The sequence below is a fragment of the Flavobacterium sp. Arc2 genome (assembly GCF_041431385.1).
GTDB lineage: Bacteria > Bacteroidota > Bacteroidia > Flavobacteriales > Flavobacteriaceae > Flavobacterium.
Genome location: NZ_JASMRH010000017.1, coordinates 57,672 through 109,812 on the forward strand (window position 1 = coordinate 57,672; position 52,141 = coordinate 109,812).

The 52,141-nt window shown below is 31.2% G+C and carries 43 protein-coding genes and 2 pseudogenes; 35 read left to right on the top strand and 10 right to left on the bottom strand.

What is annotated here, in order from left to right:
• Positions 1–22: 22 nt before the first annotated feature.
• Positions 23–232 (top strand): IS3 family transposase, encoded by a 210-nt coding sequence (locus tag QO182_RS12815; protein WP_371542357.1) that lies wholly within the window; start codon positions 23–25, stop codon positions 230–232.
• A gap of 33 nt (positions 233–265) precedes the next feature.
• Positions 266–534: pseudogene (locus QO182_RS12820) on the top strand (transposase); the annotation flags it as partial.
• Between the two features lie 85 nt (positions 535–619).
• On the opposite strand, the gene QO182_RS12825 reads toward QO182_RS12820, so the two are convergent.
• The 7 genes from QO182_RS12825 to QO182_RS12855 all read right to left on the bottom strand — a co-directional run bounded on the left by QO182_RS12825 (position 620) and on the right by QO182_RS12855 (position 12,191).
• Positions 620–1,888 carry an OmpA family protein gene (locus QO182_RS12825; protein ID WP_371542360.1) on the bottom strand — a complete coding sequence of 423 codons (1,269 nt, stop codon included), beginning with the start codon at positions 1,886–1,888 and terminating at the stop codon, positions 620–622.
• A 188-nt stretch (positions 1,889–2,076) separates the two neighbouring features.
• The gene (locus QO182_RS12830) at positions 2,077–3,306 is read right to left on the bottom strand and encodes an IS4 family transposase (protein WP_371562046.1); all 1,230 of its coding nucleotides are present in this window, start codon (positions 3,304–3,306) and stop codon (positions 2,077–2,079) included.
• Between the two features lie 193 nt (positions 3,307–3,499).
• Complete coding sequence (locus tag QO182_RS12835) at positions 3,500–3,727, bottom strand: hypothetical protein (RefSeq protein ID WP_371542366.1); 228 nt, start codon at positions 3,725–3,727, stop codon at positions 3,500–3,502.
• Positions 3,728–3,736: 9 nt separating this feature from the next.
• Positions 3,737–6,562 carry a T9SS type A sorting domain-containing protein gene (locus QO182_RS12840; RefSeq protein WP_371562048.1) on the bottom strand — a complete coding sequence of 942 codons (2,826 nt, stop codon included), beginning with the start codon at positions 6,560–6,562 and terminating at the stop codon, positions 3,737–3,739.
• 414 nt (positions 6,563–6,976) lie between these two features.
• The gene (locus QO182_RS12845) at positions 6,977–9,358 is read right to left on the bottom strand and encodes a GumC family protein (RefSeq protein WP_371542371.1); all 2,382 of its coding nucleotides are present in this window, start codon (positions 9,356–9,358) and stop codon (positions 6,977–6,979) included.
• Positions 9,359–9,363: 5 nt separating this feature from the next.
• The gene (locus QO182_RS12850; RefSeq protein ID WP_371542374.1) at positions 9,364–11,241 is read right to left on the bottom strand and encodes a polysaccharide biosynthesis/export family protein; all 1,878 of its coding nucleotides are present in this window, start codon (positions 11,239–11,241) and stop codon (positions 9,364–9,366) included.
• A gap of 206 nt (positions 11,242–11,447) precedes the next feature.
• On the bottom strand, positions 11,448–12,191 hold the full coding sequence (locus QO182_RS12855; protein WP_371542377.1) for a LytR/AlgR family response regulator transcription factor: 744 nt from the start codon (positions 12,189–12,191) through the stop codon (positions 11,448–11,450).
• Between the two features lie 871 nt (positions 12,192–13,062).
• Here QO182_RS12855 and QO182_RS12860 point away from each other — a divergent pair.
• The 30 genes and pseudogenes from QO182_RS12860 (at position 13,063) to glmS (ending at position 43,501) form a co-directional block, all read left to right on the top strand.
• Positions 13,063–13,314 (top strand): hypothetical protein, encoded by a 252-nt coding sequence (locus QO182_RS12860; RefSeq protein WP_371542380.1) that lies wholly within the window; start codon positions 13,063–13,065, stop codon positions 13,312–13,314.
• A 58-nt stretch (positions 13,315–13,372) separates the two neighbouring features.
• Positions 13,373–13,846, top strand: a complete 474-nt coding sequence (locus QO182_RS12865; protein ID WP_371542382.1) for a UpxY family transcription antiterminator — start codon at positions 13,373–13,375, stop codon at positions 13,844–13,846.
• A gap of 70 nt (positions 13,847–13,916) precedes the next feature.
• Positions 13,917–14,327, top strand: a pseudogene (locus QO182_RS12870) (adenylyltransferase/cytidyltransferase family protein).
• A gap of 143 nt (positions 14,328–14,470) precedes the next feature.
• A complete protein-coding gene (locus QO182_RS12875) occupies positions 14,471–15,859 on the top strand; it encodes a UDP-glucose 6-dehydrogenase (protein WP_371542383.1) in 1,389 nt (462 codons plus the stop codon).
• A gap of 182 nt (positions 15,860–16,041) precedes the next feature.
• Entirely contained in the window at positions 16,042–17,052 is a 1,011-nt protein-coding gene (pseB, locus tag QO182_RS12880; RefSeq protein ID WP_371542387.1) for a UDP-N-acetylglucosamine 4,6-dehydratase (inverting), read from the top strand.
• A complete protein-coding gene (pseC, locus tag QO182_RS12885) occupies positions 17,052–18,236 on the top strand; it encodes a UDP-4-amino-4,6-dideoxy-N-acetyl-beta-L-altrosamine transaminase (protein ID WP_371542389.1) in 1,185 nt (394 codons plus the stop codon). Before pseB ends, pseC begins: the two co-directional genes overlap by 1 nt.
• Complete coding sequence (pseF, locus tag QO182_RS12890; protein WP_371542391.1) at positions 18,229–18,918, top strand: pseudaminic acid cytidylyltransferase; 690 nt, start codon at positions 18,229–18,231, stop codon at positions 18,916–18,918. The genes pseC and pseF overlap by 8 nt, the downstream gene beginning before the upstream one ends.
• Positions 18,905–19,918, top strand: a complete 1,014-nt coding sequence (locus tag QO182_RS12895) for a GNAT family N-acetyltransferase (protein WP_371542394.1) — start codon at positions 18,905–18,907, stop codon at positions 19,916–19,918. Before pseF ends, QO182_RS12895 begins: the two co-directional genes overlap by 14 nt.
• On the top strand, positions 19,918–20,958 hold the full coding sequence (gene pseI, locus QO182_RS12900; protein ID WP_371542397.1) for a pseudaminic acid synthase: 1,041 nt from the start codon (positions 19,918–19,920) through the stop codon (positions 20,956–20,958). The genes QO182_RS12895 and pseI overlap by 1 nt, the downstream gene beginning before the upstream one ends.
• Positions 20,959–21,007: 49 nt before the next feature.
• On the top strand, positions 21,008–22,804 hold the full coding sequence (locus tag QO182_RS12905) for an ABC transporter ATP-binding protein (protein ID WP_371542398.1): 1,797 nt from the start codon (positions 21,008–21,010) through the stop codon (positions 22,802–22,804).
• A 259-nt stretch (positions 22,805–23,063) separates the two neighbouring features.
• Positions 23,064–23,837: a hypothetical protein gene (locus tag QO182_RS12910; protein ID WP_371542400.1), complete on the top strand. Its 774-nt coding sequence runs from the start codon at positions 23,064–23,066 to the stop codon at positions 23,835–23,837.
• A gap of 108 nt (positions 23,838–23,945) precedes the next feature.
• Entirely contained in the window at positions 23,946–24,725 is a 780-nt protein-coding gene (locus tag QO182_RS12915) for a glycosyltransferase (protein WP_371542401.1), read from the top strand.
• A gap of 32 nt (positions 24,726–24,757) precedes the next feature.
• Positions 24,758–26,056 (top strand): hypothetical protein, encoded by a 1,299-nt coding sequence (locus tag QO182_RS12920; RefSeq protein ID WP_371562051.1) that lies wholly within the window; start codon positions 24,758–24,760, stop codon positions 26,054–26,056.
• An 11-nt stretch (positions 26,057–26,067) separates the two neighbouring features.
• Positions 26,068–27,216 (top strand): glycosyltransferase, encoded by a 1,149-nt coding sequence (locus QO182_RS12925; RefSeq protein WP_371562053.1) that lies wholly within the window; start codon positions 26,068–26,070, stop codon positions 27,214–27,216.
• Between the two features lie 12 nt (positions 27,217–27,228).
• Positions 27,229–28,344: a polysaccharide (de)acetylase gene (locus QO182_RS12930; protein WP_371562055.1), complete on the top strand. Its 1,116-nt coding sequence runs from the start codon at positions 27,229–27,231 to the stop codon at positions 28,342–28,344.
• Position 28,345: 1 nt separating this feature from the next.
• The gene (locus QO182_RS12935; protein ID WP_371542411.1) at positions 28,346–29,476 is read left to right on the top strand and encodes a polysaccharide (de)acetylase; all 1,131 of its coding nucleotides are present in this window, start codon (positions 28,346–28,348) and stop codon (positions 29,474–29,476) included.
• Positions 29,469–30,611 carry a glycosyltransferase gene (locus QO182_RS12940; RefSeq protein ID WP_371562057.1) on the top strand — a complete coding sequence of 381 codons (1,143 nt, stop codon included), beginning with the start codon at positions 29,469–29,471 and terminating at the stop codon, positions 30,609–30,611. The genes QO182_RS12935 and QO182_RS12940 overlap by 8 nt, the downstream gene beginning before the upstream one ends.
• 278 nt (positions 30,612–30,889) lie before the next feature.
• Positions 30,890–32,056, top strand: coding sequence for a glycosyltransferase family 4 protein (locus QO182_RS12945; protein WP_371542415.1), 1,167 nt, complete (start codon positions 30,890–30,892; stop codon positions 32,054–32,056).
• 4 nt (positions 32,057–32,060) lie between these two features.
• Positions 32,061–33,179, top strand: a complete 1,119-nt coding sequence (locus QO182_RS12950; RefSeq protein ID WP_371542417.1) for a glycosyltransferase family 4 protein — start codon at positions 32,061–32,063, stop codon at positions 33,177–33,179.
• 134 nt (positions 33,180–33,313) lie between these two features.
• Positions 33,314–33,544 carry an acyl carrier protein gene (locus QO182_RS12955; RefSeq protein ID WP_371542420.1) on the top strand — a complete coding sequence of 77 codons (231 nt, stop codon included), beginning with the start codon at positions 33,314–33,316 and terminating at the stop codon, positions 33,542–33,544.
• 11 nt (positions 33,545–33,555) lie between these two features.
• Entirely contained in the window at positions 33,556–34,614 is a 1,059-nt protein-coding gene (locus tag QO182_RS12960; RefSeq protein ID WP_371562059.1) for a 3-oxoacyl-ACP synthase III family protein, read from the top strand.
• Complete coding sequence (locus tag QO182_RS12965) at positions 34,614–35,375, top strand: SDR family NAD(P)-dependent oxidoreductase (RefSeq protein WP_371542426.1); 762 nt, start codon at positions 34,614–34,616, stop codon at positions 35,373–35,375. The genes QO182_RS12960 and QO182_RS12965 overlap by 1 nt, the downstream gene beginning before the upstream one ends.
• A gap of 55 nt (positions 35,376–35,430) precedes the next feature.
• Positions 35,431–36,057: an MBL fold metallo-hydrolase gene (locus tag QO182_RS12970; protein ID WP_371542429.1), complete on the top strand. Its 627-nt coding sequence runs from the start codon at positions 35,431–35,433 to the stop codon at positions 36,055–36,057.
• Between the two features lie 156 nt (positions 36,058–36,213).
• Positions 36,214–36,861: an acetyltransferase gene (locus tag QO182_RS12975; RefSeq protein ID WP_371542431.1), complete on the top strand. Its 648-nt coding sequence runs from the start codon at positions 36,214–36,216 to the stop codon at positions 36,859–36,861.
• Between the two features lie 150 nt (positions 36,862–37,011).
• The gene (locus QO182_RS12980) at positions 37,012–37,737 is read left to right on the top strand and encodes a sugar transferase (protein WP_371542434.1); all 726 of its coding nucleotides are present in this window, start codon (positions 37,012–37,014) and stop codon (positions 37,735–37,737) included.
• Positions 37,738–37,770: 33 nt separating this feature from the next.
• Positions 37,771–38,526 carry an ElyC/SanA/YdcF family protein gene (locus tag QO182_RS12985; protein ID WP_371542437.1) on the top strand — a complete coding sequence of 252 codons (756 nt, stop codon included), beginning with the start codon at positions 37,771–37,773 and terminating at the stop codon, positions 38,524–38,526.
• A gap of 55 nt (positions 38,527–38,581) precedes the next feature.
• Positions 38,582–39,733 (top strand): LegC family aminotransferase, encoded by a 1,152-nt coding sequence (locus QO182_RS12990; RefSeq protein ID WP_371562061.1) that lies wholly within the window; start codon positions 38,582–38,584, stop codon positions 39,731–39,733.
• Positions 39,734–39,750: 17 nt separating this feature from the next.
• Positions 39,751–40,956 (top strand): polysaccharide biosynthesis protein, encoded by a 1,206-nt coding sequence (locus tag QO182_RS12995; protein ID WP_371562073.1) that lies wholly within the window; start codon positions 39,751–39,753, stop codon positions 40,954–40,956.
• Positions 40,957–40,960: 4 nt separating this feature from the next.
• Positions 40,961–41,632: a sugar transferase gene (locus tag QO182_RS13000; protein ID WP_371542441.1), complete on the top strand. Its 672-nt coding sequence runs from the start codon at positions 40,961–40,963 to the stop codon at positions 41,630–41,632.
• A gap of 18 nt (positions 41,633–41,650) precedes the next feature.
• Positions 41,651–43,501, top strand: a complete 1,851-nt coding sequence (gene glmS / locus QO182_RS13005) for a glutamine--fructose-6-phosphate transaminase (isomerizing) (protein WP_371542443.1) — start codon at positions 41,651–41,653, stop codon at positions 43,499–43,501.
• 333 nt (positions 43,502–43,834) lie between these two features.
• Here glmS and QO182_RS13010 read toward each other — a convergent pair whose 3' ends face one another.
• Entirely contained in the window at positions 43,835–44,959 is a 1,125-nt protein-coding gene (locus tag QO182_RS13010) for a response regulator (protein ID WP_371562063.1), read from the bottom strand.
• 571 nt (positions 44,960–45,530) lie between these two features.
• On the opposite strand from QO182_RS13010, the gene QO182_RS13015 reads away from it, so the two are divergent.
• A complete protein-coding gene (locus QO182_RS13015; RefSeq protein ID WP_371542449.1) occupies positions 45,531–46,289 on the top strand; it encodes a response regulator in 759 nt (252 codons plus the stop codon).
• A 195-nt stretch (positions 46,290–46,484) separates the two neighbouring features.
• Here the strand turns inward: QO182_RS13015 and QO182_RS13020 are convergent, their stop codons facing one another.
• On the bottom strand, positions 46,485–46,850 hold the full coding sequence (locus tag QO182_RS13020) for a response regulator (protein WP_371542452.1): 366 nt from the start codon (positions 46,848–46,850) through the stop codon (positions 46,485–46,487).
• A gap of 209 nt (positions 46,851–47,059) precedes the next feature.
• Positions 47,060–50,623: a PAS domain S-box protein gene (locus QO182_RS13025; RefSeq protein ID WP_371562065.1), complete on the bottom strand. Its 3,564-nt coding sequence runs from the start codon at positions 50,621–50,623 to the stop codon at positions 47,060–47,062.
• Between the two features lie 288 nt (positions 50,624–50,911).
• Here QO182_RS13025 and QO182_RS13030 point away from each other — a divergent pair, with 288 nt between their 5' ends.
• A complete protein-coding gene (locus tag QO182_RS13030) occupies positions 50,912–51,289 on the top strand; it encodes a hypothetical protein (RefSeq protein WP_371562067.1) in 378 nt (125 codons plus the stop codon).
• A 252-nt stretch (positions 51,290–51,541) separates the two neighbouring features.
• The gene (locus QO182_RS13035) at positions 51,542–51,820 is read left to right on the top strand and encodes a hypothetical protein (RefSeq protein WP_371562069.1); all 279 of its coding nucleotides are present in this window, start codon (positions 51,542–51,544) and stop codon (positions 51,818–51,820) included.
• Positions 51,821–52,141: the final 321 nt, after the last annotated feature.

The window sequence follows — 52,141 nt, forward strand, 5'->3', positions numbered from 1 at the left end:
GAAATAATCTTAATTTTAGCATGTGAAACTCCGCAAAATTTATGACAAAGCTTTTAAAGAAAAAGCCGTTGAATTGAGTTGTGAGAACAAACTGATTTCTAAAGAACAAATGAAACTGGAAATCTTTGAATACATTGTAATTTGGTACAACAGAAAAAGGAGACTTTCTGCTTTGACCTATGCAATTATTGAAGAATTTAACAATCAAATTAATTACAAAAATGTAGCTTAGCTTATATTGTAGATTTTATTTGCATATCCACATATTTATAACGCTCCAAACAAACAAATTGCATAACTAGATTTAAATGATTTTGCTGATAAATTGGATGCTAAATACTCTTATGCGATGAATTGACGGTGTTTTTTGACTTCCCAAATGAAAACCGAAAAATAATTTACACCACAAATTTAATTAAAAATCATAATGGTATAATCCGAAAATCAACCATAAAATCGACGATGCCTATTCGAAATTGGTAAATTGTTTTAAACCAATTTACCCTTATATTTGAAAAAAGGCTCCGATTATAAAATAGAAGCCTTAACTTTTTAAGTTACACACTTTATGGGAAAGTGTCAAATAATAATTTTATTTTCAGTCAATTTACAATCTTACTTAATTTACTTTAAAGACAACCCTTCTAACTAATTGTCGTGCTATACTAGATTCTTTTGGAACTGAGTTGTCTTCACCCTTAGTTATTACTGTCAATCTACTAGCATCAATACCTGATCTGATAATCATTTCAGCTACATTTTTTGCTCTTGTTTCAGATAAACGAAAATTATAATCAGTATTTCCTAGTTCATCAGCATAACCTATCACATCAACTTTCGCTGTTGGATTATCATTAAGATATTTAATTAAAAAATTTATCGCTGATATAGTTCCAGTTGAAATTCTACTCTCATCAAAATCAAAAAACACATTTACATATTGCGAATTAATCATATTTCGAGCCTCTACTTTGGTGAAATTTACGTCTCCAGAAATTGCATTATTAACATTTTGTAGATTATCAAATTTAGCTTTTATTACAGTCTCCATTCCGTCAGGGATACCATCATTATTAGAATCTTTTAGCTTACTTTCTAACGTATTAATTCTTGTAAGTAATTCTTCATAACAATCTACCTTCCTTTCCCAATACCAGTCAGCATGCTTGTCTTTATTTCCTAGGTAAAATGTGATACCTGCCGTAGTATTATGAATAACACCTGTTCTATTAGAACCGAGATCCACTTCTGTTCTTCCGTCAAGATTTAAATTATGTGAAAAATTCTTCATCATACTATAATCAACATTAAAAGCTAGACGATCTGACACTTTTATAATTACAGTAGCACCACTAATCACTCCATAAATATTGTCAAATGCCAAAGCTTTATCCTTATATGTACTCGTTTCGGCACGGATTAAGTGACTATCTAAAAAACTAAAGCTAGATCCAAAATGCAGTTGTAATCCGAAAGTATTCGTAAACTTCTCCCAGTTTAGCGCACGATGAACATTTACTACTCCTTGTAAACTTGTGCTATACATATTATTATTAAATGGTATACTGCGACCAACATTAGAAAATGAATCATAACCTAAACCCCACATCAAACCAAATTTTGTATTGAACATTTTTCGAACATTTATGTCTAAATGATTGAAATTAGCATGGTTAATATAGTTTGTCGCAGCAGAATAGTATCCTTTAGTAAAAGGCCCCACAGGAACATTAAAACCACCATTTATACTTAACGACCAACGATTAAAATTTATCTCTTTTATTTTTGAATTTATACCATCCTCTACTACACCAGTTTGATTCTTCGATACAGGAGATTTTTCTTGTTGAGCTTGGACCACTCCATTAATACATGTAAATCCAATCAAACAAAAAATAATTATTTTCTTCATGTCTTCCTATTTATATTTATTTTCATTGTTGTCCGATAAAAATAATCGGAACGTTATTTTTTCTTTATTTTTCAAGGCTTAACAAGGTTTTAACCTAGTTCAGCTTGTTTTCTACTACTTTCTTGAGAATTCGATGTACTTAAAAATATAATTTTTGGTTTGTTTTATCGAATTAATCCGGTTGCTAAATAATCATCAAACAAACCTAATTGACCATAGCTTTGAATATTTAATTCCCAGTCTTTTTCCGGACTTTCTAAAAATTTAGTTAAGTGAATGTAATTGAATAAATGAATTCTACAAAAACTAACTAAATTCGAGAAAGACCATTGTCGTTTCGAGCTTTTCTTTACCACGCCTAGCAATAGATTTACTATTAGAACACAGTAAATTTGGATTTTAATAGCGTTTTCATTGTCTCCTAAAAAATATTTTAGTGGAAAATTTTGCTTAATTTGTTTGAACAAAAGCTCTATCTGCCAACGTATTTTATAAAGTGCAGCTATTGTGTCTGCTCTAAAGTCAAACAAATTACTAATAAACTCAAAGCTTCTTTTGTGTTCTCTGTCATAGTACTTTATTTTTCTTAATTTCAAAGTGGTTTTTAAGCCTTCTTTATTGACTTCAACTTCAATGATTTCGTCCGATAAAACACCGCTGTGAATTTTCCCTGGAATGTCATTTTTTTGTGTTACTTCAAATTTTGCATTCTCTTTTATTCTCGTTACAAAACCAGTTTTTTGATTTGTAAAATGCTCAAAAGCTTTGTAATCATTGTATCCTTTGTCAAATATATAAACGGTATGTTCATCGCATTTTAGTTTTTTCAAAAACTGATGATCATGCGTTGTGGCTGATGTGAACCAAACTAAACTGGGTACTTTTTCATCGGCATTTATCACACTATGCGATTTGATTCCTCCTTTACTTTTTCCGTCAACAGACTTTCTGCCAACACATTTTAATATATCTTTAAACAAGCTTATTGTGGTGCTATCTACAATCTTAACATTCTTCTTCAAAGCTTCTTTAATTCGACTGTCCGATAAAACGAAGCTATATTTCTGAAGTAAATTATTATAAATTTCTTCAAAAAACTCAACCTTACGCCCCTTGTTGGCATCCGCCAAAGTACTCTTTTTGGGAAGAGAGTTGATTCTAACAGTTTCTTCTTTACCTGACAAACCAAGCATTCCCCCAGATACTTCTCGTAAAGAGTTGCACTTTTCTATGCAACAAAATATCACACTAAATAAATGATCTTGACTCTTGAAGCGTTTTACGTATCGGTCTGAATTATATTTCTCAACAGCTTTCTGAATCATTGAATCATCTATTAAAGAAATTAGCTGTCCGAAAACAGACTTAGTCGAAAAATACTTATTTTTACCCATCGTTATTTGAATTTTGCAACTCTAAATTACGATTATTTTAAGAAGCCATTAATTTGGCTTCTTTTTTTATCGGACAACAATGATTTATTTTAATATTCCGTACCTTTTTGTAAAATAGCTCAAGTAAAATCAGCACTTACAATATAACTATCTCTACTTATACTGACTGAATTAGTTATTTAAAGCCCTCTAATTATAATGATATTGTTTTTTTCTTTTTCCTAATCACTATTATACCCACTATAAATCCAGTAATTAATAATGGAATCTCAATACTATCAATTGGCAATTCCAATGGTTCTGTAGCTGGATCACCATCCCCACCACCAAAACCTGGATCTGGATCTGGATCCCAACCTTGCGAAAAACAGACACTAGAGAGTAAAACGGAATACATTAAAATCAACTTTTTATAATTCATAACTGATTTTTATTTAATAATTAATTTTTTAGTAAATCGTTCATTATTATTCATATTGCGTATTTCAACAAAATACAGTCCAGCAGCTAATTTACCATCAAGCTTTAATAATTCGCTAGCCCTAGCAGTTGAAAAATTCCCTTCATAAGCCATTTGTCCTACAGTATTATAAATTTTATAAGAATAATTATTTGATGACGCTCCTTCATGAAATAGTACCATAATAGAATCATGACTATTAGCAGGATTTGGATATATACTAAAATTTGTTGTGGCTAAGTCTGCTATGTTTAATGATGATCCCTGCTGAAATACAATTTCAAAACGATTTCCTGTACTTTGTGCATCGCTAGTTACTTGAAACGCATATTCAAACACCGATTCATCTAATGGTAACTTCGTTTTCGTACCTGTAAATAAGTCCTTTAAATAGGCATTTCCCAAGTATCGAAAATCAGTAGCATATAATTTTAGCTTGTAATTAATTCCTACAACCGCATCTGTCAAGCGCAACGTTAAATAATCATTATCCACTATTGACGCTCTATGTTCAATTGACAATGAAAAATTATTAGTAAATAAAGCTAAATTTTCGCTTGGGTTACTTATTTTTCTACCATCATTAGTATCTAAACCATTAGTACCACCATCATAAAAAGCAGCGACACAGCCGTCCCTATTGGAATAAACATCATCAACTTGTTTTTCTAAAAGCACTCTAAATAAAGCAGATGCTCCGTTAATTTTAGTCGAAGTCATCTTATTTATAGTCGTATTAGATTCGGCACTACTTTTATGAGATTCTTTAATAGTTAATGAGGTTGTTGCTGATGATGACCTAACAAAGAACGCTTGTCCTGATTGCAAAATAGTACTACCACTAAAAACGGTACCCGCATTGCTATAACCTGCTATAGCATCCCAAGTGACATAACTTCCATACCCAATTGTTGGGTCGATTACCCAAAGTTTATTAATTCCTGTGTTTCCTGGCTCTGCTAAAACTGTTTTAAAATCGATCGGACTAGCATAAGGATTACCAATTAAATAAAATTTATTGGATGCAATACTATTATAAGTTATATCACCAATATTCAGCGTTCCAGAAGCACTAAGCACCGCTTGCGAACTTCCCGTATTTGCAATACCTCCTAAATTACTAGATAATAAAAATGAATTTGAAGCAAACAACAAAAACCCTTGATTCATTGTAGCTGTAAACAGAGGTTGAGACAAAGTGTTTGTTACATTTGACCAAGTACCTAAGGAATTATCGAATTTTCGTAAATTGTAACTTGAATTGCTAATATAGGTTAAACCGTTTCCAATAGAGCTTACTTGTAATGTAGAGCCTGTATCTTCAGCAGTTAAAGTTCCTTCAGGGCTCCACAGATCTACACCACGATCAAGTCCAGTATATGCACCATTATTTTGCCAATTTTCCCAAACTGAATTCACCGTACTACCTTTCACCGGAGCGGTCAAAAGCCTCCAACTTCTATTGTTATTTGGCAAGTATCGTTCGACCCAAATTTTTCCATTAATCACGGTACCTGCGGGTAACGCAGCCACTCGTGCAGTTTTCGTTTCAGAAGATTTTAAATGAACAAAATTATCCGGAAACGTTACAGCCGAACCATTTGGAATATCGAAAACATCTGTTATATATACGTTTCCCGTACCACTTATAGTACAACTTGCATTTATAACCAAATTTTCTACTGCGATCGTGTTCGTGTTTAGAACAACTCCATTAGTTGAATTAACATAAACTGTCTTTATAGAATTTAACACATTACTCCCTGGGTAATACGCTGGGTAATCATTTATAACTGTCGGAATAGAATTCTGCTCATATACAACGTTATATTGTACTGATATAGTAGCCAATCTCAATCGGGAATTAGTACCAGAAGCAAAACTACCAACCGACCTATATATTGTAGAACCATTGTTCAGTCTCAACTGATTTGCTGCTGACGAAGAAAGGACCCCCAATTTCAAATTCATACTTCCACCTGTAACTATTGAAGTGCTTGAACCACCAGAAGTAAAGGTTCTATTAGAATTTAGAATCAGGTCTTTATACGCTAAACTCGGAAGTGTATAATTAGTAGTTGCTGTAGATCTATATTCTACACTACCTCCAGTAAAACTAGGTGCTTTTTGAACATCTGTAGGAATTGTTGGGTCCGTATTCCTGAAAATTATAAAACTTGCTCCTTGATTATCATTATCCGTCCTATACCCTAAGGCAGCAGGCCCTGGACTTACAGTAGGCACAGTTAAAGTACCATCAAGATCTATCACCCCTGAACGATGTCTTAGCCTTGACTCATTATAAGCAACAGGAGTTGTATTTACTGGTGTAGTTGAAATAATATTACCTTTAATTTTAAACAATGTAAGACCATCAACGTAAAGCGTCGTTGATCTTGTAATAGTGGGATACGTATTATTTATCGCATCAAGACCAATTACTACATTTAAAACTTCAAGACTACCTCCTCCAGATATATAGGTATCGTTGTTGGCTGTATTGCTAGGTCTTACTGAAAAACTACCACTTAAAGTTAATTTAACACCGCTATTTATTACTAAATTAGCTAGTAAAGTCCCTGACAATGTAGTAATGGAGGCACAACCTGCATTTGATGTAACGGTAATAGTATGATTACCAATATTGACACTATCTCCTGTAGTCGGAACACCACTTGGTGACCATGTTGACGAGCTATTCCAATTTCCACTGGACGCACTTGTATAAGTAGCTGCTAGCAAAATATTAGAACTACATAACAATAAAGTAAAAAATAAAGTGTACAATTTTTTCATTCGCTCTTTTTATTTAAATATTAGACTATTTTATAAAATTTGATAATTAAAATAATGCTGAAATCGTTAAATTTTAAAAATTTTCTATTTATTAGAAAAAATAAAGAATATTGAAATCAATTCAATAACTGAGTAAGTTGTAACGAAATTAAGACAAAAAGATAATCAACTTTACCTCATGTAATAACTGGCGTTTTGGGGTTATAACTGTGCTTTTAATTGTGTCTGCATTTAATATTTTCAGAAATTTAAATCTACAACAATAGGCCACAACCATTAATATATATATATATATATATACATATTGAAGTGGTTATCTACCTATTTCATTATCTTTTAATGCTTTAACTTATTTTGTTTACTTATATTTTAATAAATTAATTAATTCAACAAAAGAAACTACCCTCCTACTTTTCAACTGCTTTTATTCTGCAAACTGGATTTTATAAATCGAACTATATTTTTGAAGAAATTTTCTCTATTATTTGATTCATTATTTTCACCATATCCATATCCATAATTATATGAATATTTATAACCGTAACCGACTTTTTGTTGAATTCCATTTAATATAAAAGCCATATTTTTAAGCTTTGTACTCTCCCTTAAAGTATCAGCGTACGCTATTAACTCTTTTTCTGTATAGCTTTGTAAAGCTATATATAAAGTCAAGTCAGCATTATCTGCAATCAAAAAAGTATCATTAACATATATGGTAGGTGCAGAATCTATTATAATATAATCGTACTCTTTTTTGGCCTCATTTATCAATTCTTCAAACCTACCGTTTGAAATAATATTCGAAGGATTTAGAGGAATACTTCCTGAAAACATTATATCCAAGTTTTCATTATAAGGATTGTTAGCTACGACCACGTCTTTCCATGCACTATTTTTATTATACAGATAGGTAGACAGTCCCTCCTTAATTGTATCCATATTCAAAGAAAGATGGAGCTTAGGTTTACGCATATCTGCACCTACTAGCAAAACTTTTTTGTTGTAGCTAGCAAAAGCAAGACTTAAGTTCGTTGCAATAAATGTTTTGCCTTCGCTCATAATAGAGGAAGTTACCAAAATTACCTGACCTACATTATTTTCTTTTAATGGCAACGAAAAGTTTACATTAGAAGATAAAATTCTAAAAATTTCAGAGTGAACAGAACGGTCATTTTTGTCTCTAAACAATTTAAAATCTTTAAAAAATGGAATCTCAGCTATGACTGGAATCACGGAATTTCTAAAAACCTGATCGTTAACACCCTTAACTTTAGTATCTAGCAAATTATAAATAAAAATAATACCAAACGGAATAGCTAAACCTAGAAATAGTGCCACCAATAACGTTATATTTCTTTTAGGTGCTATAGGTCCTAAACTTGCATTGGCATATTCAATAATTTTAATCGAAGGAGCTGTTACAGCATAAGCTATTGCTGATTCTTCTCTTTTTTGAAGTAATAACAAATATAAATTTTCTTTAATCTGTTGTTGTCTGTCTATACTTCTAAGTATTTTCTCATTTGATGGAATTTCTAAAACCATGTCCGAAGATTTCGAAAAATCAAATTGCTGCTGTGATAAACTAACTTTTAACTGCTTACTATAGGTAAACATCGATTCATTGATATTATTTTTTAAAGCACTAATTTGTGAATCCAATCCATTCAGAACAGGATTTTCATTTCCAGCAGTTTTTATCAATCTTTCTCTTTGTAAAACTAGTGTGTTGTATTCATTTATTAAATTATTAATTATAGCATTATCAAGACCTATATTTGCAGGTAAAATAGAATATTTAGCACTATTTAGTGCCTCTTTTAATATTTTAGATAATTGTATTTGCGTTTCAATCTTAAATAAAGTTTCGTCAGACTTTGCCTTTCTTGAAATATCAATCGTCGCATCGGCTTCTAAATAACTGATGTCATTAGCTTTTTTAAAATCTCTTTTATGATTTTCAATACTATCTAATTCAAATTTTAAATTTTTGAAACGTTCGTCAATAAAATCAACTGTTTTTTTATTAACTAGCCTTCGGTCATTTATTCCGTCTTGATTAAAGACTTCGACTATTTTATCTATTATAGCAATACCTCGATCGGTATTTACATCCTGAACTTTTATAGAAAGTATTTCACTTTCTTTCCCAACATTGCCAATAATTATTTTACCTATTAACGATTCTAATGCCTGTCTAAATGGTACTATATTTACTTTTAACTCTGTAGTACCTAATGTCTTCTTGGAATTTAAATTTGGTTCAATAGTAATTTCGACATTATTAATTTTAGTTTTAGCATAGGCACCACTTAAAAAAATATCTTTCTTATTTGTCTGCTTGATAAGGTAACCGTCTTTGTTTAATATAATAGATAAATTAATAGGACTAAATAATTTATCATCTGCGACTACAGCAACTACTTTTAATGGTGCATTCCAAAGTTGAGAATCTCTAATTTTTCCGATGCTACTATAAGAAGTCATAAGGTTTAACTGTGAAACTACAGGACCAAATAACCGTCGCGATTTCATCGTCTCTATTTCATTTTCGAGATTTATACCACTTCTACTTGCCATCATACCCAATAGCTCTGACGGGAGTTTCAATCCTTTGTTGTTTTCTTCAAGAATCTTGATTTTAGATTCTACAGAATATATAGGACTAGTATAACGTAAATAAGAATAGGCTACAAATAAAGCAATTGCTGCACTAAGCAAAAAATATTTCCAGTAAGATAGATAACTAAATATTTCTTTCTTAAGGTCGAATTGATCTTCAAATTTATTGTTCAAGGGTATTATTTTTTTATTAGTAAAAATGAAGTGAGTAAAAGGGAGATAACTGAGACAAATGTTCCTGCATTACCAATAATTCCAGAAGATTTAATTTTAGCCTCATTTGGACTTACTATAATTACATCATTTTGTTTTATGTAATACAGCTCCGTATCCATCCAGCTTTTAGTGGTTAAATCTATATGATAAATGGTTTTAGTATTGTTATCATTTCGTATTAGCATAACGTCTTTTCGTTTACCATTTATTGTAAGATCCCCAGCTAGACCAATAGCTTGAAAAAGTGTTAGGTTTTTCTCAGAAAAAGTATACATTCCTGGCGATCTAACTTCACCTAAAACGGTTACTTTGGAGTTTAAAATTCTAACAGCAACAATAGGTTCTTTTAAATGGCCTTCATCTACCAATTTTTTTTTGAGAAATACTTCTAACTCTATAGTCGTTTTGTTGTTTACCTTTATGGACCCTAACACAGGCATTATTACATCCCCTTGATCAGTTACTAAATAACTTTTAAGTTTAATAATTTCAACACTATTTACGCTTGCACTGTTTTCGAGTAAATCAATATTATAAATTTTGGAAGACTCAGGGTCTAATGAATAAATCTTAATCGATAAAATATCATTGGATTCAATTTTTTGATCAATAATTTTATTATCGCTAATAGCGGCAGTGGTATTATCAAGTAAATACAAAACGTCTTTTTTTGATGCACAAGATTGCATAAGAACCATAGACAGTACTATAACAAATGGTAAAATAGCATCCCCTAAAAAATTAAAAGTCATCGATTTCATTTTGTCAAAAATAAGAGGGAGCGACAATAGTAATGTCCCTACAAATATGATACTAAACAATTGAAAATATATGGTTTCATTTATCATCAGTATACTAACAAAAGCTAATACAACCGTAACCAATCCTACAAAAACAGAAATTTGACTATGCTTAAAACCCAAAGCTACTAACCTATGATGAATATGATTTTTATCAGCACTAAAAGGACTTTTTTTCAAAATAAAAAGCCTAACAAAAAATATACGTGCCGTATCTACAAGCGGATAGAATAGTAATGCTATTAATAAAACGGGATTTGTAGTATATGAAAAAAGTCCAAAATTTATTTCCTTTAAATTAAGAATATTGATTACTAAAAAAGAGATTAAAAAACCAACAATCATAGAGCCTGTATCGCCCATAAAAATTTTCTTTCTCTTAGAAAAGTTGAATTGCAAAAAAGCGATTGTCGAACCCATTAATGTTAAAGAAATGATGAGCAGCGTGATTGCATGAGAATTGTAAAACAAAATGCTACTAACACTAAGAAAACAAATAGCTATTGTTCCTGCTAATCCGTCAATTCCATCAATAAGATTGTATGAATTAATGATTAAAACATAAACAAAGGTTGTTAGTGCGATAGCAGGAACCAAACCAATTTGATAGATGTCAAAAAAACCATATAGGTTATTTATTGCAACGTTCGAGTTTAAGGTTATTATCAAGCCTACTCCAAACTGAACTATAAATTTTATTCTTGCAGATAAAATTAAAATATCATCTTTTAAACCTAAGAAGAATAGAACTACAAGAGAACCAATCAAATTGTAGTTTGCACCAATATCAAACAAGGACCCAAAACTTGTAAATGCTAATATAAACCCCATAAAAATACCAACTCCGCCTAGATTAGGAGTTTTTGTAGTATGAGAACTTCTATCGCATGGCGCAGCAATTAACCCTTTAACGTTAGAAATATTTATAATCACCGGAAAACTAACATAACTGATTGCCCACGCAATAATAAAGAAAAACAAGTACATGTTATCTGATGAAAAAATTGAGGTTAGAAAAAAATGTTTTATCGTATCTTCCACTGTAGTTTAATTTAAGTTGTAAAAGTACTATCGTACAACATTGTTTAATTTTGATTTGTAATAAGTGAACTCTAATTATCAATAAGTGGCATTTATACCAATTTAATAATGATGTACGCTAACTATCATTATATTAATCTTATGGAATTGTTGATTTCATATTGATATATTCTAATGGATAAGAAAATTATAAAATCAACCTATCTTTAGATTAGCGTTTTTCCTAAGTTCAAAATAGAGTTCAAATTTTCGAGTTTTCTTTTAGAAACTGGAATGTTTTTGTTATTTGTCATTTCACAATAATACCCATCCGATTTCAAAATATTGTGTAGACTATTCATATTAATGATGAATTTGTGATGGATTCGGCAAAAAGCATCTGGATTTAATATTTTTTGATATTCACCAATATTTTTACTAGCCATTTTACTCACGCCATTAGTTAGATGTACAATTGTATATCTACCATCTGCTTCAAAATGACTAATGTCATCTGTTCTAATTAATTCAATTTTTTGTACTGAATTTATTGATATAAATTTCTGGAATTTCTTTTCAGCCATTTTGACTTGATGAGCCTCATTTTCTCCAGCAATCTTATTTAAACATCTATTTATAATAGTGAGTACTTGCACCACATCTAAAGGATAAGGTAAAAAACCAAAAACATTAAAGTTGATAAATTCAAAAGCATCAATTTTGGCAGATGAAAAAATAATTAACTTAGAATTTATTAACGCTGTTTTTTTTAATAAATCAATAATTTCATCCTTATTCTGACTGGGATCAATAATAATAACATCAAAAAAGTTCTTAGCATACAAAATCTTAAATTCTTCAACATCATCAGTTGTCTGAAAATTTATTTTTTGACTAGAGGAAGTTGCTGCAAAGTTTTCTATTTGCTCTCTAAGATGTAGGTCGATTCTAAAATAAAGTAGGTTTATCATAATTTTAGTTTTTAATTACACCTAGTCCTTATTTCCTCTTATTATAAAAATAAATTATCAAAAATAAAGAACAAGTGAAGAAGAACAAGTAATAAGTGTTTTTTATTCTATTACTAATTTATATTTCTCTAAGTGGATACAAATCTATTTTTAAAAAACTTTAATCAATCATTTATCACTTATTGGTTAAAATAATTGAGTAATAATTTAAAAAAAACTAGGAATTAGTTACTTACATATTCGATCGAACGGGGAAAATGATTTGATTATACCAACTATCAAAATTAAGTTATCATTATAAATGCTCTTTTAAAATAGTATACTAAGAAATAATATTTAATTACAACAAACAATACCACACTCTTTTACTAGATCGATCCTTAGTTTACAATATTTTAACTTTCTTGCTTTTTTAGTCTTAGAATCAAGTAAAAAACTAAAAGACTCGAAATTAGAAGCTTAGTTGATGCTTGAAGACCTAGACTAAATAGTGAATAGTACAATTTGTTTTTTATAGTTTTTTTTAAAAAATAAAGATTGAATAGTCACTGGATTCAATGCTGCATTTAAGACAACTAAAACTATCAATATTTTTACTTGCATTTCTACTAGTTTATAAATTCACAAGCGCTTTCATTATACTTACCTTACTTCTAATTATTTATATCCGTAGAGACTCCTCAAAAAATAAAATTTATTTACTAAAGTTAATTCTATCGAATCTCAAAATATTTGTTTTTAAAAATACTTACATACATTCAATTACCTCACCTATTCCAATTTCCCAATCACTTATTACATTCAGCCCTATTCCTTTCCAAACATTACTCACTTTTGTCCACTCAAGATCTTAAACAAAAAAATAATAGAAATGAATGATGTCAACATATTATCGAAAGATCACTTCGCTGCACATCAACAAGTAGTTTCGGATTATAAATTACTGTTAATCTGCGAAAATGAATTAGCAACCCATTCAAGTAAAGGGGGAAACCCAATTATTATGAGGCTTAAGAAAGATATAATTTTCTTACTGCAGCGAATAATTATCAATAAAAATATACTAACAGAGAATACAAAAGCAGATCAAGATTACTTGCAGACCTTAACAAGTACTACATAGCTATTTAAAGTTAATGCTGTAGTCTAAAAAAACAATCGGTTTTAATAGCAGTTACCAAATGGAAATTGACAATAAAACGTGGTACGTTCTATATACAAAACCACAACAAGAATTAATGGTTGCTAAAAGATTAGAAAAAATCGATTTGGAATCTTACTGTCCATATAAGGAGGAAATGCGGCAATGGTCAGATCGTGAAAAGAAAGTTAAAGTACCATTGTTAAAGTCTTATGTATTTGTAAGATTAAAAAATGAGGAACGATCAAAAGTTTTTGATGTACCAGGCATGGTCAGGTACTTATTTTGGTTAGGTAAGCCAGCAGTAGCAACAGATAAAGAAATTTCTATTTTAAGAGAATCGCTGTCACTTCCCTATTTAGCAATCAGCATTGACAATTTAGCGACAGGACAAAAATTAGTACTTCCATCTGGACCATTCAAAGAGAAAGAAGGAATAATTGTAAAAGTCAATACAAAATACGTGACCGTTGCTCTAGTGCAACTAGGATTTTTAGTGACTTTAGAATATTAAAAAAATAATTATTAGAAAATAAGCCAGATGACACATTATGTGACTCATGGGGCGAAGCCGTGTGAAAATTATGAAAATAGGAATAACTTTTAGTGCATTTGACCTATTGCATGCAGGTCATATCAAAATGCTTGAAGAAGCAAAATGAAAATGTGATTTTTTAATCTGTGGTTTACAAACAGATCCTACCATAGATAGGCCAGAAAAAAACAAACCAACACAAACAGTTGTATAACGTTATATACGACTCAAAAGTTGCAAGTTTGTGGACAAAATTGTTCCATATACTACAGAATAAGATCTTGAAGACATATTAAAATATTTTCATTTAGATGTTCGAATAGTTGGCGCAGAATATCAAGATAAAATCTTTACAGGAAGATCATATTGTGAAGAAAAAGAAATAGAACTGTATTTCAATAAGAGAGATCATCCCTTTTCGAGTACTGCATTACGAAAAGAACTATTGAATATTACTTAGTTCTACACACTAATAAAAAGGTAAAGACCAGCAACTTTTGACAACTTTATGAAGTAACAGAAAAGTTAGTAAATAATATTCTTGTTTGCACATAATTAGCAAAATAATGAAGCTTCAAAAAGAGAAAAAAAATTAAAAACAATATGATAAAAAATATTTGCTGTATAGGCGCAGGTTATGTAGGTGGTCCAACTATGGCTATTATTGCTCAAAAGTGTCCTCACATAAAAGTTACTGTTGTTGATTTAAATGAAAAAAGAATTGCAGATTGGAATGATCCTAATGTATATAATATTCCAATATATGAACCTGGTTTAAGTGCAATTGTTGCCGAATCAAGAGGAAGAAATTTATTTTTTTCTCTTGATGTTGATAGCGCGATTGATGAAGCGGATATGATTTTTATTTCTGTAAACACACCTACTAAAACCTACGGCGTTGGAAAAGGAATGGCCGCTGATTTAAAATACATTGAATTGTGCGCAAGGCAAATTGCTAAAATTGCTAAATCCGATAAGATAATTGTTGAAAAATCAACATTACCAGTTAGAACTGCCAGTGCAATCAAAAATATCCTAGAACATACAGGAAATGGCGTAAAGTTTCAAATTCTTTCCAATCCTGAATTTTTGGCGGAAGGAACAGCTGTAGCTGATTTGTTAAATCCTGACCGAGTTTTAATTGGGGGGGATACCGATGCGGAAGGTCAAAAAGCAGTTCAGAAATTAGTTGCTATTTATTCAAATTGGGTTCCAAAAAATCAAATCTTAACAACTAATATTTGGTCGTCTGAATTATCGAAGCTTACTGCAAATGCTTTTTTAGCGCAAAGAGTTTCTTCTGTAAATGCCATGTCTGAACTATGCGAAAAAACAGGAGCTGATGTAAGCGAAGTAGCTAAAGCAATTGGTATGGACAGCAGAATAGGGTCTCAATTTTTAAAATCTTCTGTAGGTTTTGGAGGATCTTGTTTTAAAAAAGACATATTAAATTTGGTTTACATAGCAAAATCATATGGATTAAATGAAGTGGCTGACTATTGGGAACAAGTAATTATTATGAATGACCATCAAACAGCTCGCTTTGCAAAAAATATAGTCAAAAAATTATATAATACGGTATCAGGCAAAAAAATAGCTTTTTTAGGTTGGGCTTTCAAAAAAGATACTAATGATACTAGAGAATCAGCAGCAATATATGTTGCAGACGGTTTACTAGCAGAACAAGCTAATATAGTTGTTTTTGACCCAAAAGTTAAAGAACATCAAATATACGCTGATCTAGATTATTTAGCAACTCGTTCGAAGGCAGAAAATGACAACGGATTAACAATTGTACATGATCCTTATGAAGCTTGCAAGAATGCTCATGCTATTGCTATTTTAACCGAATGGGATGAGTTCAAAACATACGATTGGCAACGTATATACGATCAAATGCAGAAGCCAGCTTTTGTTTTCGATGGTCGTAATTTATTAGATAAAAAAGAAATGCAACAAATTGGCTTTGTGTATCAGGCTATAGGTCATTGAATTTAAACTTGTTAATCAATTGTTTAGCTTAGATAACAGCTTTAAATTAGTCAAACCCTCATAATAATATAAGAAACTTGGGGGTACTATTTTATAAATCAAATCAATTATAATTTAGCACAAAAGCATCAAAATGGTGCTCATTCATAGTATAAATAATCAAAAAAAATAATCAAAAAAATATGTTAAACAATAAAACAATTTTAATTACCGGAGGGACAGGCTCTTTGGGAAAAGCTTTGACAAAGCATATTTTTAATAACTACCCAGATATTAAAAAATTGATTATCTTATCAAGAGATGAGCAGAAGCAATTTGTAATGGCTCAGGAATTTCCAACAGAAAAACATCCACAAATTCGTTTTTTATTAGGAGATGTTCGTGATAAAGAGCGATTAGTTAGGGCATTTAAAGGAGTTGATTTTGTTATTCATGCAGCAGCTATGAAACATGTACATCTTGCTGAGTATAATCCAGACGAATGTATTAAAACTAATATTGGCGGTGCTCAAAATGTAATCCATGCCTCTTTAGAAACAAATGTTCAAAATGTAGTTGCGTTGTCTACTGATAAAGCTTGTGCGCCAATAAATTTATATGGAGCTACTAAATTAACGTCTGATAAATTATTTGTTGCTGCAAATAATGTAAAAGGAACAAATCCGATTAAGTTTTCAGTAGTAAGATATGGCAATGTGATGGGCTCTAATGGGTCTGTTATACCCTTTTTCTTAAACAAGAAAAAAGAAGGGAAATTACCTATCACAGACATATCGATGACCCGCTTTAATATTTCTTTACAAGGAGGTGTTGACATGGTCATGCATGCTATGGAACATGCTTGGGGAGGTGAAATCTTTATCCCCAAAATTCCATCCTATAAAATTACAGATGTTGCCGCCGCGGTTGCACCAGAATGTGGATTGGAAATTGTAGGGATTCGACCTGGTGAAAAAATTCATGAAGAAATGATTACCGCTTCCGATTCTTTTTATACGTACGATTTAGGAAAATATTATACTATTTTACCTTCGGTTCCTCATTTTAATATCCAGAAATTTAAAAACCATTTTGCAGCCCATTTAGTACCTAATGGATTCAACTATAATTCTGGTGAAAATACAGAATGGGAGACAATAGAAGGACTTAGAAGTTTAATTAAAGAACACGTAGATTCAACATTTGAAGCATAATGGAACAAAAAGTCATCCCTTACGGACGTCAAAATATAACTCAAACTGATATTGACGCTGTTATAGAAACATTACAGTCTGATTTTTTAACGCAAGGCCCAAAAATTTTAGAATTTGAAAAGGCTTTTGCAACATACATTGGAAGTAAATATGCTGTTGCTGTTGCCAATGGAACTGCGGCGTTACATTTATGTACTTTGGCATTAGATGTGAAAAAAGGACAAAAGGTAATTACTACACCTATCACTTTTGCAGCATCAGCTAATTGTGTCCGTTATTGTGATGGTGAAGTCGTTTTTGCAGATATTGACCCTCAGACCTATTTAATTGATTACAATTCTGTAGAAAAATTGCTTAAGGCTGCTCCTAAAGGTACCTACCACGGAATAGTCCCAGTGGATTTTGCTGGACGAGCGGTTGATTTAGAAAGATTTAGAACTTTAGCCGATGAATATAACCTTTGGATAATTGAAGATTCGTGTCATTCTCCGGGCGGCTTTTTTAAAGACAAAAATAATGCTAAACAAAATTGTGGTAACGGTAATTTTGCTGATTTAGCCATTTTTTCTTTTCATCCTGTAAAACATATTGCATCGGGTGAAGGCGGAATGATAACTACTAACGATGAAGCGTTATATAATAAGTTATTACAACTTAGATCACATGGAATAGTTAAGTCAGACGATTTATATACTAATTCAATAGAATTCGCAGGTGGCGATTCGCAGTACCCTTTGTGGTATATGGAAATGCAAAACTTAGGATTCAACTATCGATTGACAGATTTTCAAGCGGCTTTAGGTTTAAGTCAATTGAATAGAGCCGATGAAGGCATCATCAGAAGAAAGGAAATTGCTGCAACTTATTTTTATGCTTTTAAAAATCAGTCATTTATAAAAGGACAATCAGGAGTGGTTGAAGGACACGCATATCATTTGTATGTTATCGAGGTAGAAAACAGGTTAGCATTGTACAATTACCTTCGCACAAAGAATATCTTCGCACAAATACATTATATACCTTGTCATTTAATGCCCTATTATAAACAGTTCGGGTGGAAAGAAGGTGATATGCCACATGCCGAAAATTATTATAAGCAGTGTATCAGTTTGCCAATGTATCCAACATTGACTGAAGAGGAACAACAATTTGTGATTACATCTATACATGAATTTTATGACTAATATTTGTATCATTCCAGCACGAGGTGGCAGCAAACGTATTCCCCGAAAAAACATTAAAGATTTTTTAGGTAAACCTATTATCGCTTATTCAATTGAAGTGGCTATTAAAAGTGGTTTGTTTGATGAAATAATGGTTTCTACAGATGACGAGGAAATAGCAGATATTGCTATAAAATACGGTGCTAAAATCCCATTTATGAGAAGTAATGAAAAGTCTAATGATTTTGCTACCACCTATGAAGTGATTGAGGAAGTACTACTGAATTATAAAAAAAAAGGACAATCTTTTGATCAAGCCTGTTGCATTTATCCATGTGCTCCTTTCATTTCAACAAAAAAATTAGTAGAAGCAGCTGGAAAATTAAATAAATTCGAAACCGTCTTGCCAATAGTACAATATAGCTTCCCTATACAAAGAGCATTAAAAAAAAGCGAAACAGATACTATATCTTTTATTCAACCCGAATTTGAACTTTCCCGTTCCCAAGATTTAAATGAAAGTTTTCACGATGCAGGTCAATTCTATTGGTTCAACCTCAAAAGCTTGTTTAAAAATAAAAGTATTTTATCAAAAAACACAGGATGTGTAGTGTTATCTGAAATTGAAGTGCAAGATATTGATAATGAAATTGACTGGAAATTAGCAGAATTAAAATATAAAATACTGTATGGAGTTTCCTGAAAAATATCAAGTATTAGAAAAAAAATTGTATTCAAAAGGCGTTTTTTCACTTGTTCCCATTCGCTTTGAGGATAGGATAAAAATCATGCTTTGGCGCAATGAACAAATTTATCATCTTCGACAAGACAAACCTCTTACCTTAGAAAATCAAGAAAATTATTTTAACAATATAGTTTCAAAATTATTTGAGCAAGAGCAACCAAATCAAATCTTGTTTTCTTTTTTAGAAAATGGAAAATGTATTGGTTATGGAGGATTAGTGCACATTAATTGGATAGATAAAAATGCGGAGATTTCGTTTATCATGCAAACAAATTTAGAGCAAAATCGATTTGATGAAATTTGGAGTGAATACTTAAACTTAATTGAAAAAGTAGCATTTAGCGATTTGAAATTAAATAAAGTATTTACCTATGCTTTTGATTTAAGACCCCAATTATATAGCATACTATCAAAAACGGGATATACAGAAGAAGCGCGATTAAAGGAACATTGTTTGTTTGATGAAAACTATATTGACGTATTAATTCATTCAAAAATAAATCATTCTCTTACTCTAAGGTCAGCTTCTCAAGAAGATGTAAGCATTACATTTGATTGGGCATCAAATAAGATCGTACGACAATATGCGATTCAAAAGGAAGAAATTTCTTTTGACAATCACAAAAACTGGTTTTCAAATAAAATAACAGCATCAGGTTGTATCTATTTTATTGCTGAAGTAAATAGTACTCCAATCGGTTCTATCCGATTTGATATAAACAATAATGAAGAAGCTTTGCTAAGTTTCTTGTTAGATCCGCAATTTCATGGAAAAGGATATGGCAAGGGGATTCTAGAAAAAGGAATTGAGGAAGTGCTTAAATTAAAAGAATTATCTAAAATAATTGGTGTTGTCAATATTGAAAACATTCCGTCGTTGAAAACCTTTAAATCGTTAGAGTTTCAACAAGTGAGTGAGATAGACACATACATTACTTACGAAAAAAAATATAAATAATGAAAATAGGTACATTCGAAATAAATAATAGCTCTAAAGTTTTTATAATTGCAGAACTTTCTGCAAATCATAATGGAAGTATCGAAGTAGCTCTGGAAACTATTAAAGCAGCGAAACGCGCTGGAGCAGATTGTATAAAATTTCAAACCTATACCGCGGATACTATTACTTTAGATTGTGATAAAGAAGATTTTAAGATAAAAGGGACCATTTGGGAAGGACAAAATTTACACAAATTGTATGAGGAAGCTTACACCCCTTGGGAATGGCATCAACAATTGTTTGATGCTGCTAAAGCGGAAGGACTAATTTGTTTTTCTTCTCCTTTTGATAAAACAGCCGTAGATTTATTAGAATCTTTAGATACTCCAGCATATAAAATTGCATCTTTTGAAATTACCGATATACCTTTAATCAAATATGTTGCTTCCAAAGGCAAACCTATAATCCTATCAACAGGAATAGCAACGACCGAAGATATCGAATTAGCCTTAGACGCTTGTAGAATAATGGGAAATAATGATATTGCGTTATTAAAGTGTACCTCAAGTTATCCAGCACCTTTAGAAGAAGCAAATATGTGTATGGTAAAAGATATAGCGGAACGATTTGGAGTCATTTCAGGTTTATCAGATCATACGATTGGAAGTACAGCGCCAGTTGTAGCGACCTGCTTTGGAGCAAAAATTATAGAAAAGCATTTTATCTTAGATCGTGCTATTGGAGGTCCTGACGCGTCATTTTCAATGAACGAAGAAGAATTTACTGCCATGGTAAAAGCCGTTAGAGAATCTGAATTAGCAATTGGTAAAGTGGATTATACTTTAACAGAAAAACAAGTTAAAGGAAAAGATTTTTCAAGATCCTTGTATGCTGCAAAAGACATAAAAAAAGGCGAGCTATTTACTGAAGAAAATGTACGTTCCATTCGTCCTGGATTTGGATTACATCCTAGATATTTACCTGAAATATTAGGAAAGGAAGCAAGTGCAGATATAGAAATGGGAGCCCGTTTTGAACTGCAGATGATTACCAATTAAATTTTTATATACTCAATTATTTTAAAAAGTTTTAAACGATAACCTAATAATGAACTTGATAAAACAACTTCTCACGAAGTATTTTGAAAACTTAGCTTATTTTTATAAACATCTGCATTATCGCTTGTTTGTGATGATAGCATTAGGTGTATTAGTTGGTATCCTAGATGGTTTTGGACTAGCGATGTTCATGCCATTATTGGAGATGGTGAATGATACCAAACAAGCAAATGGATCCTCTTTAGGCAATCTTAGCTTTTTAATTGATGGGATGGAAGGTATTGGACTTTCTTTAAACCTAACTACAGTATTAATTATAATGGTCTTTTTCTTTATATTTAAGGGTATTATTAAATTTTTTGCTGGCGTCTATAATGCGATTTTACGTAGGTTTTTCATCGACAAATTACGAAATAATTTACTTTCCTCCTTCAATAAAATTAAATTCAAATATTTTGTTACCTCAGATGTTGGTCGAATACAAAACACTATGTCTGTAGAAATTGAAAGAGCTTCTGCCGCTTTTTACAACTATGCTAATACCTTGCAACAGTCAATTATGGTATTGGTTTATGTTAGTTTTGCTTTTTTTGTAGACATCCGGTTTGCACTTCTTGTCACCATTGGCGGTGGTTTGTCTAATTTTTTATACAAGTCTATTTACAAGAAAACGAAAGGTGCCTCTAAAAATTTTTCTACAGATTCTCATATATACCAAGGGCAAATAATCCAATATGTAAGCAATTTTAAGTATTTAAAAGCTACTGCTATTTTAGATTTTTATGCAAATCGACTTCGTAAAAGCATTGATGCTATCGAGCAGAGTCGTTTTAGAATTGGAAAATTAGGTGCAATTTTAGAGTCTGCTCGTGAACCTATTTTAATTATGGTTGTTGCAATTGTAATTTTAATTCAGACTCGGCTACTAAATGCTAGTTTAGGACCAATATTAATCAGTTTATTGTTTTTTTACAGGGCTTTATCTTCCTTAATGAATTTGCAAAACTCCTATAATCGTTTTTTAGAACTTTCGGGTTCATTGGATAATTTAATGGAGTTCCAAAAAGAAATAAATTTAGAAAAAGAACAAAATGGCAAAGAAATCATCGAGACCGTAAAGAGTTCGATAGAATTAAAAAATGTTTTCTTGGCTTATGGCAAAGTTGATATTCTCAAAAAAATTAATTTAAAAATCGATAAAAACGAAACGGTAGCTTTTGTCGGAGAAAGTGGTAGTGGTAAAACAACAGTAGTAAATATTTTAGCTGGTCTTATTCCTGCAGACAAAGGAAATGTGTATATAGATGGTATAGATCGCAATGCTATAGATATAAAAACTTATCAAACAAAAATTGGATATATTACACAAGACCCCGTTATCTTTAGTGACACCATTTTTAATAATGTTACTCTTTGGTCAGAACCAAATACTATAAATAATAATCGTTTTAAAGAAGCGCTACAAAAGGCAGCAATTGCCAATTTTGTCGAAGAACAAGCATTGGGTTCAGAAACCATTTTAGGGAATGATGGTGTAAATCTAAGTGGAGGGCAAAAACAACGAATTTCTATAGCAAGAGAATTATATAAAAACATTGATATTCTGATTATGGATGAGGCTACTTCTGCACTAGATAGTGAAACAGAAAAGGAGATTCAGCAAAGTGTGGACTCTCTTAAAGGACAATATACTATTTTTATGGTAGCCCATCGTTTATCAACAATCCGGAACGCCGATAGAATTGTAGTGATGAATAAAGGTACAATTCAACAAGTGGGATCTTATGAAGACTTGATAGCCACTTCTCCCCCATTTAAGAAAATGATCGCACTACAAGAGTTGTAGAAATTAAGACTAAATTATTAAAAAAAATTCTCAATTGATCAATTCTATAATTAAATTTATTACAGGTAAAGAAATTATTCTTTATGATAATCACCGACAAATTGAACCTTTAGTCTCTAATCACAATAACAAAAAAAAATATTGTTTTTTTAATATTGGCAACATTTGGAAGATAATCCCATTCAAAACAGCCGATAAAAAAAAGCATAAAATAATGTATTTTATTTTATCCTTTATACAGCCAAAGTATATTATAAGCATGAACTGGTTAACAAAAAGAGAAAGTTTATATAAAATTTGGACCGCTAACAACAGTAAAAGTAAATTCATGGTAATACAACATGGTGTCTATTGTGGTGGAGCTGTTACAGATGTACCTCATAAATATACCAAATGTGATGTTTTTTGTACTTGGGGACCCTATTTTACAACTCTATTTAGTGAGTTCAATTCCTTAAAAAAGGTGAAAATTTTTAATTTTGGTAATACAATTTACAACACTTATAATAGACATAACTATAGTTATAAATGTACAAGTACTAACAAAATATTGATACTTCCTACAGCACTTGACGCTAAAAACATAATATATATCAATGTTTTAATAAAAAAACTTCAAGAGTTAAAGTATGAAGTATTTGTAAAAGAACATGGAAAACAAGGAGTAGAGAAAGATAGAAATGGCACTTTAAAATATCCAAACATAGAAGGTGTTAGTAAAATAACGGGGGAATTATATCCCATTTTACAAAGTAATGATTACGATTTTATTATTGCTGACCATTCTAGCTCGCTTTTAGATGCAATATTTTTCAAAAACAAAGTACTTTATTGTGACCCTAATAATAAAAGTAATGGCTATACAACTCAGTATTCAAACTATCTATCTAATGTCTTCCTAGATAATTACAGTTTTAAATGTAAAAATTATTTCGAAGACTTACTAGACATAACCAATCAAGAAGCATTATTAGCCGAAATGATAACTACAGGAAATAATGAGTTAGAAAATAAATTTTATTCTAAATATTAAAAAAAAACAGTGATAGTACCTATCAAACAAAATCTCGTCACAGTAAGAAATTATCTCATCTACAAAAGGTTTGATTTTTTATCCAAAATAAAGCAGCGTAAATTCCGTATGAATCCACAAGCTACTTTTGTGGTCTCTATCGCTAGTTATCCAAAGCGAAGCCACTTATTGCCTGCTGTTTATGAAGCATTAAACAAACAGAAGACCGTTCCCAAAAAATGGATTTTGGTCTTATCTGAAGAAGAATGGCCTGATTTGACACTACCTAACTATTTAAATAAGTTAGTTAAAAGAGGTCTAGAAATTATTTGGGTTAGAAACAATACTTATGCAGTAAAAAAACTAGTTCCGGTATTGATAAAATATCCAGATTTAGGAGCTATAACTCTTGATGATGACATTATTTATGGATCAAATTTGATAGAAAACTTAGTAACTAATACTTATGCAAAAAAAGGAAATATAGTTGGCCATGTCGGCAAGACATTAATAAAAAAGAATAATGAGTTGAATATGATGTTTAGAGATACTGTTTCTACAAATATAAACACTAATACCAATCAAGTATTTTTGATAGGTTGGGGAGGTATTTATTATCCTAATAATTCACTATCACCCAAAGTAAAAGACGCTGATGCAATAAAAAAAATCGTACCAGGAAGAGGTTCTGATATTTGGTTTTGGGCTGCAGCTCTTGCCCAAAACACGAAACAATATTGTATTGCACCACACAGTGCTGGAATTTTAGGAATACCTATCCCTACAACCAAAAGTACTAAACCAAAAGATACACCCGCTGCAGATCTCCTTGAAAGACGTTTTCAAATGTCAATTGATTTTTTTGAAATTCGTGAAAAACTATTAGCGAACTTACCTAACAAACTGTAGCGAGATGAAAATTGCACATAATAACAAAATTAATGGATAAAATACAAAAAGGATATCTATTACTACTTTTTCTTTTTTCTCCCATTTTGGGTTTATTTAAGTTATTAAAATTGAAAAACGAAAAAGACATAACCTTTTTTGGAACCTTATTTTTTGGGTTGGTAGGGAGTGCATTTGTTTATATCAAAGGAACTGATGGGCATTCGCACTTAATGAACGCAAAAGAGTACTACTTAGACATGTCTTTAGTAGAGTTTTTTAATAAATCATATGAAATACTAACGTTTAATTCTACGGAAGGTTCTACAGATATATATTTACATTGTATTTCCTTTATTTCAACCTCGCTATTACAAACACCAGAGTTAATTCATGTATTTGCAGGTCTAGTATTGGGTTATTTTTTCACAAAATCGGTATTACTTATTTTAAAAAATAATTTAGATTTCAAGAAGAGCTACATTCTAGTTGGTTTTGTCATATTGTTACTTCTAATTAGAAGTATTGGTGCACTAAATTCAATTAGGATGTGGACTGGAATGTGGGTGATGTTTTATGGTACTTACAGCTGGACGACGACAAAAAAAAGAAAGTATTTATTAGTGATTTTATTTTCAGTACTAGTTCATTTTTCTTACGCCTTAATTTTAATTCCAGCTGCAGCCGCCTATATCTTACAAAAAAATAAAAAAATTCTGGTAGCTCTCTATATTGTATCTTTCTTTTCGACAGTAGGTTTTTCATTTGTTAAAGCTTATATACCACAATCAAATTTAATAGAAAAAAAACAAAATACGTATGCTGTAGATTCTGATGAGGATGCTAAACGATTTGAGAAAAAAAGCATAAATGCAAAAAAAGAATCTGAAAATTTAAATTTTTACAAGTCCTCTGGGGAAACAAATTATTTGAATTATAGTATTGTCGGTTTATCAATAATTTTAATCTTTTTTTACTTTAAAAAAGAGAGTGATCATAATTTAAATTTTCTAGTTGCAATTGGCATAGGGGTATATACATTTTCCAATTTAGTAGCTTTTTCGCCCTCACTCCAAGGTAGAACAAAAATGATTGCAGCTACGTTTATTTTGGCTGCAGCTATACATTTGCAGCTTACTTTGATAAAGTATAATTTAAAAGTAAAGTCAATAAAGAGATTAAATACGGTACTATTAATTTTTTTGATTTCATCTATTCCCATGTTTTTGTTTCAACTATCTGATATTTTATACAATATAAGTTTCTTTATCTTATTATTTCCTCAAGTATCTTGGTTTTTAGGCGATGGTGATTATTCAATAAGAGGTGTAATTGGTTTATTAATTGATTAAAAATATTACAGATGAATATAGCAATTATAATAATACATGTTTTTGATCCAGAAGCAGGAGGGGTACAGCGAATTACTAACAATATTTCTGAAATTTTTGCCAGTATGGGGCATAACGTTTGCATCTTAAGCTATTCTACTAAAAATGTGGACTATTCGAACAATACTATTCCAGTTTTAACCATTAAAAATCAGACTGAATTAAAAAAAATACTTTTTGATAAAAATATACAAGTCGTAATAAATCAAGAAGGCTATTGTCGAAAATTTACAAAATTATTATTGAAGAATAAGGGTGCGGAGACATCAATAATAAATAATCTACATATTAACCCGTTAAATTTTCATGACAACTATCAACAATTTATAGGCTCTTTTTTAAAGAGACACCATTTGGGGTTTTTAAATAATATTGTAGTCCAGAAAACACTATTACAGTACCACATCTTTAAGCAACGATACGATTTAAATTATATCATTAAAAATACAAATGCGTTTGTGATGTTATCGGAACGATTTAAACCTGAACTCTATTTCCTAGCACCTGCATTAAAAAAATACAGCCATAAAATCCATGGCATAGGTAATCCTTTCAATCGACCTAAAATTAATATAATGTCGTTAGAAAAAGAAAATATAATCTTATTTGTGGGTAGGCTTAATATTTTACAAAAGAGGGTGGACTTACTACTCAAAATTTGGAAAAAACTACATCAAACATTACCTGATTGGAAATTCTGGGTAGTTGGTGAAGGTGAAGATCAGCTATTTATGGAGAAGTATTGTAAAGAGAATAATTTAAACAGAGTTACTTTCTTTGGCAAAGATAATCCCAATGAATACTATAAGAAAGCTAAAATATTCCATATGACCTCAGCTTTTGAAGGTTTTGGAAATGTATTGGTAGAGGCTCAAAGTTATGGCTGTGTCCCTGTTTTATTTAATTCCTATGCTGCTGCTCAAGACATTGTTACTCATAATGAAAACGGAATGCTTGTGCCTCCATTCAATAGCAATGAATACGTTCAAACTACAACTGCACTGATTAATAATCCTGAAAAACTATCACAAATGGCACTGAACGGATATGAAAATGTAAATAGATTTTCTTATGAGGAAACGTATAAAAAATGGGAACAAGTTTTTAATAGTTTAAAATAGTAATCAATAATAATGCTAAAATCCATACTAAAAAACCTTTCTAATATCCCTGGTTGGCGAACCAATAGAAAAATTGTAATCATCGAATCTGATGATTGGGGAAGCATCCGGATGCCCTCTAATTTTGTTAGAGAAACACTCGAAACTAAATATGTTTCCATGGGCGATCAAGAACGTCAACGATACACTAAGTACGATACACTTGCTAATGAAGCAGATTTTGAAGCACTTTATGAAACACTAACGCAATTTAAGGATATAAACGGAAAACATCCTGTTTTTACGGCTGTGAGTGTTGTTGCAAATCCTGACTTTGATAAAATTAAGGAAGCTAATTTTGAAAAGTACTTTTACGAACCTTTTAATACCACATTAGAAAGGTACGGACATGAAAATACTTTCAAAATGTGGCAAGAAGGTAAAGCACAGAACCTTTTTGTTCCACAATTTCATGGTCGTGAACACTTGAATGTACTAGTCTGGATGCGACAACTGAGAGCCAAAGAATCAAGTACAATGGAAGCCTTTAAACTCAATTGTTGGGGTTTTGAAAATAAAAATAAATTCAATATTGACTATCAAGCGGCTTTTGATTTGGAACTGCCTTCTGATGTAGTCGACCAAAAAACGGTTATACAAAAAGGCTTAGAAATGTTTGAGCAAATCCATGGCTATAAAGCAGACTTCTTTGTCCCTCCAAACGGGCCATTTAATAATAAATTAGAAATGACGGCGGCACTAAGTGGTATCAAGTACATGTCAACTTCAAAAATACAGTCCGAACCTCAAGGGCAAGGAATACAAAAAAAGCGACTACATTATTTAGGTCAAAAAAACGCTAGTGGACAACTTTATATTACACGCAATTGTTTTTTTGAACCAAGTGCTCCAGGCAAAGATTGGGTTAGCAGTTGTATGAATGATATTGAAAATGCTTTTAAATGGGGAAAGCCCGCAGTAATTAGTTCACATCGAGTAAATTTTATTGGAGGCATAGTAGAAAATAATCGTACTAACAGTTTAGCAGCCTTAACAACTTTATTGACTCAGATACAAACTCATTGGCCAAACGTTGAATTTATGACTTCTTCGGATTTAGGAGATGTGATAACAAAAAGCAGAAAATAAAATGTTTGAAAATCTAAATAAAAATTTACGAAGAAATTTACTAAATGTTCCTGGACCAAGGTCAAATAAAAAGATTATTGTCTTTGAAAGTGATGATTGGGGAAGTATTCGCATGCCATCTCGCAAAGTTTTTGACAAAATCAAAAAAGAGAATTTAACACCCGAAGCAGACCCTTATTTAAAATACGATAGCCTTGCAAGCACAGATGATTTTAATGCCTTGTTTGATATTCTTAAAAGTGTAAGAGACAAAAATAATAATCATCCTATTATTACAGCTAATGCAGTTATGGGAAATCCTGATTTTGAGAAAATAAAACAACATAATTTTGAATCTTATTTTTGGGAGCCTTTTACAACAACATGGCTAAAATATTCACATTGCCAAGGAGTAGAAACTGCTTGGAATTCTGGTCAAGACGAAGGATTATTAAAGTTTCAATGTCACGGGAGGGAGCATTTAAATGTGGATCAGTGGATGCTTAGCTTACAAAAAGGTGATAAACTTGTTAGAAAAGCATTCGACAATCAAATGATAAGTATCAGTTCGCAGCCTAGCAGATTGAAATTTAATTATATGGAAGGTCTTGATTATTTTTCCTTAACAGAAAAGGAGAATAAAAAACTTGTAGTCAGGGAAGCTTTAGCACATTTCAAAAATTATTTTGGTTTTGATTCAAAGTCATTCATAGCAAATTGTTATATATGGGATGAATCCATAGAAGAAGTATTAGCAAATTTTGGCGTTCTTTATTTGCAAGGAATGGCCAATCAAGTAATTCCTGTATTAAATAAAAATACACATAGTTACCTTTATAAAAAGCACTATTTAGGGCAAAGAAATAAATTTGGACAACAATATCTCATTCGTAACGCCTTTTTTGAACCCTCATTAGAACCAAAAATAGATTGGGTTTCTGATTGTTTGCAAAGAATTAACATTGCTTTTAGATGGAATAAGCCAGCTATCATTGGAATTCACAGATTAAATTTCATCGGTTCAATTCACGAAGAAAATAGAACCAAAAACCTTAAAAATTTGGGGCAATTATTAAAGGAAATTATTAAACGTTGGCCAGATATCGAATTTAGATCATCTGATCAAGTACTTAATGAAATGAGCAATGGATAATACTACGACAAAGAGAAAAATTATTTTCATAATCCCATCATTAACAGGCGGCGGAGCCGAAAGAACATTAATTAATCTATTGCAAAAATTAGATTATACTAAGTTTGAAATTGACTTGTTAGTCGTGCTAAAAGATGGAGTCTATCTAGAAAATGTTCCTAATGAAGTAAAATGTATTTTCTTGTATCATAACAAGATGCTGGTACGAACTTTAGCATGGTTGCAGAAGAAAACAGGTTTTAATTATCTTCTAAGAAAAACTACCGAAAATAAAATTCGAGGTCAATATGATTTGGGAATTTCATTTTTGGATGGAAATTTTACTGATTTACTTTTTTTTATAAAAGGGTTAAAGAAAAGGTGCACTTGGGTTCATAGTTCGTACAAGACAAATCGAAACTTTGCTAAGTTCTATGAAAACACAAAATATGTCCAAAAATTAAAAGAGGAGCGATATGGACGATTAGACGGAATATATTTTGTTTCAAATGATGCAAAAGAAGAATTCATCGAAGTTTTTGGTACATATCCTAAAATGGAAGTCATTTATAATATTATTGATACAGAATCTGTTTTAATAAAGGCTGAATCAGAAACATATTCAAAACACAGCATATTTGAATTTGTTGCATTGGGAAGCTTATTAACAGTAAAAGGTTTTGATAGATTAATCAGGGCCTCAAAAATTGTTAAAGAAAAAGGTTTTAATTTTAAAGTATCAATTCTTGGTAGTGGTGCAGAAAAGAACAATTTAGAATCACTTGTAAAAGAAAATAATTTAAAAGAAAATATCGATTTTTTAGGATTTGTTAGCAATCCATATCCTTTATTAAAAAAAGCGGATGTTTTCATTATGAGTTCTGTTTCCGAAGCACTTCCTACCGTCCTTTGTGAAGCAATGATACTAGGTAAAGCTACTTTAGTGACAAATTGTAGTGGTTGCAGAGAAATTGTTGAAAATGGTCAATACGGGTTAATGGCGGATCAAAGTGATCAAAGCCTTGCCGAAAACATGATAAAATATCTTTCTGATCCAAATCTAGTTGTATATTATGAACTTCAGTCTCTTGAAAGGGCCGAACTTTTTGATGATAAACTAGTACTAGAAGCTTATAATAAAATACTTAATCAGTAAATTTATAAGGGTTTTTGATTGTTTTATTTTAATAATACAAAAGTAAAGATTTTATACTCAAGAGATGAAGCGTCTCCTTTTCTTTCCATTAATTTTCTTTTTTGCCAGAGATAGACAAGATTGTCTAGTCAACTCCTAAGTCTTACAAACTAAATTATAAAAAGTCGAGTCGTAACATAAGACCTCTACAACATATTCATATTAGGAATTTGATATGAAAAACATCGATAGTGAAATTCAGTTTGTAGAGTTCTTAAAAAATATTAAAAATGACAAAAATGAAAAAAGTTTTATTTGTTCATGATGGCCCTATTTATACCAATGATGATAAATCCATTTTCTATGGCGTACATTATAACGATACGCTAATAGAGCGCTACGCTTACTTTGGAAATTGTGTGAATTTCTTGATGAGAAGTTCCGTAGTAAGTGAAAAAGAAGGGCAAAATTTCTCTATCATCAAGCATCCTGCATTTTCATTTATTGAGGTTCCAAATTTCAAGTCCATAAAAGCTTATTTTAAGAAAAGTGAAGCAACGGCTATTATTAAAAAAGCAATTGATGAACACGATGTAATTATTTTACGCTTACCAAGCGCTATTGGAGCAATTGCATTTGAGTATGCTAGCAGCATCAATAAACCTGTCCTTATAGAAAAGGTAGCTTGCGTCTATGACGCTCTGTGGAATTACGATTGGCGAGGTAGATTAATCGCTAGCCAAAAAATGAAAGATTACCAAGCCATATTACAAAAAGCTTCACATACCATTTATGTAACGGATAAATTTCTGCAAAGTAGATATCCTACTAAAGGAAAATCTATAGGGTGCTCTGATGTTATAGTAAACAACCTTGATGTTTCAATTCTCAATAAAAGGATTCTAAAAATTGCAACTCTTCCAAAACTAGTAACGATTGGAACGGTAGCAGCAATTGATGTTCCTTACAAAGGACAAGCCGATGTTATACAAGCTATTGCAATTTTAAAGAAACAAAACATTCTCTTTCACTATAAAATTGTAGGTCAAGGAGATGCAAGTAGACTGAATAAAATTATTGAGCAATGTCATGTAGGTGATTTAGTGGAAATAATAGGACCATTAAAACAAGAGCAAGTTTTTGATTTTTTGGATACGATAGATTTATATATACAACCTAGCAAACAAGAAGGATTACCAAGGGCAGTTATTGAAGCCATGAGCAGAGCTTGTCCTATTTTAGGATCTAATATCGCTGGAATGCCCGAATTAATTAATAAAAACTCGCTATTTGAGGCGGGGAATGTTTCCGAAATTGTAGAATTTCTGAAACAACTAAACAAAATCACTTTAGAGAAATGGGCAAGAGAAAATTTTTTAAAAGCAGCAACGTTCAAAACAGAAACATTAAATAACAAAAGAGAACAATTTTACAACGAGTTTAAAAAAGATTATAATCTATTATAAAGTAATGAATAAAAAAGTTCTTTTTACCGCCTCCATAGCCAAACATTTATTGCGATTCCATTTGCCCTACTTAAAATGGTTTAAAGAACAAGGCTATGAAGTCCATATAGCTTGCGATGGAGATGAGGAGGTTCCGTTTACAGACAAAAAATGGACGGTTCCCTTCGTAAGAAGTCCATTTTCTATCGGACATATTAAATCCTTCAAAATTTTAAAAGAAATAATTGACCGTGAACAATATAGTTTGGTTCATTGTCATACACCAATGGCAAGCATCGTAACTAGACTTGCTGCCAAAGAAGCTAGAAAAAAAGGAACGAAAGTATTATATACAGCTCATGGTTTCCATTTTTATAATGGAGCTTCTCTATTAAACTGGCTGACCTATTATCCTATAGAAATTTTTACAAGTGTATATGCAGACGCAATCATTACAATTAATAAGGAAGATTATGAGCGTATCAGTAAAAAAGGAAATAAAAAAACAAACTATTTTTTGATTCCAGGTATAGGTGTAGATAAAAAAAGATTTAATGTAGTAAGCAAGGAGGAGAAAAATAAACTTAGAAAAGAAAAAGGCTTTAGTCAACAAGAATTTATAGCCATTTACGCAGCTGAGTTTATTAGCAGAAAGAATCATCAATTTTTAATTGAAGCGATAGCTAATCATAAAAAAGAACTTCCGAACCTTAAAATATTATTTTGTGGTAGAGGTATATTGGAAGATAAGATGAAACTTATGGTAAAAGAAAAAAAATTAGAATCCATAGTTCACTTTATGGGTTTTAGAAATGATGTAGATGAACTCTTTAAAATGTCGGATTTAGGAATTTCCTCAAGTAAACAAGAAGGTCTTGGACTCAATTTAATCGAAGAAATGATGTGTGGTTTACCAATCATAGCTACAAAAGATAGAGGCCATAAAGAAATCGTACATTCAGGGGAAAACGGCTATTTATTTGAACAAGAAAATAAAAAAGAATTTATTAATTATCTTAAGCATTTATACGATAATCCAGAATTGAGAGAAAAAATGGGTAAAAAGGCATTTGCTGTTTCCCATAAATTTGAAATTACCAATTCACTTAAGGAGATGGCTATAATTTATCAAAAATTTCTATAAAGAAAATTATAGTTTTAAGGTATCTCTAAGCTTATTTAACTACTTTATCTAAAATAAAAGTGAAGTTTTATTTTAAATAATCTACCCTAACACCGTAAAACATTTACTTAACAACAACAAAATATAATAAAAACATGGAAACCAAATTTTTAGAAATGATTTCAGAAGTATTTGAATTAGAAGATAAAACTATAGCAATGAAAGATACCTTTCGAGATTATGACGAATGGGACTCCTTAACAAGACTTTCTTTGATTGCTGAAATCGACGATGTGTACGACACAGTCATTGAAGAGGAGTCATTCAAACACCTAACTACCTTAGGTGATCTTTTTACCGAAATTCAAAAAAGAATAAACTCTTAAATTACTATCAAATGGCAACACTATCTTTTAAAAACATAGGTATTTCAGGAATAGCAGCAGCAGTACCAAAAAACACTATTGATAACTATGCCTACACCGAATTCTTTCCAGAAGAAGATGTTGAAGCTATTGTGGACAAAGTAGGGATTAAAGAACGACGATTTGCTCCAGAAGGAATGTGCGCATCTGATTTATGTTTTGCAGCAGCAGAACAATTAATCAGCGACTTACAAATAAACAAAGACGAGATTGATTTGCTAGTTTTTGTATCGCAAACTCCCGATTATCGCATGCCTGCAACATCTATTATTTTACAACATCGTTTGGGTTTAGCGAAGCATACCGCCGCTTTTGATATTAGTTTAGGTTGCTCTGCTTTTATTTACGGTCTTTCTATTGTTTATGGATTAATGCAAAGTGGTGGCTTTCGAAAAGCATTATTGTTGGATGGCGAAACCCGATCTAAAGTATATTCACCAAAAGACAGGAAAACAGCATTTCTTTTTGGAGATGGTGGTGCTGCTGCGATCATCGAACAGAATGAAAAATTCGGCAAAAGTTTTTTCTCTTTAAATTCTGATGGATCAAAATCCGATTTAATAAAAATGGACGCAGGCGGCTATCGCAATCCATCATCGGCAGAAACAACTACAGAAAAAGTAGTGGATGAGTATGGAAATATTAGAACCGACGAGCACGGCTATATGAATGGTGCCGATGTATTTAATTTTGTTTTGAAAGAAATTCCCAAAAACTTTAAATCGGTTTTGGAACAATCCAATAATACGAATGAATCTATTGATTTTAATATCTTTCATCAGGCCAACGATTATATGAACAATTACTTGGCAAAGAAATTAAAATTAGACGAAGAAAAAGTACCTTCAAGCATAGCTGAGTTTGGGAATACCTCATCAGTATCAATTCCACTAACTATCGTGAGTCAACTACAAAATCAATTGCAAGGTCCAAAAAAGCTAATGTTATGCGGTTTTGGAGTAGGAATGTCTTGGGCTACCGCTCAAGTCAACTTAGTAGATTGTAAAATCAGTAATATAGTAGAAATCTAATGAACAATAACCCTTTTAGTCTTTCGGGAAAAAAGCTCGTAATTACTGGTGCTTCATCAGGTATTGGTCAACAATGCGCGATTACGGCAAATGCTTTAGGAGCATTCGTAATTCTCATCGGACGTTCGCAAGAACGGTTAGAAAAAACAGCTCTCCTTTTAAGTAATATGGATTATTTGGTACTGGCAACTGACATTACTGACTATGACAATACTACGACTCGTCTAGAAGAATTAATTAGAAATCTGAAAATTGACGGCATCATTCACGCAGCAGGAATTTCTACTACTTTACCCCTACGCAACATTACGCCACAAAAACTACAACCCTTTTTTGAGACCAATGTTTTTGCAGCAATAAACATTACCAAGTTGTTAACAAAAGCAAAGTTTGCCAATCCACAAGGAATGAGTATTGTATTTATTTCTTCTGTTATGGGAATAGTTGGTGAATTAGGAAAAACCACCTATAGTTTAACAAAGGGTGCACTTGTGGCAGGAGCAAAATCATTAGCGCTGGAATTGGCCAATAAAAAAGTTAGAGTGAATTGCGTATTACCAGGAGTAATCGAAACGCCAATGAGTGCAAATGCTGTTTATTCACAAGATGAGGAAGCGTATGACAAAATAAAAATTTCTCATCCTCTTGGAATAGGAAAACCCGAAGATGTAGCAAATGCCTGTGCTTTTTTAGTTAGTGATGGCTCACGATGGATCACAGGAACTAATTTAGTAGTTGACGGTGGCTATACAGCAAGATAAAAAATATTAAATCAACCTTTTAAAAGCGAAAGCAATAGTCTCTCCACTACATCAAATGCTTATAAAAATCCAAGCAGTAACAAACGAACATTTTAAGGCCAATACCTATATTATAAAAAGCAGCACCAGTGAAAGTGCCTGTTACTTAGTTGATATAGGAAACTATGATGGTGTAATGGATGTATTGGAAAAAAATCACTACATAAAAGGTGTTTTTTTGACTCATGCACATTATGATCATATTTGCGGAATCAATGAAATCGTAAATCAATTCCCTGACTGTACCATTTTTTGTTCGAAATATACAAAGGAAGCATTACAAGACAGTAAGGTGAATTTATCTTTTTATCATAATACTCCCGTTACTTATAAGGGAAACAATATAAAAATTCTCACTGAAGAAGATTCTATTGACCTATTTATCAATGTTAAACTTACAGCATTGGAAACTCCTGGCCACAATGAAGGAAGCCTAACCTTCAAAATTGAGCAAGCTATTTTTTCAGGCGATTCCTTAATTCCAGAAACAGCTGTAATTACCAAATTAAAAAGTGGTAATAAAGCAGATGCACAAAAGAGCATTATAAAAATACAGCAGAATACTAGAGAACATGATGTTATCTATCCAGGACATGGAAAATCTTTTGAGGCTACTAAAATAAATTGGAACTTTTATCTATAATTTTTTAAGTCATTGTTAAAAGACCAAGACCATTTGTAGTTAAAACTATTTAGTAAAAACCAATCTCCATTCTAAAGTAAAATATTCGCATAAAAAGTAAACACTACTTTTTTTGCTAATGACAAATTTTATTTTCAAAAAAACAAACACAGTAAGATGAAAAACATAATTATTATTGGTTGTGGCTCCCATGCCTCGGAACTTGTTGATTATATCGAATATATAAATAAACATTCTAACATAAAGCAATTCAATATAAAGGGCATGATTGATAATATTAATACTCATTATCTACATTATAATTACAAATATGAATTTATAGGAAATATAGATGATCATCTAATTGATTTTGAAGCTTATTATCTACTTGGGATAGGAAATATTTCTATTAGAAATAAGGTTTTGGAAGAATTTAGATCTAAAAACGCAAAATTCACAGGAATCATACACCCAACCGCACTAATTTCAAATTCTGCAGAAATTGGGGAAGGTACTATCATATCTCACAATGTTTCTGTAGGGCCAAAAGCAAAAATTGGCTCTTTTAATGTTATTAATTCTAGATGCACAATAGGCCATGATACTATGATCGGTGATAGTAATTTCCTAAGTCCTCAAGTAGTACTAGGTGGATATGCAAAAATTGGAAATTTAAATTTTTTAGGCACCAACAGTTGTTTACTCCCTGAAATTGAAATTGAAAATAATAATAAAATAATGGCAGGTATGACTATCACCAGTAAAGTAAATAGCGGTGAAACGGTATTCTTTAGGTATAAAGAAAAGCTTACTATTAGACAGTAAAACTTTTAAATACACAAACGAAAAGAAATTAAAAATAGTAAACCATTTAATTTTTTTTTTCACCCTCCCTAACTTCAAATATTCATCAACGTCAATAGAAGTCAAACAAACTACCTTGATTGACAACAAGTCTGATTTATTCTAAAATTTATGAAAAAAACGGTAACGAATAGTCTCTATTTTATCTTAAAAAGAGCATTTGATTTACTATTATCACTAATAGGAATAATAGTAATTTCTCCACTATTTTTGATTATTATACTTATCCTTAGATTTACGGGCGAGGGCGAGATTTTCTACCTGCAAGAGCGCATGGGGCTTGACCAAAAGCCTTTTTATATTTACAAATTTGCTACAATGCTTAAAAACAGTGCAAACGTGGGCAATAAAACCCTAACGGTAAGAAATGACCCCAGAATCACAAAGGTGGGGCAGTTTTTAAGAATGACTAAAATTAATGAATTGCCGCAAATCTTAAACGTAATCAAAGGAGATATGTCCCTAGTAGGTCCAAGGCCATTACTTTCAAAAAGTTTTGAAAAATATACACCAGAAGTACAAAGAGTTATTTATAAAAACAGACCTGGAATCACAGGACTTGGTTCTTTAGTTTTTAGGGATGAAGAGTTATTGGTGACACTATATAAGCAGCAAGGAAAAGATCCTAAAAAATATTACAAAATTTACATTTTTCCGCACAAAGGAGCGCTTGAACTATGGTATCATAACAACAGCTCTGTAATAACAGACCTCAAAATACTTTTTTTAACATTTTGGTCATTGGTCAATCCAAGAACTCAATTAGTGTACAAAATATTAAAAAATCTACCAATAAAGCCAACTTCATTAACTGTTGCAGGTATTAAGAATTTATAAAGTCAAAATAATCAACTACTACCATTAAAAAATATGTCAAATATTTATTGGCATCATAACTTACTACTTATCAATGTGGGCCTATTAAAAAACAAAAACTTTAAAATGTTTGCAGTTTACAGTACAATAGGAATTATACTCCTTTTAGTTTGTTCTACAAGCTATGTACCCAGAAAATTAATTAATTCTATAGAAAAAACATATAATCCTATTGCTTTGCATAAACTGGACACTACCAAGTCCTATTATGTATACGTGCTAGGTGCAGGTGCGTCTGCAGACAATAGATTACCACCCTCTATGAATTTGAGCTCCACTACACTTGCTCGCTTGGTAGAAGGAATAAGAATATACAATAATTTGCCTCATGTCATTTTGGTTACCTCGGCAGCTATGAAAGGGGTACGAATCAGTCAGGCAGAGATAAGTAAAGAAGCAGCAGTTTCACTTGGGGTAAAAAGACAAAACATCTTAATGTTAGAAACGCCCACCTCCACTTTGGAGGAAGCCATAGCCTTCAAGTACAAATTTGGCACCAATAAAAACCTAATTCTAGTTACAAGTGCCTTACATATGCCTAGAGCTGTTGAAATATTTTCTGATCAAGGTATTAAAGTAATACCCGCACCTACTGACTATTTATATAAAGAGGATGGCTCTAGACACTGTGGTATAACATTTCCATCTTTTGCCTCTATCGATTTATTGAACAGTTATCAAACTACGGTGGTCAAACAGTTGTATTATAAATGGTTTAAAAAACCTAAGACACTATATCCTACTAACTAGTTTTAGTACAAAAAACAAAGTACACTTTCAATTCACAATTTTCAATTCACAATTTATGATCCCATTATCAGTGCCTTTCCTAAACGGAAACGAGTGGAAATACGTAAAAGATTGCCTAGATACCGGCTGGATTTCCTCTGCTGGTTCCTACGTCAATCTATTTGAACAACAAGTAGCAGATTATGCTGGAGCTAAATACGGAATAGCTTGTATGAATGGAACCGTTGGCTTACACATCGCTCAAATTCTTTCTGGTGTAACAACTGACGACCATGTTATTGCGCCCAACATCACTTTTATTGCCACATTAAATGCAATCAAATACACTGGAGCGACACCTATCTTAATTGATGTAGATCCCAAAAGTTGGCAAATGGATTTGGATCTTTTAGATGCTTATTTAAGGGACAATACAATTGAAAAAGAAGTAGAGGGTATATCGTATTCATTTCATAAATCTACTAACAAACGTATTAAAGCAATTATGCCTGTTCACGTTCTAGGAAACATTGGTGATATGAATCGTTTACAAGAAATTGCCACTACTTTTCACCTTGACATCATTGAAGACAGCACAGAGGCTCTTGGAACATTATTCCAAGGAAAACATGCTGGAAGTTTTGGAAAATATGGCGTTTTTAGTTTCAACGGTAACAAAATTATCTCTACTGGTGGTGGTGGTGTAATTGTTACAGACGATGAAGAACTTGCAAAAAAAGCAAAACATTTAACAACGCAAGCAAAAGCTAGTGCGATGGAATACCTTCATGACGAAATAGGCTATAATTATAGATTAGTAAATGTTTTAGCAGCAATTGGTGTTGCCCAAATGGAAGAATTCCCAACACTTCTAGACAATAAAAAGAGGATGGACAGCTATTACCGTTCTCAGCTTTCGGCAGTTGGTGATATAGAATTTCAATATGTTTCTCCTGAAGTGGAAGCCAATTGCTGGTTATTTACTTTTAAAACGAAACACATGAGGGAACTTTTAGCCTACCTCAACGACAACGGAGTGCAATCGCGTCCTTTTTGGGTACCGATGAATCAATTAGAAATGTTCAAGGAAGACATTTACGTTTCTATAGATGACCATTCTAATCAAGTTTATCAAACTTCTATCAGTATTCCTAGCTCTGCAGGAATCACACCAACAGAAATGGAAACGGTAGTAAAAACGATTAAAGCATTTTATGCAACACTCTAAATTTTATAAAAATGAACATCATAGACATTCCAGAATTTATTAAAGAATACATTACCAAAAGAACAACAAGCTTATTCGCTCCAGATATTGAAAAATATAGCCAGCAATTAACTGAAAAAATTAAAGGAAAAAATGTCCTTGTTATTGGAGGTGCTGGTACAATTGGTTCTTCCTACATTAAAGCGGTTTTGGCTTTCAAACCAGCAAAATTAGTTGTTGTAGACACTAATGAAAATGGATTAACGGAATTAACACGGGATTTAAGAAGTGCTTCAAATCAGTTTGTTCCTGAAGAATATATTACCTATCCGATGAGTTTTGGTGATCCCGTTTTCGAAAAAATGTTTCTAACACACAGTCCATTTCACATTGTTGCAAATTTTGCAGCACACAAACATGTGCGTAGTGAAAAAGATCAATTTTCGATTGAAGCAATGATTGAAAATAATGTTTTTAAAGCAAAAGCCTTTTTAGATTTATTACTAAAACATAAACCAGAACATTTTTTCTGTGTGTCTACTGACAAGGCTGCCAATCCTGTAAATGTTATGGGGGCTTCAAAAAAATTAATGGAAGAAGTAATTATGGCTTACAGTTCAGAGATACAAATTACAACTGCTCGTTTTGCAAATGTCGCCTTTTCAAACGGTTCCTTATTGGCCGGTTACATAGAACGTTTGTTTAAAAAACAACCTATCTCCTGCCCTGCCGACATCAAACGATTTTTTGTATCACCCGAAGAAAGCGGTCAAATCTGTATGCTTGCATGTATGTTAGGTCAAAGTGGAGAAATCTTTTTTCCAAAATTAGAAGAAGAAGAACAAGTGTATTTCAAAACTATAACCCAGGATTTTTTCAAAGCATCCAATCGTGAAATAAAACTATGTAATTCTGATCAAGAAGCGCGAGAAAAGTCGCTATCATTAACAGAATCCGATCCTTATCCAGTGTATTTCTTTAGTTCAGATACATCAGGAGAAAAACTATATGAAGAATTTTTCACCGATGCTGATGAAGTTAATTTACTTCAATTTGAAAGTTTGGGAGTGATAAAAAATGCTCGAAAACTTCCTGTCGAAGAAATTGAAATGTGTTTAAATGATTTGCAGCAACTTATGAATTCAGGCAATTATGACAAACAAACTATAGTACAAAACTTAAAAAAATACCTACCTGATTTTGAGCATATTGAAACAGGTAAGAGTTTAGACCAAAAAATGTAGAAGTATGTATTTAATATTCAAACGTTCGTGCGACATTGCCCTTTCATCCCTTTTAATAGTTATTTTTTCTCCCTTATTAATACCGATAATTATTGGTTTAAGACTAACTGGAGAAGGTTATATTTTTTATAAACAGGAGCGAGTTGGTTTTAAAAATAAAAATTTCGCTATTCTCAAATTTGCAACGATGTTGAAAAACAGTCCAAATATGACTGGAGGAGTTCTTACAACAAAAAAAGACCCTAGAATTACGCCAATGGGCGGATTTTTACGAAAAAGTAAGATCAATGAATTACCACAGCTATTTAATATTTTCCTAGGAGACATGAGCTTTGTTGGACCACGCCCTTTAATGGATGTGAGCTTTAAAACTTATTCTATACAGATTCAAAAAGAAATATACAATGTTAAACCTGGTCTTACAGGCATTGGTTCTATAGTTTTTAGAGATGAAGAAGAATTAATAACAGATGCGAAAACTAGAGGAGAAGATATTTGGGATTTTTACGCTAACAAAATATATCCTTTCAAAGGCGATTTAGAAATTTGGTATCTGTCTCATCATAGCTTTCTTGTTGACTTAAAAATAATGCTAGTTACAGCATGGGTTATTCTTAATTCTGATAGTCATCTGGTTTACAAAACATTTAAAACACTACCAAAAAGAAAATTTTAATTACTAAAAAATAAAAATATGTGTGGAATTGTTGGATATATTGGATATAGAGAAGCTTATCCTATTATTATAAAAGGATTAAAACGTTTAGAATACAGAGGCTATGATAGTGCAGGAATACTACTTTATGATGGAACAGACTTAAAAGTTTCGAAAACCAAAGGCAAAGTTGCCAATTTAGAAGCAAAATCTTCGGATGAAATTACATTTAACGGTACTATTGGAATGGGGCACACCCGTTGGGCGACACACGGAGTTCCAAACGATTTAAATTCGCATCCACATGTTTCTAATTCAGGCGAATTAACCATTATTCACAACGGAATTATTGAGAATTATGCACCATTAAAGAAAGAATTAATTAACAGAGGATATGTTTTTTCATCAGATACTGATTCTGAAGTTTTGATTAATCTTATTGAAGATGTTCAGAAAAAGGATAAATTAAAATTAGGCAAGGCAGTTCAAGTTGCTTTAAATCAAGTTGTGGGAGCTTATGCCATTTGTGTATTTGATAAAAAAAAACCAAATGAGATTATTGTAGCACGATTAGGAAGTCCTCTTGCAATTGGAGTCGGTGAAGGTGAATTTTTTATAGCGTCTGATGCATCACCATTTCTAGAATACACTTCAAATGCAATTTATTTAGAAGATGAAGAAATGGCTATTGTTCGTTTGCATAAACCTTTGAAAATTAGAAAAATAAAAGACGATTCATTAGTAGATCCCTACATACAGGAATTACAAATGAATTTGGAACAAATAGAAAAAGGGGGTTATGATCACTTTATGCTAAAAGAAATATATGAACAACCAAATGTAATCAAAGATACTTACAGAGGAAGACTTCATGCCAACAATGGAATTATCCAAATGGCAGGAATTGAAGATAATCTTGAAAAATTTCTCAATGCGAAGAGAATTTTAATTATTGCCTGTGGAACTTCATGGCACGCGGGATTAGTAGCGGAATATATTATAGAAGAATTTGCTAGAATTTCAGTTGAAGTTGAATATGCTTCCGAATTTAGATACAGAAATCCAATTATAACGAATAAAGATGTCGTAATTGCTATTTCTCAATCTGGTGAAACAGCGGATACATTGGCCGCAATTAAGTTAGCTAAGGAAAATGGCGCATTTGTATTTGGAGTTTGTAATGTTGTTGGATCATCGATTTCACGAGAAACGCACGCTGGAGCTTATACACATGCTGGACCAGAAATTGGAGTTGCCTCTACAAAAGCATTTACGACACAAATAACTGTTTTAACAATGATTGCACTTCGTTTGGCAAAGGCTAAAGGAACAATGTCTAACACAGACTTCCATAGACATTTGCGAGAATTAGAATTAATTCCGGAAAAGGTAACCGAAACATTGGCACTAAGTGAGGTAATAGCCAAAGAGATTGCTGCTATTTACAAAGAGGTGCCCAATTGCTTGTATCTTGGAAGAGGTTATAACTTCCCCGTAGCCTTAGAGGGAGCATTAAAATTAAAAGAGATATCCTATATCCATGCAGAAGGGTATCCAGCAGCCGAAATGAAACATGGTCCAATTGCACTGATTGATGAAAAAATGCCCGTTGTTGTTATAGCGCCTAAACAAGGTCACTACGATAAAGTGGTTAGTAATATTCAAGAAATTAAGTCAAGAAGTGGAAAAATTATTGCGGTAGTATCCAAAGGCGATACTCAAGTAAAAGAGCTTGCCGATCATTTTATTGAAATACCAGAAACTTTAGATGCCTTTACTCCTCTGTTAACAACAATACCATTACAATTATTGTCATACCATATTGCTGTTATGAGAGGATGCAATGTAGACCAGCCTCGAAATTTAGCAAAATCAGTTACAGTAGAATAAATATTAATATACTAACCGCAATACTAGAATATAGGTTTATAAATAAGGCGGTCTTGCCGCCTTAATCTTTCTCCTAATAAAGCTGGACTATTATTAAAAATTAATGCCGTTTATTACTTTAGCTAGACTAAAATTAAACTACCCAGATTTAGATAGAATATGGAACTAATAATCAAATTTTGAAACCTTATATCAACTTAAAGTCTCAAAAAAAAAGCAGTCATAATTTCAATTATGACTGCTTTTTTTATTTAAATTTTCAAGGCTATACCAAAAACTGAATATATATATTATCACATTACTACCAAAATAATGATAGCTACTATTTTTACTCTACATAGGAAAAAACAATGTGATTTCTGTACCCTTATTTTCTGTAGAAGTGATGCTAAAAACTCCTTTTGATTTTTTTAGGATTGTCTTACTCAGAAAAAGACCTAGTCCCAATCCTTGCTGTTCTCTTATTTCACGATTAAATTGTTTCCCAGCATCAATTTTTTTTAATTCATCTTCACTAAATCCAATTCCGGAGTCTTGTATTACCACCTTATAATATCTATCTTCAAACGGCACCCCTGTAACCACAACAGTACTTCTAAAAGAGAATTTTAGTGCATTTTCAATCAATTCAAAAAGGATAAAATCTAAATATTTTTGACTAATTTTTATATCAGCTTCTTTAATTTTAAAAACAATCCTTTCCTCCGAATCTTCATATAATCTCTGAATTTCCACTTTCACTTTAGAAATTGATTTTACTATTTTACTTTCTGAATTTTCTAAAAATTCAAGTTCATTATCAATAAAATTCTGATATAGAAATAAGTTGCTCATCGTTCTATTTAACCGATCACCAGATAATTTAATAATATCATGCAATTCATTAATTTTCTCTTTATTAAAATCACGTCGGTCGTCTCTTAAAATATTGATAATTGGTAAAATACCATTAAGAGCAGTATTGATTTCATGCACTAAATATTTTTTTTCACCAACGTATAAATTATTATAATTTGTTTTTATTTTTTTAAATCTATCAATTTTTGTTTCTACAAGATTTATTAAAACACTAATAACAAAAGGTTTATTCAAGAAATCATCTGCCCCCATAAGCAAGCACTTTCGCATTAAATTATATTCCTTTTTTGCCGTTAAAAAGATAAAGGGAACAGCAGACAAAGATTTGACCTCTTTTACTGTTTCATGAAACAAGAACCCGTCCATTACAGGCATCATTATATCACAAATTATTAAATCCGGTATCCAATTATCTAATAAATCCAATGCTTCTTGTCCATTAGACACAGAGACAACATCATAATTCTTAATAGAAAAAACTTCATGTATCGTTTCTCTAAGTGTCAAGTCATCATCAATTAGAAGAATTTTATTTTTAATCATAATTACATGTAATGTTATTTTTATTTTTAGCTCCCTTTTTACTAGAACCTTTTCCATATATTCGTTTGAGTTTTTTTATCTCATAGTAAATATACTAACCCATTAATATATTTATATTCAAAAAAAGGCTCTTTACATGACCTATACCATTGCTGCATTTTATGAGACATTTCTACCATAAGATTAACTTGGTAAAGATCCTTCATCTCACTAGTAATGATAAGTAAATACCCGAGCATATCTTATCTCTCCTGTCTAAATAATCTAAAAAAAAATGTAAGATGAAATTATAATATATATTATAATTTGAGGTGCCCTATACATTTGCTTATTCTATTACAGTTTATCTCAAAAACGACTCTCTATTTTAAAATTTACAATAAGTTTATCCGTTAAAATTGTAAAAATTTCAAAATAAAAGGTTGCTTATAACATCAAAAGAAGCCCGATTAGAGCATAGTATTGAACTTTAAATTTCCCACGTTTTATAAAGATAATTAAGCGATATATTGTAATATAATTTTTACTTACTTAAAAGTATTTATTTCAAATCTAACTAACTTAGTTAGTACGATATAATTAAAAAAAAATAGCTATAATTTAAAATTATAATGATTAAATTCGTACTATGAAATTAAAAAAAAAAATAGTATTAATTGAAGATGACTTAGCATTGGGTGCTTCTATTGCAGAGATATTAAATTTAAATAGTTTTGAAGTGAAATGGTTTAAAGATGGAGCAGAAGCAGTCCTTTATTTTAAAAACAAAACCTGTGATATTATTATTAGCGATTTTATGATGCCCAATATGAATGGAGAAGAGTTGTTTTTAAAAATTCAGCGTGAAATTAAACTAGACTCTATTCCTTTTATCATAATTACAGCTAACATTGATGAGGTGGTAAAATATAGACAATTAGAGAATGGTGTCAATGATTATATAACGAAACCTTTTAAGACAAAAGAACTAATATTAAAAATCAAAAACATATTAGCTTTCAAACAAAATATCATCAAAAAATTATCCCCTGACCCATTTTCCAAAGTGACAATAAAATTATCTGAAAAAGATTTTATTACATCCTTAAATGATGTCCTTGTAAAAACCATGAAGTCAAAAGTTTACACTACTGAATTATCAACAGCACTTTTCATGAGTAAATCAACAATTGACAAAAAAATAAGAAAACATACTAATAAAAACACAACTCAATACGTACGAGAGTTTAAGCTAGAATATGCTATAAAACTTATTAATCTGGGTGAAAAGAATATTCAGTTTCTAGCCGATGAAACAGGTTTTAATTCCTTCTCTTATTTTTCTACAAGTTTCAGATCATATACTGAAATGTCTCCTCGAGAATACATCAAATCATTAAAAGTTTAAAAGAATGCTTTTTTAATTTATTTTTGAGATTTAAAAATAAAAAAAAACTATTTAATTAAATCCTATTTTGCAAATAAATCATGGCTTATTTTTATAATTTAAGGCTACATTCTTTCAATTAAATTTTAAGCAATCAGCATAAGGTTGCATCAATCACTAGATTTCACTGTTTAAAAATAAACAGTCATTAAGGTATTACACTGAAAAAATATTAGACTCTATAACCTGCTTGAGTTCTTCAAAGGTAAATGGCTTGCGAACATATCCTTTTACATTAAACTCCGTGTTAATTAACTCGTAATCCAGATTTATCATTGCCGTCATTAATATTACCGGAATATGTGCATAATCTGAACACTTATGTTGCTCGAGAAAACCATATCCGTCAAGTTTTGGCATCATTAAGTCACAGAAAATTAATTCTGGCTCTTCATTTTGGACCTTTTCTAATCCATCTACTCCGTCAATTGCTTCAACAATTTCGTGCCCCAGTATCAAAAGGAATTCAGAAACTAATGTTCTTATTTCCATATCGTCTTCAATAATCAGAATTTTAGCCATTGTAAGTATTTATTACAATTTAATAAAAAAAAATATCTAAATTATAAAATTTAAACTTCAAAACAACTTATTTAGGTAATAAATTTTAATATTTGTTTAGCCTATAAAAAGCGATATGTTTTATTTTCATTTTAAAGAAACTGCATTTTCTAAAATTCATTAAACAAAAGGTGCACCATTTATTACCTTTTTTAAAGAAAAGATTTTTTTTATTTCAGCTTCGGAAATTGTAAGGTGATTTTAGTACCTTTTCCCAACTTACTTTCTAACGTTATTAAACCTGAGTTTCTTTCTGTAAAAATTTTAACTATATAAAGCCCCAAACCTGTTCCTGGGATGCCATTTGTATTACTAGCTCTAAAAAAAGTATTAAATAATTTACGTTGGTCTTCTTCAGGAATTCCAATACCAAAGTCAATAATTTCTACAGTAATTGAAGATTCTAATTCAAACAGATTAAAAACCACATTTACAGACCCTTTAGAATATTTAAAAGCATTATTCAATAAATTAATGAGACTATATTCCATAAGTTTTTGATCAGCAAAAACATCGAAATTATCACCTATAAATGAGGTTGTTATATTTATTCCTTTTTTTTGATTAACATCACATAATTCAAAAACATCAAAACAAATTTGCTTTAAATCAAACCTGATAGGGTGATAATTAGTTTTCCCTAAGTCATCTTTCGAAATAACTAGAACGGTATCCATTAATTCAACAAGACGATCAATTTCCCCTAAAATAGTATTTATTCTCTTTTCTAAAAGTGTCTTGTTTTCTATTTTCTGACTCGCAAGGTAGATTTCGATTAACTCAGCACTTGCTCGTATGGTCGTCATAGGAGTCCTGAATTCGTGTGAAATGGTAGAAACTAAGTTTGACTTTAAATCGTTCAATTCTCGTTCTTTTTGCATTGCAATTTCCACTTTTGCTTCTGCAACTTTTCTAGCTGTAATATCCCTAGTAGCAGAATGGAAACTATTAGCCCCAGAATCTTCTATTACCAAATTGGCTTTAATTTCACACCAAATATACAGCCCTTTTTTATTTATAAATCGAACTTCCACTGCCGTATCTTGTTTTCCTGCTATAAAATTCACTATGCTTCTTTGTAATCTTACTAAATCTTCAGGGTGTACAAAATAATCAGGAGATAATCCAACTAAATCTTCAGGAACGTAGCCTAGTATATAATTTATCGATGGTGAAACATATTGAAATTTACCATCCAGACTGTGTGAGCAGACCAAGTCAACCATGTTATCTGCTAGAACACGGTACCTATTTTTAGCTTCGTCCAGCTGCATAATCTTTATTTTATTATTTTCTTCTACTAATAACTTATTTGCTTGTCCTAATTCTTTTTTTATAGTAATATCGATAAAGTGGCAAATAAAGTGGATTAATTCCCCACAACTATTTTTTATTAGTGAAACAGATAAATGTATCCAAATACTACTTCCATTTTTATGAATGTATTTTTTTTCTCTACTTAAAGTAGATATAAATCCTGATGTTAGTAATTCTAAATTAGCCTGATCTATCTCTACCTCATCCGGATGTATAAGATCTGAAAATGTTCGCACTTTAAATTCTTCTTCTGTATATCCAAATATTTCTTCCATTTGGTTGTTTACTACCAACCAACCGCCTTTTAGTCCAACAATAGCTATACCAACTGGTGAATTAACAAATGCTCCTTTGAACTGCTCTTCACTTTGTGTTAATTCGTCTTTCAGCTTTTTTTCGTAAGTGATGTCTTGCTGCGCACCAATCGCACGAATGGCTTTACCATTAACATCTCTTAGAATTACTGCTTTATCTTTTACCCAAGCATAAGTGTTGTCAGATTTTAAATAGCGGTACTCATCAGACCATGTAGTCGCTCCTTCGCCAAAGGCCTTTTCAATATTATAAGCTACATAATCTATATCTTCAGGATGCACAAATTCAATACTTTCTGAAATATGTAAAGTACTATCCTCAAATTTGTGTCCAAATAAAGTAGGGCCTGTTCCTCCAAAAAAGACTTTTCCAGTTAGAAGGTCCCAGTCCCACATAGCATCTGAGGTAGCTTTACTGGCATGCTCAAATCTTTCGACACTTATTTTTAAAGCATCTTCTGCCGCTTTTAGCGACGTTATATCATTAAAGGAACATATTATATAAATCAATTCCTTATTATCTCCAAATACAGGTATTGCATTGACCAACAACCAAACCAAATCATTCGTCATAGGACGATGAACCCCCATAATAATATTATATAATGGTTTTAATAGTTTAATAGCTTGTGGAACTGGATGATCCTCAGATATAAAATCGGTCCCATCCAAGTGTATTACACGCCAGTCTTTATCGAAGGAAGTTTTACCCTGCAATTGGTCTTGCGTAAGGCCCAACATTTGACAAGCAGCATCATTGTTTTCCAATATTTCCGATTGTGCCCCTTGAACCATAATTCCAAATCCAGCATTCTTAATAATATTACTGGTTAGTTGTTTACTTTTAAGTAATTCCAATTGAGCATTTTTACTTTCGGTAATATCTACTGCAAAACCAATTAACACATCAAATGTTCCATCTTTATGAAACAAAGGGACTATTTTTCGACTATGAAAGGTTTTTTCCCCAAGCTTGTTATAGATTACTTCTTCCCATAGTGTTGGTTGTTTTGTCAATATTGCTTCTTCATACTTAATCGTTCGATTTATTGCAAATGTATCTTCTCGATTCGTTTTTTTTGCATATTCGAAGTCGTTTTTTCCAACAATAAATTTTCGTAGTTCTTCATTTATAATAGAACTAGGATTTACATACACATACCTAAAATCATTATCCAATACCGTTACTTGAGAAGGGATTCCATTTATAATTTTTTCGTAAAATTGTTTTTGCTGAACTAGTTTATTTTGACTTTCTACATATTCCGTTATATCTCTTGAGGCGCCAATAAAGAAGGTGCCTTTACTATTTACTAGTAAATCTATCTTGCAAGAAAACCACATATAATGACCATCCTTATGCCTGATTCTGTATGCATGCTCATTTATCTCATTTTTTTTTTGTCGCACCATATTTAAAAACTCCGAACAGGAGTCAAGGTCGTCTGGATGGATAAATTTATTATAACTACTTCCCAAAATATCATCATTCGAATAACCAATTGAACTGTTCCAGTTTTTCGATACATAAATGACATTTCCTTCTAAATCAAATTGATAAAAAACCTCCAATGAATTTTTGATAAGCAAATCAAAATTATTTCCCTTTTGATGCAACATGTCCTGTAACCTTTGATTTTCAAGATGCAACTGCAGTAAGGATTCTATTTGAAAGATGGTCTGGTTTATCGTTTTTAATTCAATTGAAGAAAGTTGTTTTGCCTCTTTATGTAAAATACATACTGTTCCTGGAACTAAACTTCCTGGCACTTTTATAGGAAATCCAGCAAAAAAATTAAAGGAATTATTGAAATCAATTGATTGAAATTTTAAATCATTTGGAAGATCTGACACTATTAAAAATTCATTACCATCAACAAGCTGCTGAAAACAAATAATATCAATTGGATTAGTTAAAGAATCTAAACCAATTTTAGATTTTATAGAATGCCCTTCAATGCCTGCTAGTGTAATAAAAGCATTTTCAATATCGCACATTTCTGACACAAATAATAACATCCTATCAAAATCATTATTTAATCCTAATAAAGTTAAATCAATAGAATTTGCTAAATTATTTTTATTTGAAAATGCAGTATTCATTTAAATTGATTTTATTTTTTAGTAAATAGTATATTGCGGCAAGATAACTTTTGTTTACATAATAAACATCTTAATCATAAGCTTAAAAAAAAATTATAGGTTTATTATTTTAACTAATAGGTACAATCAACACAAAAACGAAATTCATTTTATATTTTTGACACAAGATTTGGGGAATTTCTTGTTATACAGCTTAGTGTAATTTATTTTAACGATAAATTAAAGGTCTTTTTTGTAGGATATCAAAGGCTACTAGCTGTATATACAAGATGCTTAAAGTTATACTCTATGAATACCTTTAATTTAATCTACAACAAACTTATAGAAATCGAGAAGAATAATGAAAATTTTTCATTGACCGAAAAAACGCTAGTAATTACAGTAAAAAACAGTACCACAACAATTGATTTGAATAAGATTACTAACGTTAGAATAACCAAATTTAGAGTGTTGTTTTTTAATTATTTATTAGTGATTTTTATTTTAATATTCTATTTCTTTTTAAACACATTCACAGAAATTATTTCCACTTTACCTTTTTCGGCCAACGCAATATGTATGATTGCAATTTCGAGTTCTCTTTTTGTAAAAAAATATTCACATTCAGTCTTAATCAACACCATTGATTTGAACTATCTAAAAGTTAAAATAAGTACTAACTGTTAATAAAAAGTAGTATTATTTAATGATAAAGCTGGGTTAGCGTCCTTCTATCAATCAGAGTAATTAAAAAATCTAGCTGCAAATTTCTCATAAAAACCATATATGCAGTAGGATATGATACTTCTATAGTTATGTCAGTAAGTGAAGACGAAAGCCTCGGTGAAGCTCTAGCAGTTACTATCATATTATCCGAATCGGCAAAATTTAAACTCCTACCCTTTTTATTCATCTTATGTACTTTTAACAATTAAAAACATGAAAAACAATCAAACTTCAGATTCTAAAGAAAAATTAGAAAAACATAATACAACGTTAGAAACTTGGAAGAAACGAAAGTTAAGCGATATCAATTTAATTCCTTTTGAAACAGCTTGTACTTATCTAATTATTCCACATTCAATTAACAACATACCTAATATTACTAAACCTATCACAATCTTTAATAATAACGATAGTATAAGCATTCGACTAATCGATATTCCCAATCAATTCGATGAAATAAATGATCAAGACCAATTAACAACTAATTTATAAATCTATATAAACCAATTTGACGACTTACATTTTATAGTACAAATGCCAACTTTTCGGATTTTCGTTTTAAAGAAATGGTCTAAGACGATAAGTTGCCAATTCCAGTTTAAAGTGATGCCTAATTTTAGAGCAAAATGACCTCCTCCATTTTTTATTTAAAACTACTTTTTTTCATCTGTTAATTAGTATTCAAATATAATTAAAAATATTACCCTTTATTTATACCTCTTTTCGGATCAAGCGCAAAACCTGTGGAGCGATAAAAATTAGGCATAAATATTAGTTAGCCTAAAAAGAAAGAATTCCACATTTCGAACACCT

Bases quoted from the DNA above. Each gene is read 5' to 3' on its own strand.
- QO182_RS12830 (WP_371562046.1), bottom strand. From the start codon at position 3,306: ATGGGTAAAAATAAGTATTTTTCGACTAAGTCTGTTTTCGGACAGCTA.
- QO182_RS12835 (WP_371542366.1), bottom strand. From the start codon at position 3,727: ATGAATTATAAAAAGTTGATTTTAATGTATTCCGTTTTACTCTCTAGT.
- QO182_RS12840 (WP_371562048.1), bottom strand. From the start codon at position 6,562: ATGAAAAAATTGTACACTTTATTTTTTACTTTATTGTTATGTAGTTCT.
- QO182_RS12855 (WP_371542377.1), bottom strand. From the start codon at position 12,191: ATGATAAACCTACTTTATTTTAGAATCGACCTACATCTTAGAGAGCAA.
- QO182_RS12860 (WP_371542380.1), top strand. From the start codon at position 13,063: ATGAATGATGTCAACATATTATCGAAAGATCACTTCGCTGCACATCAA.
- QO182_RS12865 (WP_371542382.1), top strand. From the start codon at position 13,373: ATGGAAATTGACAATAAAACGTGGTACGTTCTATATACAAAACCACAA.
- QO182_RS12875 (WP_371542383.1), top strand. From the start codon at position 14,471: ATGATAAAAAATATTTGCTGTATAGGCGCAGGTTATGTAGGTGGTCCA.
- pseB (WP_371542387.1), top strand. From the start codon at position 16,042: ATGTTAAACAATAAAACAATTTTAATTACCGGAGGGACAGGCTCTTTG.
- pseC (WP_371542389.1), top strand. From the start codon at position 17,052: ATGGAACAAAAAGTCATCCCTTACGGACGTCAAAATATAACTCAAACT.
- pseF (WP_371542391.1), top strand. From the start codon at position 18,229: ATGACTAATATTTGTATCATTCCAGCACGAGGTGGCAGCAAACGTATT.
- QO182_RS12895 (WP_371542394.1), top strand. From the start codon at position 18,905: ATGGAGTTTCCTGAAAAATATCAAGTATTAGAAAAAAAATTGTATTCA.
- pseI (WP_371542397.1), top strand. From the start codon at position 19,918: ATGAAAATAGGTACATTCGAAATAAATAATAGCTCTAAAGTTTTTATA.
- QO182_RS12905 (WP_371542398.1), top strand. From the start codon at position 21,008: ATGAACTTGATAAAACAACTTCTCACGAAGTATTTTGAAAACTTAGCT.
- QO182_RS12910 (WP_371542400.1), top strand. From the start codon at position 23,064: ATGAACTGGTTAACAAAAAGAGAAAGTTTATATAAAATTTGGACCGCT.
- QO182_RS12915 (WP_371542401.1), top strand. From the start codon at position 23,946: ATGAATCCACAAGCTACTTTTGTGGTCTCTATCGCTAGTTATCCAAAG.
- QO182_RS12920 (WP_371562051.1), top strand. From the start codon at position 24,758: ATGGATAAAATACAAAAAGGATATCTATTACTACTTTTTCTTTTTTCT.
- QO182_RS12925 (WP_371562053.1), top strand. From the start codon at position 26,068: ATGAATATAGCAATTATAATAATACATGTTTTTGATCCAGAAGCAGGA.
- QO182_RS12930 (WP_371562055.1), top strand. From the start codon at position 27,229: ATGCTAAAATCCATACTAAAAAACCTTTCTAATATCCCTGGTTGGCGA.
- QO182_RS12935 (WP_371542411.1), top strand. From the start codon at position 28,346: ATGTTTGAAAATCTAAATAAAAATTTACGAAGAAATTTACTAAATGTT.
- QO182_RS12940 (WP_371562057.1), top strand. From the start codon at position 29,469: ATGGATAATACTACGACAAAGAGAAAAATTATTTTCATAATCCCATCA.
- QO182_RS12945 (WP_371542415.1), top strand. From the start codon at position 30,890: ATGAAAAAAGTTTTATTTGTTCATGATGGCCCTATTTATACCAATGAT.
- QO182_RS12950 (WP_371542417.1), top strand. From the start codon at position 32,061: ATGAATAAAAAAGTTCTTTTTACCGCCTCCATAGCCAAACATTTATTG.
- QO182_RS12955 (WP_371542420.1), top strand. From the start codon at position 33,314: ATGGAAACCAAATTTTTAGAAATGATTTCAGAAGTATTTGAATTAGAA.
- QO182_RS12960 (WP_371562059.1), top strand. From the start codon at position 33,556: ATGGCAACACTATCTTTTAAAAACATAGGTATTTCAGGAATAGCAGCA.
- QO182_RS12965 (WP_371542426.1), top strand. From the start codon at position 34,614: ATGAACAATAACCCTTTTAGTCTTTCGGGAAAAAAGCTCGTAATTACT.
- QO182_RS12970 (WP_371542429.1), top strand. From the start codon at position 35,431: ATGCTTATAAAAATCCAAGCAGTAACAAACGAACATTTTAAGGCCAAT.
- QO182_RS12975 (WP_371542431.1), top strand. From the start codon at position 36,214: ATGAAAAACATAATTATTATTGGTTGTGGCTCCCATGCCTCGGAACTT.
- QO182_RS12980 (WP_371542434.1), top strand. From the start codon at position 37,012: ATGAAAAAAACGGTAACGAATAGTCTCTATTTTATCTTAAAAAGAGCA.
- QO182_RS12985 (WP_371542437.1), top strand. From the start codon at position 37,771: ATGTCAAATATTTATTGGCATCATAACTTACTACTTATCAATGTGGGC.
- QO182_RS12990 (WP_371562061.1), top strand. From the start codon at position 38,582: ATGATCCCATTATCAGTGCCTTTCCTAAACGGAAACGAGTGGAAATAC.
- QO182_RS13000 (WP_371542441.1), top strand. From the start codon at position 40,961: ATGTATTTAATATTCAAACGTTCGTGCGACATTGCCCTTTCATCCCTT.
- glmS (WP_371542443.1), top strand. From the start codon at position 41,651: ATGTGTGGAATTGTTGGATATATTGGATATAGAGAAGCTTATCCTATT.
- QO182_RS13010 (WP_371562063.1), bottom strand. From the start codon at position 44,959: ATGGAAAAGGTTCTAGTAAAAAGGGAGCTAAAAATAAAAATAACATTA.
- QO182_RS13015 (WP_371542449.1), top strand. From the start codon at position 45,531: ATGAAATTAAAAAAAAAAATAGTATTAATTGAAGATGACTTAGCATTG.
- QO182_RS13020 (WP_371542452.1), bottom strand. From the start codon at position 46,850: ATGGCTAAAATTCTGATTATTGAAGACGATATGGAAATAAGAACATTA.
- QO182_RS13025 (WP_371562065.1), bottom strand. From the start codon at position 50,623: ATGAATACTGCATTTTCAAATAAAAATAATTTAGCAAATTCTATTGAT.
- QO182_RS13030 (WP_371562067.1), top strand. From the start codon at position 50,912: ATGAATACCTTTAATTTAATCTACAACAAACTTATAGAAATCGAGAAG.
- QO182_RS13035 (WP_371562069.1), top strand. From the start codon at position 51,542: ATGAAAAACAATCAAACTTCAGATTCTAAAGAAAAATTAGAAAAACAT.